The organism is bacterium (assembly GCA_026708015.1).
Lineage (GTDB): Bacteria > Actinomycetota > Acidimicrobiia > Acidimicrobiales > Bin134 > Poriferisocius.
In genome coordinates this window covers 57,672-115,342 of the sequence record JAPOVT010000046.1, presented here as the reverse complement: position 1 = coordinate 115,342, position 57,671 = coordinate 57,672, and the positions used below count along the sequence as shown (strand labels likewise).

Genomic DNA, 57,671 nt, shown 5'->3' with positions numbered 1-57,671 from the left:
TGTTCCAATCTGGCTCTGGTTAGGGTGCGGCCATGGTCAACCTCGGTCGCATCGGCCACCCCGACGAACTGGTCGGCGCCGCTCTCCTCTTGGCCTCTGACGCCGGCAGCTACATCACCGGCCAATGCATCATCGTCGACGGCGGCTTCGTGCCTGCGAGGTAGTCGTACGTCGGCAGAGTGACAGCTAAGCATCAAAAATTATGATGCTATGCTGTCAAAATAAGGACAACAGTGACGCTTGACTCTGATACCGAGCAAATCGTGCGCCAACGAATGAAAGACCGTCGGGTTTCGTTCAAGCAGGCGCTCAACGACCTCGTCAGGGAGGGTAGGGACAGCATCAGAGGGCCACAAGAGTTTCGAACTTCGACGGCGGCGATGGGCCAGCCCACGGTCAATCTCGACAAAGCACTTCACCTAGCCGGCGAGCTTGAGGACGACGAACTGGTGCGAAGAATGCAGACCAGATCGTGAAGCTGATTGACGCCAACGTCCTGCTCTATGCCGTAAACGAGGACGCGCCTCGCCATCACGAGGCACGTTCCTGGCTGGATGGGGCACTCTCCGGTGGGGCAACAGTGGCGTTTTCCTGGATTGTGCTGCTGGCCTTCGTGCGACTGTCAACCAAGGCGAATCTCTTCTCATCACCACTATCTGTGGCCAGAGCGCTAGATCAGGTAGAGGCCTGGCTGTCTCAACCGGCCGCGGTTGTGGTTGAACCCACTGCTCGCCATCTCGGTCTGGTCCGCGATCTCGTGGCTCCATTTGGTGCGGGAGGCAATCTCATCAACGATGCCCACCTCGCCGCACTAGCCATCGAGCACCACTCTCAAATCGTGTCCTACGACCACGACTTCTCCCGCTTTCCCGATGTGCGCTGGGAGACGCCGGCCTGAGCGGGGGGCAGCTAGCACCCCTTGAACTTCGTGGTTCGACGCTCGATGAACGATCGCACGCCATCGTCAGCGTGTAGCCATTGTATTTCTCGGGTCGGTCCAGACCGATCAGGAAGAGATGGTCGCGCACCTCAGTCGTGATCGACTACTGTCACATCAGTCCCGAGGGTGCCGCCTTTCCCAATGAGCTGTATGTCAGCGCCGGCAAGTTCCACGGAGCCGCCAACTACAACCTGCAATTCCCGGTCGAGCGGGCGTGGGGCTTAGGCGACTTTGAAGGTGGACACCACCATGACCCGCAACACCGGCCCCGAGGCCATGGGCCGCACGTCCGACATCGGCCACCCCGACGAGCTCGTCGGCACCGCCCTCCTCCTAGCCTCCGACTCCGGCAGCTACATCACCGGCCAATGCATCATCGTCGACGGCGGCTTCGTCCCCGCGAGGTGAGGGTTAGGCGACGTTGAAGAGGGTGGCGGCGTTGTCGCGCATGATTTGGCGCTGTTCGGAGGCGGGGCGGTTGGCGATGAGGTTGATGAATGAGTTGGGGTCGGCGATGCCTTCGGGGTGGGGGTGGTCGGAGCCGAACAGCACTTGGGAGGGGCCGATGCGGTCAGCCAGGGCTTCGACGTCGTCTTCGGGGTAGGGGGACACGAAGCAGCACTGCTTGAAGATCTCGCTCATGCGCCCAGCGGGGCGGCCGGCGGGCCAGGGGCCGAAGCGGGCCATGCCCTTCTTCTTGTCCATCAAGGTGAGCAGGTAGTGGACCCAGTCGGAGCCGTTCTCGATGCTCAAGAAGTTGAGGTCGGGGAAACGGGCGTGCATGTTGCCGTACAGCAGCGCCCCGAACGTCTCCATGATGGGGCGGTCGCCGTGGAGGAAGGCCCACTGGAAGGCCGACATCTCCCGCACGTTGGCCGCCGGGTCGTCGCCCATGCGCACGGCCAAATCCCCGTAGCGCAGATCGGAGATGTGGAACGCCATCGGGATCTGAGCCTCGTTGAGGCGGGCCCAGAACGGGTCATAGTAGGGGTCGGCGATCGAGCGGCCCTCGCCACCCCACGGACAGGGCCGCAAGTGCACGATGCGGGCCCCGGCCTCCAACACCCGGTCGAGCTCTTCGATGGCCTGCTCTCGCTCCAGCAGCGATAGCAGCGGCGGGGTGAACAGCCGATCTTGGTGGACGTAACCCCAATCGTCCTCCAGCCACCGGTTGAAGGCCCGCAGGTTAGCGTAGGTCTGCTCAATGTCGTCGACCATGTACTCCTCCACCGACACTCCGAAAGTGGGGAGCAGGATGGCCCACTCCACGCCCTGGGAATCGAGCAGGTCGAGGCGGGCGTCGGGCTGCTTGTAGGCGGGGAGCATGTTCTCGGCGGTGTAGGCGTCGCCCCAGCTCAGGTCGGGGTTGTCGCGCTTGGCCTTGAACATCTCGTACATGGAGCCCGGCGCGTTGGTCTTGTCGAACTTCACGTGCATGAAGTTGTAGGGCCGGTCGCCCACTTTGACTTCCCACTCCCCGTCGGCCTGCTGAGCTGCCGTGATGGCTATGTCGCGGTAGCGGGACTCGATGTGGCGGCTGAAGCAGTCGGGGGCCTCGTAGTAGTGATTGTCGGAGTCGAACGTGCGGTAGCCGAGAGCGGCCATGGAGTTCAGCTTACGGCCAGTACAAGCAGGTCGATGGTTAGTGCGACGGCGAAGTGGAGGGCGGCGCCCAAGTACACCGAGCCGGTGCGGAGGCTGAGAAAGCCGAGGACGGTGCCGGCCACGATGGAACCGAGGGCCTCGGCTAAGGGCTTCGTGAGGTGGATCATCACGTAGGGGATGAGGGCGATGAACACGGCCATGGCCCCAAAGCGACGGGCCAGGCCGTGGACCAGCACGCCGCGGAAAAAGAACTCCAGGGCCAAGAACTGTCCGGCGTAAACCGCCTGCCAGATGTAGAAGCGGGGCCAGAAGCTGATGCCGGGGGACGGCTCGTAGAACGGGTAGGTGTCCTGGAATTCGCCGTTGAAGCTGGCCGCCACCACGAACGGCAGAAGAAGAAGATAGAGGCCCAGGTAGAGGGGGGCGTGGCGGCGGAGCTCGGGGCCGGCCTTCAGGCCGAGATCGCGCAGGCGGGTGCGCAGCACGTAACGGGCCACCAGCACGGCGGGCACCACGTAGACCACCCAGCGGAACAGCCCCCAGTACATGCGGCGGTTGAACCCGGCGTGTTCGGATTGGCCCAAGGCCCGTTCGAAGCGGTTGGACAATCCGTCGAGCGCCACGCCGTCAAGGGTGGTGGTGAGCCAGTCGGTAGTGGACGACAGTCCGCCGTAGCGGATGGCGATGACGGTGCCGATGGCCAGCAGGATCAGCACCACTGCGTTGCGGTCGAGTTCCCCCGGCGCCGGAGCCGCGGCCCGAATCCGACCGCCGATCCCGCTCATCGGCCAGGACTCAATGGGCCGAGGGTCACGGGGTGAGGTACCACCCGCCGGAGATGTTGATCACCTGGCCGGCGATGTGGGCCGACTCGTCGCTGCACAAAAAGGCGATGGTGTTGGACACGTCCTCGGGCTCGCCGTGGCGGCGCAGCGGCGTCTCTTCCTTGAACGACTCGTAGTGCTCGGCCTGGGCGTCCACCCACTTGGAGCGGATCAGGCCGGGGGCCACCGCGTTGGCCCGGATGTTGTAGGGACCGCCCTCGATGGCGACTCCTCGGGTGACGTCGTTGAGGGCGGCCTTGGCCGCAGCGTACGGCCCTTCCCGGCCGTTGCCTCCCAAATAGGCGGCTACCGAAGACACGTTCACGATGCGTCCCCACTGGCGGTCCCGCATCGCCCCGATGGTCCGCCAGATCAGCCACCAACAGGCGGTCAGATCCACGCCGATGACCCAGTCCCAATCCTCGGGCTTGTAGTCGAAGATGCTCCCCTGCACGTTGACCGCTGCGCTGTTCACCAAGATGTCCACCGACCCCATCTCGGCGTACACCCGGTCCATGGTCTTGGCCATGTGCTCCCGGTCGCCGATATCGGCCACCGCCGCCATCACCGGCACGTCGTAGGCCTCCCGCAGGGCCTCAGCGGTCTCATGGGTGCGGCGCTCATGGTTGTCCAGCACCACGATCCCGGCCCCATACGAGGCCAGCGTCCGGCAGGTGGTCGACCCGATGGCCGCCCCCGCCGCCCCCGTGACCAGCGCCACCCGACCGGCAAACTCATTCTCCGCAGGCATAGGGCGATGGTAGCTATCCGGCGAGGGCGCGGTTGCGGGCGTGGCGTTTGGTGGTGGCGACGGCGGTCATGGCCTCGGCGAAGCGGGTGACAGTGGGAAAGTTGGCATCGAGGCAGATCTGCTGTATGCGGGCGGCGGTATCGGGTGGGGCGCAATCGATGTTGCGGAGCACCAGGCACATCCGGGAGCTAGGCCAGCCTCGGGCGGCGGTGGTCTCGATGATGGGGAAAAGGCGCTCAATGCCGTCGCCGGCGTAGCTGTAGAAGGCCTGGACGTTGGTGTGGATCACCACGTCGGGATAGGGCTGAACCTCCAGGATGGGGTCGAGGGCCTGAACCAGCACGTCGGGCTTCGAGACCGGGCCGAAGCCGATCTCGATGGGGTTGCGGACGCTGGCCCCCACGCCGTAGCCCAAATCACGGAGCGCCCGCTGGCCCTGGTCGCTGACAGTGGTGGTGACCAAACCGGCCCTATCGGCGGCGTCGGTGCCCAGTACCGAGGCACCCCCGCCCACTCCCAGCACCAGGGTGTCGAGATCGCCGCCGATGTCGGCATCGGCCCAGCGCTGGAGGTAGGCGATGGACGACAGCAGGTCCTCGATGGTGCCTACGACGCTGACGCCGGTTGATGCGCTGATGGCTTCCCATATCCGGTCGTCGGCCACCAGCGCTCCGGTGTGGGATATAGCCGCTCCCCGGCCCTGCATTGTGCGACCCCCCACCAGGATCACCACTGGTTTGTGGCCTTTGGCCTTGTGGAGGGCGTCGTAGAGGCGGCGGCCGTCGCGGGGATCCTCCAGGTACATGCCGATGATCCCGGTGTCGGGGTCGTCCACCAGCCACTCCAGCAGTTCGCCGGGGGTGACGTCGATGCAGTTGCCGACGGTACACAGCTTGGACAGGCGGATTCCTCGGATGGCCCCGCCCTTGACCATGTCGCCGGCCAGACCTCCGCTCTGGGAGATCATGGACACCCGGCCAACCTCGGTGGGGGCGTTGCGCAAGAACGTCTGTCGACCGGCCGGGGCGTAGGCCCCCAGGCAGTTGGGGCCGAGCACCCGCACTCCCGACTCTCGGGCGACCTCGCCCAGCTCGTCTTCCAAGGCGGCCCCTTCGGCGCTGGCCTCCCGAAAACCACCGCTGATCACGTGGATGAATTTGGCCTTGCCCGCCGCTCCCCTCACAAGATCGGCGCACGCCGCCGCCGGCACCGCGCCCACCACATAGTCAACGTCCACGTCAATCTCGGCCACCGAGGCCACTGCGGGCACGCCGTCGATCTCGGTCGCCTTGGGGTGGACCGCCCACAGCGTGCCCGGCCCCCAGCCCAGCTCCTGGTAGGCGGTCAGGAAGGTGTTTCCGAATCCGGGACGACTGGTGGAGGCCCCGGCCACCGCGATACCCCGGGGGGCGAACAGCGGCCCGAAGTCGGCGAGAGGCGGCTCGGTGCGATCATCGGCGGGGGCATTCCTCACCACTAGCCGGGCATCCACCGCGATCGCGCCGTTCGGGGTGGCAATCACTGGGTTGCACTCCAGCTCGGCCAGATGGCCGCCGAGGTGTACCGCCAGCCCCTCGGGGCCAGCCACGGCCAACAACAGCTCGATGAGCGAGTCAACGTCCACGGGAGGCTGGCCCCGGAAGCCGCCCAACAGCTCGGCCCCCTTGAATCCGGTCACCATGGCCTCGGCGTCAGCTCGGGAGATGGGGGCCAGCCGCAGCACCACCTCGTCGAGCACTTCGGTGAGGGTGCCCCCCAATCCGAGAGCGGCCACCGGGCCGAACGGGGGCCGGTCCACCACCCCAACCAGCAGCTCCACCCCGGCATTGGCCTGCTCTTCCACCAAGAACCCGTCGATGTGCCCACCGGCCTCGGCCACCGCCACCGCCATCTGGGCGGCCTCGTGGTTCAGCTCGTAGGCCGCCACACCCATCCGCACCGCGCCCACATTGCTCTTGTGAACCACGCTGCCGCCGAAGCCCTTCAGCACCAGTGGCCCGCCCAGCCCGTAAGCCGCCACCATGTCGGCCAGCTGCGAGGGGTTGGCTACTACATCGTCGTAGGCCGCCACCACGCCCTTGGGCACTACTACCCCGGCATCAGCCAGCAGGGCCTTGACTTCGGGCTCGGGGACGGTCACATCATCCCAGGCGGGTGAACACCCGTCGAGCGGTGTCGCCGAGCAGGTTGGCCCGGGCCCCATCCCCCAGGTCCAACTCGTGGAGTTGGTCCAGACAATGTCGGTGGCCAGCAGCAGGGAATCCGGTGCCCCACAGACACTTGCGCCGCCCGGCGCCATTGGTGAACGCCACCAGCTCGTCCGACCAGTGCCGAGGTGGGTACACCGAGGTGCCCAGGTACACGTTGGGGAACTTGAGGGCCATGGCGATGCACTCGGCCACCCACGGCCAGCCGGTGTGCGACAGCACAAACCGCACTTGGGGGAAGTAGAGAGCGGGCCGATCGATGCCGATGGGCACCCCGCACTCGCTGGGCATCAGCCCGCCAGACGTGCCGGCCTGCATCACGAAGGGCACGTCGTGGGTGGCGCTCAGGGCGTAGTAGGGGTAGTAGTCGGCGTGGTCGAAGCGGCGATCGAAGCTGTGGGTGTGGGTGTGCAGGCCCACGCACCATGGCTGGGCCAACATGGCGGCAGCCTCATCCACCCCGGCCATACCGGTGCGCGGGTCGATGGACCAGTGGCCGAAGAACCGGCCCGGGTAATCGGCGGCCAACTGGTCCAGATCCTCGGGCTGGGCGGCCACCAGCTCGAAGTCGGTGACCTCAGGATGGGCGGGCCGATGGGCCACGGTCAAAATCAGCGCGGCGATGCCCAGCTCGTCCATGCGAGCCACCATGGTCTCGGCGTCGCAGAAGGAGTCGTTGCCGTCGGTGCGGAACTTCACCGCGATGCCGGTGGCCCCCACCGCAGCGTTCCAGATTTCGGCCTGCTCGGGGAAGAACCGGTTGCACCAGTAGTCGATGGCGCCGCTGGCCGGGGCAGCGGCACTCATGGCCGCTCGTCCTTGAAACGCACCAGCTTGGCCGCACCGGTGGCCATGCCGGTGAGGTCGTCCAGCTCGCCGGGGCGCACCACCTCGGCGGTCATCCTCACGCTCATGACCTCCTTGATCCGGGCTTCAACCCGCTCGGCCACCGCGCCGAACTCATCAGGCGAGGCGTCGCTGGCCACCATCACGATCATCTCGTCGCGGTTGCCAGCCCGAACCGCCCGGCAGAAGAAGTCCTCGGTCACCCCCGGCACATCGCTGATCACATCGCTGATGGCCTCGGGCCACACGTTCACCCCCCGCAGCTTCACCATGTTGTCGCCCCGCCCGGCGAACGGCCCCATGCGCCGCAGCCACGAGCCGCACTCGCACTGGCCCGGCGGATACAAGAACGACAGGTCCATGATGTTGTAACGGAACTGGGGTGAACCGGTCTTGTAGATCTCGGTGATCACCAGCGCCCCCTGGGTGCCGTCAGGCACTTGCTCACCGGTCTCCACGTCCACAACCTGCACCACGAAGCAGTCCTCAAAGATGTGGAGTTGGCCGTTGCGCAGCGGGCATTCGATGGCCACGTTCTGCACCTCGTGGAACCCGTAGGGCTGGGCCGGGGTCACCCCCCACACCTCTTTGACCCGCTCGGCGTCGCCGATGTGGCCGCCGGGCAAGGCCCGGATGTTGAAGTCGGCCTTGGGGTCAAGGCCCATCTCCACCGCGGTCTCGGCCATCTTCAGCATGTAGTCGCCGGTGGTCAAAATGGCGGCCGCCCCGTACTCGTGGGCCAGCTCCACCTGCTTGCGGGTGGAGGTCACATTGCCGGTCCCGGTGGTCAGAACCACGCAGTTGAGCCAGCGGTAGAGCGCCTCGTCGAAGGCGTGGGCGCCGTTATGGGTGGAGTAGGCCCAGGCGTTGATAACCACGTCTCCGGGGCGGATCCCCTCGGCGTACAGGGCTCGGGCCATGGTGATGGCCCCCACCTCCCGGTCCCAGGCGGTGTAGAGGGTGGGCCGGGACCGCCCGGTGGTCCCGCCCGACACATACAGCCGCATGGGCTCGTTGCGGGCGTCTTCCAAACCAATGCTCTGGTAATCGCCCAGCGGGGGGTTCTCGTTGATGGAGGCCCGGATGTCGTCCACGGTGTAGGCCGGGGCCTTCCAAAGGTCGTCGACGGTGTGGAGCTGGTCGGGGTGGAAGCCGGCCGCCTCCCAGCGCTTGCGGAAGAACGGCACCTGCCAGGCCCGCTGAGCCCGGTCTTGGAGGCGCAGGAGTTGCTTGCGAGCAATGGTGTCGGGGTCTTCGAAGAAGGTGGTCTCGAAGTACTCCGGCGGCGGCGGGAACAGGCGCTCGATGGCGTCGTAGTCCAGCTCGTGCGGGCGGCGCATCCCTGTGCTCATTGAACAGCCACGGTACCCGCGCCGGGCCAAGCGGTTACAGACGGCGAACCCCGCCGCTGCACGAAACCCCAGTCGGGAACTAGCGTTTTGGCCGTGAAAGTCATCTCGGCCGATTGCCACATAAACGAGCCGCCCCACGTGTTCGAGCGGGTGCCCGAGGAGTACAAGGACCGCATCCCTCGCATGATGCCCACGCCCGACGGGGGCGACGGCTGGTCGTTCGACGGCGGGCCGCCCAAGCGCAGCTTCGGCATCGAGGCCATGGCCGGGGTGGCCAAGGAGGACTACAAGCTCTCGGGCATGAAGTTCGAGGAGATCATGCCGGGCAACTACGACGGCACCGCCCACTGCGCCGACATGGACATCGACGGCGTGTGGGGGTCGGTGGTGTACCCGGCCAACTCCATCTTCACCTACCTGGAGCCCGACCGGGGCCTGGCGGTGGCCTGCATGCGCAGCTACAACGACTGGGTGCTGGACGAGTTCCAGGGGGCGGCGCCCGACCGGCTGCGGGGCCTGCCCATGCTGCCCACCGAGGACGGCATGGAGACCACCCTGGCCGAGGTCGACCGGGTGCTGGCGAAGGGAGCCAAGGGGCTGTTCATCCCCGGCATACCCACCCGGCCCTACAACGACTCGTACTACGAGCCGCTGTGGAAGGCGTGCTCGGAGCTGGACGTGCCGGTCACCTTCCACCGCACCTTCGGGGGCAAGCCGCCCGATAGCGACTGGGACGAACTGGTGGAGCAGAACGTGTCGGTCCCCGGCATCGTCAACCGGTTCTTCAGCGCGGTGCGCCCGCTCACCTACATGATCTTCGCCGGCATCTTCGACCGCCACCCCAACCTCAAAGTGGTGGCCGCCGAGGTGAACTACGGCTGGGTGCCGTTCTGGTACCAGACCATGGACGACGAGTACAGCACCCAATCGGCCTGGTCCGACTCGCCCATGGAGCGCGATCCCAGCAGCTACCTGGGCACCAACGTGTTCGTCACCGGCCTCGACGACCACAACGGCCACATGCAGATGGCCGGCGGCAACCAGACCCTGGTGAATATGTCCATGTGGTCGTCTGACTACCCCCACTCGGTGACCCTGTGGCCCGACAGCCGCAAGATCATCGCCGAGCTGGTGCACGACATGACCGAGACCGACACCGAAAAAGTCCTCTACGCCAACGCCGCCCGCGTCTACAAGTACAACTGACCCGCAGGGTTGCCAGCGCTAACCAACCCTCTTGTAAAAGCAATCGCGCGCTCAGCGAACCTAGCCATATTGTGAAATGAGCCATTCAGAGAACACAGAAGGACAAATCGATGCCGCTCGGATATGTGATGAAAGTGTCGGCCAACGGACAGGTCTCCATCCCTGCTGAAGTCCGAGCCCGGTGGAAGGCTGGGCAATGGATCACAGAACGGATAGTGATCGCCGATATGGGCGACTACATCGCGATGCAGCCGATGTCAGACGACCCATTCAGGGATCTAATGGGCAGGTATCCCGGCAAGGGGCCTTCAACCGATGAAATGCGTCGTATGGACCCAGAAGAGGACGCCCGCTACGAAGAGGTTCGCGAAGCGGCCCGTGAACCCCGAACGTGATCGTCCTTGATGCCTATCTCGTAATCGGCTTGTTGCGCGACGAGCCGGTAGCCGATGAGACGAGACAACTGTTGGAATCGCTATTGCCAGCGTGGCTGACGCCGCTGGGGATGTCCGAGGTGGTCGACCGCCGGGTCCGACTCGATGAGGTCGATCCAGAGGCAGTCTTCGTGAACCTCGTGCAGTTCGGCTTGGCCAATCCGATGCCTCTGGATTCGCAAACAGCCGCCCGAGCCGGTGCTCTCCGCGCTCGCTATTGCCACCGGAAAACCCGATCGGTCAGCCTTGCCGACACTGTTGGCCATCCGACCTGCTGCGAATTGGTCGGCACCGTTGGCAGGACCATGCAGTCTTCGTTGTCCGTCGGTCAGGTGCCCCCACATGGGTCGCATCATTTTCTGTGAGCGCAAATGGGCCTGTATTTTGTGCGTTTCGTGTTTGGAGGTCTGTCGTGAGGCGCAGTCCTGTGAGTTCCAGCAATCTCGTGTCTGTTGGCTACGACGCTGACAGCGCGATTCTCGAGATTGAGTTCGGCGGGGGAAGGGTGTACCAGTACGCCGAAGTCCCTCAGGAGGCCTACAGGGCTCTCGTGAATACCGATTCGATCGGCTCGCATTTTCACCGCCACATTCGGAACAAGTACCCGACCACCGAGATTCTGTAGGGCGTTATGCGGATACGGCATCTCCGAGTCAAGAACTTCCGGTCGATCCTCGATGCTGAGTTGTCTGTTGGAGACCTTACGGCTTTAGTGGGCAGAAACGGGACCGGGAAGTCCGCATTTCTCGGCGCCTTGGAATTGTTCTACGAACGCGCTGCGCCGCTGACCGAGGCGGACTTTCATGGTGAGGACGCCGACCAAGACATCGAGATAGAGATCTCATATGGCGACCTCAATTCCGCGGAGCGAGACAAGTTCGCCCCATATCTTGAGGGTGACATGCTCACGGTGGTCGGCGTGTTCTCCCTCATTTCGGGGAAGAAGTCTGCGTCATTTTTCGGAGCCAGTCTCCAACATGCGGCCTTCGCGAGTATCCGGAGGATTGACGGTAAGCGCGACCGGATAGCAGAGTACGACCGGCTCCGACAAGAATCTGGCTACGCGACGCTTCCATCCGTGAGATCTGCTGACGCGGCCGAATCCGCGATGAAGGATTGGGAGTTCAAACATCCTGAAGAATGCGAGCGGATTCGCGATGACGGGCAATTCTTCGGCTGGCCCAACGTCGGAACCGGGCGCCTCCGCCCGCATACACAGTTCATACGAATACCCGCTGTCCGCGACGCCGGAGAGGACGCGGCCGACCAACGCGGCTCCCCCATCACCGAGATCATGAACCTTGTTGTCCGCAGTGCCTTGACAGCCCACCCGAAACTGAACGACCTAAAAGAACGCACCAAGATCGAATTCACCGAAATCATGGATGGAGACGCCTGGCCGAAACTTGAAGCCCTCCAAGGTGAGCTGACTGATGCCCTTCGGTCTTTCGTACCGGAATCGGCCGTCGATCTGCGATGGGAACAGATGCAGGAACTCAGCATTCCCGATCCACAGGCGAATGTTCGGCTCAAAGAGGACGGATATCTGTCCACAGTCACTCGAACCGGGCACGGGCTTCAACGCGCGTTCATCGTGACCCTGTTGCAACATCTCGCCTCAGTTCGACAATCGAATGGCGCTACCGCCACTGCTACGGACGCTGAGACGGACACAGATCCTGAATCAGAGCAACCAGAAGCGCCAGTGCAGCCCCATGTCCTTTTGGCCATCGAAGAGCCGGAGCTCTATCAGCATCCCAGCCGTCAGCGCCACATCGCCTCGGTCTTGATGCGGCTCACGCAGCCTGTGAATTCTGAGACACCGGCAGACACGCAGGTCATCTACACCACCCATTCACCACTATTCGTCGGCCTGGACCGATTCGACGACGTCCGAATCCTGCGAAAGAGACAATCCATCGCAGAGGGACCTAGGGCGACCGTTGTGCAGGCCACCACATTAGACGCGGTCGCAAAGCACTTTCAGGAGGCAACCAACAGCCAAGCCGACTTCTCCGCCGAGTCTCTTCGAGCCCGTCTGCAAGCGATCATGACCCCGATGGTCAATGAAGGCTTCTTCGCTGACGCCGCTGTGCTGGTTGAAGGCGACACTGACCGAGCAGCCATCACAGGAGCCGCCCGCATCATGGACATCGACCTGGACGCTGAGGGGATCGCGGTCATCCCCTGCAACGGCAAGGCGAGCCTCGACCGCCCGCTCGTCATCTTCCACAAACTCGGCATCCCCACATATGTGGTCTGGGATGGCGACCAAGGCGACGCCAACTCGAAACCCGAAACGAACCGGCTCCTACTCCGCCTCCTCATGATGGACGAAGCCGACTGGCCGCACCATGTAAACGAGACATCAGCATGCTTTGTGGTAAGGATTGAAGAGACGCTCAAAGAAGAGATCGGCCCGGAGGCTTACGAGCGATATGAGGCCGAGGCGCGCGAGTTCTACGGCCTGTCGAACTCCCAAAAGCGCAAAAACGCGCTCGCGCTGCAGAGAATCGTCGAATCGTCATTCAGGGATGGACCTGGGAGCCCGACCCTCAGGGCCATAGTGGAAAACATCGCACAGCTCAAGACCAACGCCGAGCCCCGATAGGCCTCGCAGCGTTGCGCGCAGGCCATTGGGACTCCGCTCCAACCTGTGCTCTTACATCGCATCGACAGACCCCCAAAGTTGAATTGGCCAGCCGACGAGCGGACAGGGCGGTGTTCAGGTGTACAAGAATAGGGTCCGGCCGGTCTGATTTTCGGCTTGGGGTTTATATCGGATGGTGCCCAAGCCCCATTGTCAGCGATGTGGGGCGGTAGTTGTCTGCTGGTCCCCGCTTACTATTGTCCTCAGCCGTCAATTGTTCGTGCCGCCTGATCGCTCACACTGCTTTCTTTCTGCCTCGCGTCCGTCTCACGGCCTCAGCGCCCACAACCATGAGAGCAAACCAGGCGGCGGCATCCAGCCGATGAACACGGCGGCGGCCACAGCAGCGACAAGGGCGGCGAACCAAGTCACCACTTGGATCATGCGCCTCGCCACAGGAGCTAGCGGACTCACCCCAGCTCCCGCTTCTGCGGGTCGCTCATAGCCGCTCCCGCCCGAACGGCATCGGGAACGTCACGCCGCCCACTCCGGCTTGCAGCAGGAGATGACCGCTGCCCCCTCTGCGTCAGTGCTGTGGTTTGAGGATGGCGTCGGCGAGGTCTTCGGGTGTGCCGTCGAAGCGGAACGCCTCGTCGGGGTCGTAGAGGTCTTCGATGTCGGGGGGCGGCGTTTCAGGTGCTGGTTCGGGGGTGGGGGCCATAGGGGGCAGGGTAGCGGTTGGGAGGACCGTGGCGGGGCAGGCTGCGGTGGTTGAGACGCGCTGCCGCACCGCTGAGGGTCGGTCGGCGGCTACAGTCGATGTCCTCGACATTCCTGCCGGGCTGTTGCACCATGGGGCACTGAGAATTCGAGCCATCCGCAGGTTCGCTGCTAGCGGCGGTTGTAGCTCAGATCCAAGCCCAGCTCGAACTGGTCTTTGAATGCCAGCGCCAGGCGATTCGCTCGTCGCGGCCCCATTCTCGCGTAATACCGTTCGCCGTCGTGGCCGATGAAGCTGAGCACGCATTGGCGGCGATGGATGCCTGGATGCTTCACCATCTCAAAGCGAACCGTCGGCTCGTTGGGAACTACCCCTATCGACGTATGCACACATGCCTGATGCCCTGGGAACAGGCGGCCCATGATTCTGCCGAACCGCCCTTTCCGACATGACTTGGAACCGCCAGGCAGAAATCCGTCTGGATTCTTCACCCCGTGCAGGATGTCGAGCATCCAGTCGCCGAACTTGTCAGCGGTGTCCACTGTGGGAATCACCGGATATGACTTGGTGATGGTACGTTCTCCGACGGTCGTGACAGGCGCCGACAACAGGTTTGTCATCACCCCGGATATTGGCGGATTGGAGCCTTTGGCGTGCAGCAGACGAATGGTGCTTGTCGGCCCGATGCGCCCGCGTAACTCCGGGTCGATTTGACCATCGTTGATGACTATCGGAGTCGCATGAAGCCACATCTTGGGCATGCGACGGTCGCCTATGTCGCCTCCCGCGACTCGAATTCGCACCCCTAGCCTGCGTCGCCTCTGCTGCTGCCTGTTGAGCAACTGCCAGCGCCGGTCAATCCACACGCCGCCGATAGCCGCTATCAGCGCGAGGGCGATGTTGGCCCCTATACCTCCCGGCATGCCTGCTCCTTCCCGCGGAAACTCCTTGCCTTCATTCTCGCGCTAAAGCCGGGCATATCGCGGCGGCTATACAGGGGCATTCGCAGATTCTTTTCCCCTGGTCAGCCGCACCGCTATTTCGGTGTGCGGGAAGCTCCAGCGCGAAAAGCGCTTAGCTCCAGCGGAGCATATTAGGTCCGATTGGGAAGCTAAACGGGGATGAGCGGCCGAGTTGGCTCGGATTGGCGAAGTCCCTTGAAGCGGGCTGCGTGCCTCAATCCCCGACCCGGCCCATCGCCCAGCTCCCCTGACCCTTCCCGCGGCAATGCCCGCCGCGTTAGGTTGACTTTGCGGCCCATCCCGAGTTCGGGGTGAACCTCACGACAGCGTGCGGCGGTTCCGGTCTGTGTTGGGGTTCTCACGAGGGGCTGGTCGCTGGCAAGTAGTGTGAGGGATGAGATGTCTGACAACGCCCCGTTGACCAAGGCCAGGCGCCAAAAGCGCGACGAGTTCTACACCCAGCTCGTGGACATCGAGAACGAGCTGCGCCACTACAAAGCCTACTTCGAGGGCAAGACCGTCTACTGCAACTGCGACGACCCCTATGAGAGTGAGTTCTTCAAGTACTTCGCCGCGAACTTCAACGCGCTCAGGCTGAAACGGCTCATAACGACCAGCTACGCCGGGTCGCCCGTCTGCGGTGAGCAGATGTCGCTCGACCACATCGAAGGGCTAGCGGCGATGCCACACACACACACACACACACTGATCGCTCCGCTTACCAGACTGACATTCGGAGTGTCTCTGATCTTGACGGTGACGGCGCGGTCGGACTCAGCGATGTCGAGCACCTGCTCCGCCACGATGCCAATATTGTCGAGCAGCTAGTCGAAGGCGGGGACTTCCGTAGCAGCGAATGTGTCGACCTCCTCGCTCAGGCGGACATCGTTGTCACGAACCCGCCGTTCTCGTTGTTCCGCGAGTATCTGGCCCAGCTCGTTGAGCATGGCAAACAGTTCTTGATCCTCGGACAACAAAACGCCATCACCTACAAAGAGGTGTTCCCGCTGCTCAAAGACGGAACGGTTTGGCTGGGTGTGAACAACGGCTCCGACAAGTGGTTTCGGGTTCCCGACCACTACACAAATACAGCGGCTGGGCACTCCAAGAAGGAGAACGGAGTCCAGTACCACAAGCTCCGCAGCATCAACTGGTTCACGAACATGGATCATTCCAAGCGCCACGAAGAGTTGCCGCTCGGCGCCAGGTACAACCCGCGGGATTATCCGCACTACGACAACTACGACGCCATCAACGTTGACAAGGTGGCGGATATCCCCGTGGACTGGTACGGAGCAATGGGGGTGCCGATCACATTCCTCGACAGTCACAACCCTGACCAGTTTGAAGTCTTGGGCATCACAGACCGCGACAACAACTCAGGGTTGAAGACCAAGGAATACTCAGCAACTGACGTCCCGAACCCTGGCGATCTCAACCGGCGTGGCGCAATCACTGTCGATGGCGGCCTCAAATCAACATATGCGCGCCTGTTGATCAGGAGAAGGCGCTAATGGATATCGCTCAGATCGATGTGACGGTGGGGGATTTGGTCACTGGCTTCTCCGACGACGGCGACGGCGGGGTGCGAGCGTTCGGCGGTGACCTGGATGTGCGTCCGGCGTTCCAGCGGGAGTTCGTGTACGACGACAAACAGCGGACCGCGGTGATCGAGTCGGTGGTGCAGGGCTACCCGATGAACGCGATATATTGGGCAGACCGCGGCGAGGGCAGCGCGCCTCGGTACGAGATCATTGATGGGCAGCAGCGCACTATCTCGCTGTGCCAGTACGCGACCGGTGATTTCTCGTTCCCTGACCTGCTCTCGCATCACGCGCTGTTCATAGGGAACCTGACCGCCGACCAGCGGCAAGCGATAATGGAGTACCCGCTGACCGTCTATGTGTGCTCCGGGACCGACAACGAGAAGCTGCGCTGGTTCGAGACGATCAACATTGCCGGAGAGGTACTGACCCGGCAGGAGCTCCGTAACGCCGTCTACTCGGGGACATGGGTCACCGACGCGAAGCGCTGGTTCAGTCGCCGCAACTGCCAGGCGGAGCGCCGATACGGGAGGTACGTGAGCGGTAGCCCAATCCGACAGGAACTCCTAGAGCAGGCAATCAAGTGGGCTGCTGGCGGAGGGAGCGATGAAGCCGTGACCGGCTATATGGCGCAGCACCAGCACGACCCGGACTCCGCTGATCTGTGGGAACATTTCCAAGTGGTGATGGACTGGGTGCAGCGGACGTTCCCCGACTACCAGAACCCTATGAGGAAGGTCGACTGGGGCACGGTCTATGACGACCACAAGAATGACACGCTCCACCCGGAAGAGCTTGCGGCTGAAGTGTCCCGCCTGCTCGCCGATGAAGACGTGCAGAGCGGTCCAGGGATCTATCGCTACGTGCTCGACCGCGACGAACGCCATCTGAATCTGCGCCGGTTCACTGAGCGGCAGAAGCAGCGAGCCCACGCCCGCCAGAACGGAGTCTGCCCCCCGATGCGGCACCAAGTTTGACATCTCCGAAATGGAGGGCGACCACGTCGACCCCTGGTCGGAGGGTGGCACTACCAGCGACGATAACTGCCAGATGCTCTGCCGACCCTGCAACCGCCGCAAGGGGGCAGCGTGACGACTTCATCAGCTCCGCCACTCCCGCATGTGAACCCGTTGCCTAGAACGGATCCGTTCTGCTCGGATCGTCCACTACCAGTTCGTCCTAGCGAAGCCGTCTGTCGACCATCCCATCAACTACCTGGCTCATATGCCCACAGGCGCCCAGATGGCGGCCGTTCTCTAGCTTGCTGTTTTTCTGAGCCGTTTGCGGGAGTGGGGGCCTCGGGCAAGTAGCTGCTCATAGGTGAGCCTCTTGTGGTCCATGCCTTTGACAATTCGGCCCATCTGGTCGATGGTGTCCAGCGGCCGCTCGTTGTGCCGATGCGAGAACTCCGCCACATAGCGGTCCAGATGCTCGGGGGAGATGTGGTGGAACGTCCCGTGATAGCCGCGCTTCAACATCGCCCAAAACGACTCCATGCCGTTCGTGCGGGCTTTGCCGCGGACATACTCCGACACCGAGTGCTTGACCGCCTCGTGGCCATACCCGCTCCTTTTGAGCGGCAGGTAGCCCTTCGCCTCGTCGGTGAACACCGTCGCGCCCCGCTTCACGCTGTCGGACACCATCCCCACCAGCGTCGGCGCTGACGTGTCCGCCACCACCCGAGCAGCCACCTTGTTCGTCTCCCTGTCCTTCACCCCCGCGACGATGGCCTTCCCCGAAGGGCCTCCAGCGGCTTTCATCCGCTTGTCCTGGTGCTTGTTCTTCTCCAGCCCGCCCACATAGGTCTCGTCCGCCTCCACAGGCCCGCAGAACATGAAGTCCTCGCCGACCATCGCCTCGCGGAGCCTGTGCAACAAGAACCAGGCCACTTTCTGGCCGATCCCCAAATCGCGGTGCAGCTTCATAGACGACACCCCTTTCAGGCTGGTCGTCACGATGTAGACGGCGAACACCCACGTCTGATACCCCAGATTCGAGCACTCCATCACCGTGCCCGACCGCACCGAGAACCGGCCCCGGCAGTCGCGGCAGCGGAACGGCATCGTGCGGTGCTTCGCCCTCGCCTGCACATTCACCGACCCGCACTTAGGGCACGCAATCTTGTTCGGCCAGCGCCGCCCGACCAGCCACGCCTCCGCCGCCTCATCAGACGGGAACAACCTCAACAACTCCACCAGCGAGATGCCGCTCCGATCCGACCGCCCAGGCACCCTCTTCCCTACCTTCTCCATGCCACATAGTACCGACGGCCAGTGACAGTTACCCTGGTCAGACCGTGTTTTGGGCACCATCCGATATAAGCCCCTTCGGCTTACTTGAAGTTAATTGCCGAGTTCCTCAAGTCCTTGAATTATCATTCTCTTGATCAAGACAGATAATTCTACTCCTTCTTCCACACTAGTTTGTACTAGGTGGTTGAATTCCGTGACTTCTTTTTTGCCTTGCCAAATTATATCTAACCTTCTGACCGGAACAGTTGCTACATGTTCATATAATCTGTCCGGAATGGCCCAGTAGCACGAACTGCAGATTTCGGCTACGCGCTCTTCCCAGTTTGGACAGGCTTCGCATTCCCATGACTTAGCGCGGTTCATGGCCGCACTGACCGGCATGAAGTCAGTTACATGAAAAGGCTGTATGGGATCCCCTGAAATTCTATATGGAATTCTGTGATCGATTTGTATTTCTCTGGGGGACATAGCGGTCCGGGTGAAGATATCTATTTCTCCATAGTAGTCCAGCACTTCATTACGAAAGTTTTTCGATATCGCAATTCTGCCTATGGAGGATTGATCCAATTGGCTCAAGTCATCGGGAAATCTGTAATGACCGACCTGCTTTCCGTCTATTGTCTTCCTTACGGTTTCAAGAGGAATACCACGATCTCTTACATCTGCTGCTGCTCGCGGTGGATGCTCATACCCTAGTTTTGACAGATCAAGTGTAGTAATGAATCCATTTTCCAGGATATGTTCAACCACGACTCTACTTCTACCGGTAGTTCTCGCGATCAGTTCGTCAACGATTTCGGTAGTCAGATCTTTGCGTGTCGGACCCTTAACTTGCTTTGGCATAGTTTTCTGAAGCAAAATCAAGAGCCATCTGATCCGCACTCTCATTTTCCTTAGCAGGGACGGCAACTTCTAGGGCCGGAGAAAGATATAGAGATTCTATAGTTTTCTCATCTCTACCTTGCAAGGTTGAAGTCGCTGAACGACCAGCCAGTATCTCGACTCTTTCAAGTCCTAGTTTATCAGCAAGTGGCCGACCGTATGTCTTGTCACCTGTTCGACCATCGTATGAAAGTAGAAAGGGAACTCCCCGATCATTCAAGTGGTCAAGAAATTCCTCAAATTCATTACGACCAATTGTAGAAAGATACCTTGAGTCTCTCTGTTTCGATACCCCTTCATAGGGTGGGTCCATATACCATACTTGTCCAATTTCATATTTGTCGATCAAATCCCGATAATCGATGGATGACGTATAGGTGCATGAATTCATAGCTGTGGAGATGATCCTTAGTCGCTTAGCCAACTCGGTTGGCCGGGTACCTAACCGGCGATTATCGGGACTTTGGTTGAATTCCCCAACGGAGTTGTATCGTACTGCACCCTTTATTGCCCTGGACAACAGATATAGCAGATCAGCGGGTTCGGGATGTCCATTGAACCTCGCCCTCACCTTATTGTAGTACTCCTTTGGATTGTTCTTTTGCAATTCCCAGATTTCTGTGTACTGTTCAATTAGGCTTTCAGTATCATGGAGTATCGCATTCCACAAGTCAATTAGCGGTTCGTTTACATCGTTCAACCATATGGAATTGACTTTGCTCTCCATTACTGCTCGAATTGATACTGCGGCAGATCCCGCAAAGGGTTCCATAAGCAGCGAATAACTCCGCAAATCCAACTTCGATAGGATTGCAGAGGCAATAGCTCGCTTAGATCCCTGATATTGGAAGGGTTGTGGCGCGTCTTTCAAGCGCATATTCGTACATTCTCCGTACTAATGCTTGGAGGGCGGCAGTGAATCAATCTCACCATACCAGTGTGCAATGACACTTCCCGGTCATTGGTGGCGGCGGTCTTCGAAGTCTTCGGGGAGGTCGATGGGGGGGTCGGGGAGCTTGGTGATGTTGCGGGAGGCCAACAGAGCCTCAAAGCCTTCGGGGTCGGCGGCCCAGGAGGCGGCGTCGCCCATCATCACCTCGAATAGCTCAACCCCTTCGGGGCCGGCGATGAGCGGGCCCAGAGCGGCGCCGTGGGGCAGCTCTATGTGGGTGCCGGTCGGGCAGTGGACGGCGCCGCACATGAGGTCGCCGCTCAGCACGTACATCACCTGCGGGGAGTGGTGGCCGTGGCGGTGCACGATCATGCCCGGGTCCCAGCGGGCCCACATCGACAGGTACTGCTTGTCTCCGCTGCCGAAGGTGAACCACTTCTCCCACACCGACTTCTGCCCGTCGGGGTGCATCTGGGTGCGGACCTGCTGGGTCTTCAGATCCTCATCATCGAGATGGCGGAAGATGGGCTCCACGCCGGGAACCTCATGGGGCGACGCCACGGCTCAGCTCACCCCGGCGGGGACTTTAAGGGAACAGGCCACGACCTACCCCACCTCCGCCAGCGATTTGGGCACGTAGCTCGAGGGGTCGTAGGTGTAGGTGGTGGCCTCGATGAACTCGTCGGGCAGATAGCCATCGGGGAACCGGTACAGGTCGAGTGAGTTGTCCCACAGGATCTTGCGCTTGGAATCGTCCGACACCTTGGGCAGATCCAAGAACGACTGCACCGCCTCCGGGTACTTGGAGTCGGGGTGGGGGTAGTCGCTCTCCCACACGATCTTGTCGTCGCCCAGTTCCTCGATCACGTGGTACACGAGGTACTCGTCGGGCTCTACCGAGATGAAGCAATTGTCCTGGAAGTACTCCTGGGGTGACTTGGTGAGCCCCGGCTTCTCGTAGTCGCCCGACAGCTCGATGTGCTCCTCCATGCGCCACAGCCACCACGGCAGCCAGGCGCAGTTGGCCTCCATGTAGGCCACCCGCAGCCGGGGGAACCGCTCGAAGACCCCGTTGCAGATCATCGACAGCATGGCCATCTGGGCCTCGTGGGGATGGCAGACGGTGTGCCACTCGGTGAAGGTCTCAAAGCGGTCAGCGCCGGCCGACGACCCGTTGTGGCCCATGAAGTCGTGGGTGGCGAAGGCGCAGTCCAGGTCTTGGAGCATCTCGTACATGGGGTCGTAGTAGGGGTCGCCCAGCGTCCGGTGGTTGAACAGGTTGGGCCGGGCGAAGAAGCACCGGGTGCCCAGGTGGTCGTAGGCGTACTGGATCTCCTCCACCGCCCGGTACACATCGTTCATCACCACTGGCCCCGCGGCGATGACCCGCCCGCCAGACATCTCCCGCATCTCCTGGCCCCAGCGGTTGTAGGCCCGGCACATGGCGGCCTGAAGCTCGGCGTCCATGCCGTCGGACCACAGGTCGTAGCCGGGGCCGTAGATCACCATGAAGTCCATGCCGTCCAGCGGCATGGCCTCGGCCACCGCGTCACCGGGAAAGCCGTTGTCCACCACCGCCTGGCCGTACTTGGCCCGCATGTGGTCGTAGGTCCAGTTCACCGCCTCCATGAAGTCGCCGTAGATGGTGACCCGGCTCTGGGTGTAGCGGCCGTCCACGGTGGCGGGGCGGAACGCCTCCCGGCCGGGGACTTCCTTCCAGCCCACCCGGTGCTGGAACTTCTGGTCCAAAAACCGCTCCCACAGATTCTTGGGCTCCACCACGTGCCCGTCGGCGTCAAAGACCTTGTACCCATGCCGCATGTCCGGCTGTCCTCCCCTTGCTGGCGCTTACCTTGCTGGTCTGCGAAGCCTAGTGGTCCGCCTGTGAATTGGCAGGCGTACCACTAGGTCAACCGGACGGAGGGTGGTAACAGACGGCCTCCTGGGCTGACCTCACATAGTGCAGTTCGGTGTCGGGGGGACAGGGGGCGCCGAGGGGCGCCCAGCGCACCAGCTTTCCGTCGTGGGGGTGGTCGCAGGGCACGGTGATGAGAGTTGTGGTGCCGATTAGGAAGCAGTCGCCGACCTCGGGGCGCGCTTGCGACACCGGTGCCGATGCCGCGATGGGAGCGTCGGGGTCGGAGTCGTCAATGGCGGAAGTGGCCAAGAAGATCACGGCCACCGCGGCCAAGACCACGGCCGCCAGGCTGATCCAACGCCAGCGGATGCCGACCACTTCTAGGAAAGGGGTTTGCGGATTTGGCGGCGTCCCGGCGGTTCGGTGGCTAGACGCGGGACGGGGGCTGCCGGGCTGCCGAGGGACGCCCGCTGGCCTAGGGCTGCCAGGAGGTCGAGGCGCGCTGCGGGCCAGCTTCCGGTCGTAGGCGGCACGGGATCGGATGTCACCGAGCACTTCCCATGCCTCGTTGACAGCCCGCATCCGCTCGGCGTCGCCCGTCGGGCGGTCGGGGTGCCAACGACGGGCTTGGCGGAGATAGGCCCGCCGAATGGCATCGGGTTTGGCGCCGGGAGATACACCCAGAACGTCGTAGTGCGACCGCTCCGGCATCACCCCGACGCTATCCCGCTAGCCGCCGAGGGAGTTCACCAAGGCGTTGAGGGGCCAGAGGTCGGGAATCTCGACTGGCTTGGGGGCCGGGGGCAAGAGGGCGAATGCCTCTTCGCCGGGGTAAACCAGGTTGTACTCCGAGCGGGCCAGGCGTTCGATCTCCTCGGGCTGGGAAAGCAGATAGATCCGGTCGCGCAATGCGTCGTTCTCCTCATACAGGGCATTCAGCTCAGCTTGGACCTCGGCGATGGCCGAGCTCTGCTCCCTGAATGTCCGGGTGGGGAACAACGCGTAGAACAGCACGACGAGGATGACCAGCGCGACAACCAGCGGGACCACTGAGCGGCGCAGGGCGATCACGATGCAGCCTCCGTTGCCGCAGCCGGCGCGTCTGCGCCGCGGTAGGCAGCGGCTTCGCCCAGCTCTTCCTCGATCCGCAGTAGTTGGTTGTACTTGGCCACTCGGTCGCTGCGGGCCGGGGCTCCGGTCTTGATCTGCCCGCAGTTGGTAGCCACGGCCAGATCGGCGATGGTGGCGTCCTCGGTCTCGCCCGAGCGATGCGACATCACCGACGTGTAGCCGGATGCGGTGGCCAGCTCCACGGCTTCCAGGGTTCGGGTGAGGGTGCCCACCTGGTTGACCTTCACCAGGATGGAGTTGGCCACGCCCAATTCGATCCCTCGGGCCAGCCGCTCGGTATTGGTGACGAACAGGTCGTCGCCCACCAGCTGCACCCGCCCACCGAGGGACTTGGTGAGCAGCGCCCAGCCGTCCCAATCGTCTTCGGCCATCCCGTCCTCGATCGACACGATGGGGTAGGCGTCGCACAGCTCGGTCAGATAGGCGGCCATCCCGGAGGAGTTCAGCGTCCGGTCTTCTCCGGCCAGGCGGTACTCGCCATCGGCGAAGAACTCGGTGGAGGCCACATCCAAGGCCAGGGCCATGTCGGCGCCGGGGGTCAGTCCGGCAGCTTCGATGGCATCCACCAGCACCGCCACCGCCGTTTCGTTGGAGTCCAAGTCGGGGGCGAATCCCCCCTCGTCGCCGATGCCCGCCGACAGCCCTCGCTCCACCAGCAGCCGGCGCAGGTGGTGGTAGGTCTCTGTCCCCCATTGCAGGGCCTCGCGGAATGAGGCCGCCCCCACCGGCACGACCATGAACTCTTGGAGGTCGATGTTATTGGCGGCGTGGGCCCCACCGTTGAGCACGTTCATCATGGGAACGGGCAGCACATGGGCGTTGGCCCCGCCGATGTAGCGGAACAACGACAGACCGCTGTCAGCGGCCGCGGCGTGAGCCGTCGCCAGCGACACGCCCAGCACCGCATTGGCCCCCAGCCGGCTGAGGCCGTCGGTTCCGTCCAAATCGATCATCGCCTGGTCGAGTCCGCGCTGATCGGAGGAATCCAAACCGGTCGCGGCCCGGGCGATCTCGTCGTTGACCGAGGCCACCGCGCCGGCCACGCCCCGGCCCAGATACCGGTTGCCGCCGTCGCGTCTCTCTACTGCCTCGTAGCGTCCGGTGGATGCCCCCGATGGCACGATGGCCCGTCCGGATGCGCCGGACTCCACCATCACCTCAACCTCGACTGTAGGGTTACCTCTGGAGTCGAGAACCTCTCGGGCGACTATGCGTGTGATCGCGCTCAATTGCCGGGTCTTTCGGGGTTTTCCTGGCCCACCGCCTGTTGCTGATGTGGCTGGAGTTACAAAAGTAGACGATAAAGCCCGGTTTGACTAGGGATTGTCGCAAATTACAAGGAAGAAATTTCAAGGGCGCGAATTTGGTCTCCGACGGCGTTGGCGAACGTTCGGAGCTCTGATTCAGCATCCAAACCTGTAGCCTGAGCAGCCAAAACGGCATCGTAGAGTCGCCCAGCCACCGTGGCAGTATCCACTTGGGGCTCCACCCCCACCGAGCGGGCCTTGTGGATCACCTTGTCGGCGAACAGCAAGGCGGGCAGTCCGGGAGGGATGCCGTCCATCACCGAGTCCCGACCCTTTTGGTCTCTCTTGATGGCCTCCCAGTTGACCAGCACCTCATCCGCGCTGTCGGGGTCGGACCGGTTTGAATCAGACGGGCCGAACACATGGGGGTGGCGAGACTTGAGCTTGTCGTGGATTCCCTGAGCCACATCGGCCAAGGTGAATTGGCCGGCTTCGGCGGCCAGAACCGAGTGGAAGACAATCTGGTAGAGCAGGTCGCCCAACTCTTCCTCGAGCTCCTCGTAACCAGTCAGGGTGTCGGGGTCCACCCCATCGAGGGCCTCTAGAACCTCGTAGGTCTCCTCCAGCAGATGACCCCGCAACGACTGGTGGGTCTGCTCCTTGTCCCACGGGCAGCGGCGGCGCAGTTCAACGGCCAGGTCGGCAAACCGGGCAACCTCCCGAGCGATGGGGGCGCCCAGCTCGGGCACATAGAGCGAGGTGAGATGGTCGGGCTCGACCGCGTGGTCCAAGTCGGCCCAGGACACCTCGAAGACCTGCTCGTCGGGCAGTCCCAGTCGCTGCAACACCATCACGGGGTGTTCAGCCCCGCCCCCAGGCGAGCGATCGAGGGACGCCAGGGCGGCCAGCTTGATGTCGCTGAGCACATGGACTGCGTGGCACTGAGCCACCAGCAGCGGACCCCGCTCGCCGGCGGAGTCCACCGCGAACTGGCGCCCGTCCACCAGCCGAACACCGGCAGCCAGCGGATCCACACCGAGCCGGTCCCACACCAGATCGGCGAACGACAGGCCGGCCAGCACTTCCAACTCCACTCCGGGCGCCGAACGCAGCAGCTCCACGGTGCGCTCGGCCACCAGCGGGGAGCCGGGCACGGCATAGAGCACGTCGCCCTCGGCATCCCCGGCCCCAGCCTCGGCCGCCAACCGCTCCACAATGGCCCGGTACACATCCTCGAAGGACGAGGCCTGCTCGTAGACCTCGTCGAACGATTCTGCGGGCTCCACCGCCGCTGCGGCGGGATGGCGACGGGTGCGTACGAAGCGGCGGCTGGTTTGGCCGATGGCCTCAAGCACCTCCCCGGTGATCAACCCGGGGCCAGCCGGTCCGAGCCCGGCGACGGTCACCTTGGCCATACAGGCTCCCCCATCACGCCATTCTCTCTAGCACGCCGCCCGCCCGATCACGATGCCGCCGCCTCGGCGGGCTCGTCATCGGGAACCAGGTCGCGCAGGGTGGCGATGATGGTCTCCACCGCCACAGCCGCCGAAACCATCGGGAGGACGAGCAGCCCCGCAGTCTCGTGATACGTGGCTTGAGGATAGAGGCGTTCCAAGCGGACACGGCGGCTGGGCCGAAGGCTCACCGGGCTGAGCCGGGCCACCCACTTCGGCCCGCCGAAGCCAGGGCCTTTCGCCACCGCCACATCGCGAACCCCGCTTCGCAGGCATTCGCATCGCAGCCGGGCCACAGCCAGCAGCATCTGGGCCACGTCGGGGATCGGCCCATAGCGATCTACCCACTCCGCGGCCACGTCGTCAACCTGGTCGGGACTCTGGCAGCCGGCCACCCTTCGGTAGGCCTCCAACCTCAGCTCCTCCTTGGGCATGTAGTCGGCCGGAATGCTGGCGGCCTGCGGCACGTCGATGCTGATCTCTATTGGCTCGGGCGGGGTCTCGCCCTTCAACTCGGCCACCGTCTCGGTCACCAGCTGGCAGTACAGGTCGTATCCCACCGCGGCGATGTGGCCCGACTGGCCGGTTCCCAGCATGTTGCCCGCGCCCCGGATCTCCAAGTCCCGCATGGCGATCTTGAAGCCTGATCCCAGCTCGGTCGCCTCACCGATCGTCTTGAGCCGCTCGTAAGCCTCCTCGGTGACCACCCGGCCTTCGGGGGTGAACAGATAGGCGTAGGCCCGGGCTCCGGCCCGGCCCACTCGGCCCCGAAGCTGATGGAGCTGGCCCAGCCCCAACAGGTCGGCCCGGTCCACCACCAGGGTGTTCACGGTGGGCATGTCGATGCCCGACTCGATGATGGTGGTACACACCAGCACGTCGTAGGCCCGCTCCCAGAAGTCGATGACCACCTGTTCCAGCGTGCCCTCGTCCATCTGACCGTGGGCCACCGCGATGCGGGCCTCGGGCACCATCTCCCGAAGATCGGCAGCCACGTGGTCGATGTCGGCTACCCGGTTGTGGACGAAGAATGCTTGGCCGTCGCGCAACAGTTCCCGGCGGATGGCCTCGGCCACTGGGCGCTCGTCGAAGGCGCCCACGTAGGTCAAGATGGGCTGGCGGTCGGCGGGCGGCGTGTGCAGCAGCGTGAGGTCGCGGATGCCGGTAAGGCTCATCTCCAGAGTCCGGGGTATGGGGGTGGCGGTGAGGGTGATCACATCCACATCGGTCTTGATCGACTTGATGGCCTCTTTGTGGGTGACCCCGAAACGCTGCTCCTCGTCCACCACCAACAGCCCCAAGTCCCGGAAGGCGACATCGTCGGACAGCAGACGGTGGGTTCCGATCACCACATCCACCGAGCCGTCGGCCAGGCCGCGCACCACCTTGCGGGCCTGACCAGGGGACAGGAACCGGCTCAGCACCTCAACCCGGATGGGATAGCCGGCAAACCGGTCGCCAAAAGTCTGGTAGTGCTGCTGGGCCAAGAGCGTGGTGGGCACCAGCACTGCGGCCTGCGCACCATCCTGGACGGCCTTGAACACTGCCCGAATGGCCACCTCGGTCTTGCCGAAGCCCACATCTCCGCAAATGAGGCGGTCCATGGGCAACGGCTGCTCCATGTCGGCCTTTACCTCCACGATGGCCTTGTGCTGATCGGGGGTGAGCTGGTAGCCGAAGGCCGACTCCATCTCCGCCTGCCACGGAGTATCGACAGAAAATGCCCGGCCGGGGGTGGTGACCCGGCGCTGGTACAGCACCACCAGCTCCTTGGCGATTTCGCTGACCGCCGAGCGCACCCCGCTCTTGGTCCGCTGCCAGTCGGCACCCCCCATCTTGCTCAGCGTGGGCGACTCGCCCCCGGAGTAGCGGCGCACGGCGTCCACCTGGTCGGTGGGCACATAGAGCTTGTCGCCGCCTCGGTACTCCACCAGCAGGTAGTCGCGGCTCACCCCGCCGATGGATCGATTCACCATGCCGCAGTAGCGGCCCACGCCGTGGTGGCGGTGGACCACATAGTCGCCGGCGGCCAGGTCGTCCAGCTCCTGGGCTGACGACTGGCGGGGGCGACTGCGCCGGTGGGCCCGGCGACGGCCGGTGAGGTCGGCTTCGCCCAGCACAGCAACTCTGGCGTCGGGCAGCACAAACCCCCGCTGGATGGGGGCCACCACAATGCAGCCTGCGGGGTCGGACGCTCTCCCGAAGCCGGCGTCGCCGCTGATGTCAACCGAAAGGTCCACCCCGTGCTCTCGCAGCAGTTCTGCCGACCGGGTGGCCGATCCGGCGCCGTCGGCAGCCACCCGTACCCGATACCCGTCGGCCAGCAGCCGGGACACCTGTGTTACGGGGGCCGATGGGTCGCCGATGGCCGAAGCCCACCCTCCCACTGCCACCACCGGAGTGGACGGCGAGGCCGGCACCGCGGTCATGGTCCACACCGGTGATTGGCAGGCGCTCAGAAGCCGGTCGTAGTCCACGTGCAGGCGGGGAAACTCCTCCCCGGCCGCTCCCCAGGTCTGGGCCAGCGCATTGGCCAGGTCGGCCTCCTCTGCGGCGATGTCGGCGGCGCGGTCCCGCAGCCGTCCCGGCTCCAGCAGCACCACCAGGGCGTCGGCGCCAAGGCGGTCGGTGATGATCTCGTCGGTGTCGATGAGCCAGGGCAGCCACGACTCCATCCCGTCGAAGAACTGGCCCTCGGCCAATCGCTCCCATTGCTCCCGGCCCCAGGGTCGGGTGGCCACCAGCTTCTCCGCCGCGGCCCGCACCTCCGCCACCGGCCTCACCTCTCGCGCCGGAAATATGACCGCCTCGCCCACAGGGTTGGTGGCCCGCTGGTCGGCCACCGAGAATTCGGTCAGCCGGTCCACTTCGTCGCCCCACAGGTCGATGCGTACCGGACTGTCGGCGGTGGACGGGAACACGTCGACAATCGAGCCCCGCACCGCAAACACACCCCGATGCTCCACCTGCACATCTCGCCGATATCCCCGAGCGGCCAAGTCGGCAACCAGACGCCCTTGGTCAACTCGGTCACCCGAAACCACCGTCACCGGCTCGGCACCGTCAGAATCGAAAGCCAGACGCTGGAGCAACGCCCGAATGGGGGCCACCAGTACCGGCGGACACCTATCGGTCTCGTGGAGCTGCCAGATGGCTTCGCACCGCCGCCCCATTGTCTCCACACCGGGACTGATCCGCTCGAACGGCAGCGTCTCCCACGCCGGGAACAGGGCGGCACCCTCGTCGAGCATCGCCGACAGGTCGCTGGCCAAACGCTCGGCGTCAGCGGTGGTGGGCACCGCCACCACCACCGGGCGGCGGCCGTTCAGCTCGGCTATGGCGGCCAGCACGGCAGCCTGGCCCGACTCGGCCACCGCCAAAGTGGCGTCGCGTTGTCCGAGCACCTCGACCACTGATGGGTCCGAGGCCAACAGTCGCCCGAGGCCGGCCAGGCCCGGCCCAGCCGCGGCAACCGCCGAGGCGGCCATCAGTTGAACCCCTTCGTCATCGGCGAAACCTGCTCACGGTCAGTTGAACCTGTTCATGACGATGTCGACCGAGTGGTCAAGCAAGGCCAACGCGGCCTCGGCCGCCCGTTCTACCGCATCGTCCAACAGGTCTCGGTCGGCCCGGCCCGGCCGCTTCAGCACATAGTCGGCCCCGGCCCGGGGGTCGGGGGGCTTGCCCACCCCGATTCGGATCCGGGTGAAATCCGCGGTACGCAGGTGGGACTTGATGGAGGAAAGGCCATAGTGCCCGGCCAGCCCCCCGCCGTCCTTTACTTTGATGCGTCCTGGGGGAAGGTCTAGCTCGTCGTGGATCACCACCAACCGGTCCAAGTGCTCGGCGATGCTCCAGCGGCGCACCAGCGCCCGCACCGCCTCGCCCGACTTGTTCATGAAGGTCTGGGGAAAGGCCAGCACCACCCGTCGGCCATCCACTCTGATCTCAGCCACCAGGGCCGCCTCCCGGCTCTTGCCCAACGGCTGCCCTAAACGCTCGGCTAGCTGCTCCACTGCCTCGGCGCCCACGTTGTGGCGGGAACCGACGAATTTCTCACCGGGATTGCCCAATCCCACCACCACCAAATCGGCCGGGGTGTCGGTGTGCTTCTTGCGGGATCGCCAGCGGGGAGGCATGGCGACAGGCGCCGGGGTTACTCGGCGGGGTCTTCGGAGGCGGCGTCGTCGGCCTGCTCGGCCTCTTCGTCGGCATCCTCGGCAACAATCGGCTGGCCGTCTTCGTCCAGCTCGACCTCGGCCCCCTCATCGACCTCAGGCTCTTCGATCTCGATGACCCGTATCGAGGTGCTGGCCACCAGCTCTTCGGGGTCGCCGGCCAGCTCCACACCCTCGGGCAGTTCGAGGTCGCCGGCCCTCACCGTGTCGCCCATCACCATCTCGCTGATGTCGATCGACAACTCGTTGGGAATGGACTCGGGCTTGGCCAGCACTGCAACGGTGAACGCGGCTTGGTCCACCACCCCGTCTTCGTTGGCCACTGCGGTGGCCTCGCCCTCCAGCACCACCCGAACCTCCACCTCGACGGCGACGTCGGCGTCCACCCGGATGAAGTCCACATGGATGACCTCGTTGCGCACCGGGTGATGCTGCAAATCCTTGACCAGGCTGAGTTGGCGGTCGCCGTCTACTTCCAAGGTGAGCAGGGCGTTGAGGCCGGCATCGGTGTTCAGGGCTGACCGCAGGTCGCGGGCATCAACCGCGACGGCAACCGAATCGCCGCCCAGTCCGTACACCACGCCGGGAACCTGCCCCGTGCGGCGCAGGCGGCGGGACGGGCGGGTTCCCAGCTCCCGCTGGGTTTCGGTCTTCAAGATCAGCTCAGCCATAGCGCAGCTAGAAATGTTACCGGGCCGCCAATAGAAACGGCCAAGAGCTAAGAGAGGTTCTTGCCGCCGAAGATCTCTGAGACCGAGGTGTCCTCGAACACGGCATCGATGGCGTCGGCGATGATGCTGGCCACCGACAGCACCTCGATCTTGTCGATCTGCTTGTCGGGCGACAGGGGCAGAGTGTTGGTGACCACCACCTTGGAGATCACCGAGTTCTTGAGCCGGTCTATAGCCGGACCGGAGAACACGCCATGGGTGGTGGCGGCGTAGATCATGCCCGCACCCCGGGCGGCCAGGGCGTCGGCTGCGGCCACGATTGTGCCCCCCGTGTCGATCATGTCGTCGATGAGCACGCAGGTGCGGCCCTCCACGTCGCCCACCACCTCTACAACTTCCACCGCGTGCTTGACGTCTTTGGCCCTGCGCTTGTGAACAATGGCCAGGTCGGCGTCCAGTTCGTGGGTGTAGCGCTCGGCAACCTTCACCCGACCGGCGTCGGGCGACACGATCACCAGGTCGCCGTCGATGTCCTTGAGATAGTCGACCAGCACCGGCATGGCAGTCAGATGGTCCCAGGGACCGTCAAAAAAGCCTTGGATCTGACCGGAGTGGAGATCAACGCTCAACATGCGGTTGGCCCCTGCGGTACGGAAGGTATTGGCCATCAGCTTGGCGGTGATGGGCTCGCGGCCCGCGGCTTTGCGGTCTTGGCGTCCATAGCCGTAGAAGGGGCACACCGCGGTGATCCGCTTGGCCGAGGCTCGCCGGGCCGCGTCCACCATGATCAGATGCTCCATCACGGCATCGTTGATGGAGGCGTCGCCGTGGGCGGTGTGGCTCTGGACAATGAACACGTCGGTGCCCCGCACCGACTCCTCGAACCGGCAGTGGATCTCGCCGTTGGCGAAGTCGGCGATGTTGGGCTCCACCAACTCCTCGCCAAGCACCTCGGCGATCTCGGCGGCCAAGTCGTGATTGGCCCGCCCCGAGAGGATGGCCAGCTTCTTCTTGGTGACCAGTTCCATCGTTTCAGTCTCCTCGCGTCGAAGCGGGTGGAATGTGCTCGCCGGGCTCCAGCGTGATGTAGGCCCCCACATGGGCATCGGCGCCGATCTCGGCATCGGTGGCCGACACCGCCTCCAGCGCCGCTCGGGGACCGACCACGCAGTCCACCAAGTGGGTGTGGGGGCCGATAATGGCACCCTCACCCACCACGGTCTGGCCTCTGAGCACCACACCGGGGTGGATGACCACATCGGGGGCCAGCTTCACGCTGACGTCGATATAAGCGCTGTGGGGGGCCATGATGCGCACGCCAGCCACCATCCAGTTGCGGTTGATGCGCTGGCGCATCTCCGCCTCGGCGAAGGCCAGCTGCTCCCGGTCGTCCACCCCCTGAGCCTCGGACTCGTCGATGGCAAACGACCCCAAGTCGTGACCGGCGGAGGTGAGCACTTCTGCTGCGTCGAACAGGTTGTACTCGCGGCCTGAATCGCTGGCGGCTAGCCGGCGAAGGGCAGGGGAAAGCAGGCTGCGGCGGAAGCAATAGATCTCGGCGCTCTCCTCGCCGGCGGTGGCCACGGTGGCCGCCGATCCGGAGAGCCGGTGCTGGGCGGTCATCCCCCGCAGCGTGGAACCCTGGATGAGCGGCATGTCGGCCGAGACCACCAGCACGTCCTCGTCGTCCACGTCACTGTCCAGTGCCGACAGGCCCAGTGCGGCGGCATCGGCGGTGCCCCGCTGCACGGGCTGCTCCACGAAGTCGATCCGCAGGTCGTACGCCTCCTCGGTGATGTGCTTGGCCACCTCCTCGGCGCCATAGCCCACCACCACGGCGATCTGACGGGGGTTGGCCGCGGCCAGGGCATCGACAACGTGCAAGAGCATGGCGCGACCGCACAGGTCGTGGAGGGGCTTGGGCCGCCCAGACCGCATGCGAACGCCCCGGCCCGCAGCCAATACAACCGCAGACAGGGGCAGGGGATCAGCCGTCATGTGTTCAGCAGGCCAAGCCGCTCTCGACAATCACATCTGTATTTCTAGCGCGGCTGGCGAGGCAGGACTCGAACCTGCAACCTCCTGGTCCAAAGCCAGGCGTTCTGCCACTTGAACTACTCGCCAAGGAGCCCCTTGCTATGCAGTCATCAGGCACCATTTTCAGGCTACTCCATGACCACCGGATGAACTCTCGGGTTATTGGTAGGGCCGCTGGTCGGGCTAGCGTGGAGCCACCATGGGATCGTTGATCAAAAAGCGCCGCAAGCGGATGCGCAAGAAGAAGCACAAGAAGATGCTGAAGCGCACTCGCTTCCAGCGGCGGGCCCGCGGGAAGTAGCTCCCCACTCTCCTTCAAGCTCGCTTTGTCTTGGCAGGCATGGTGCGAACAACGATTCGACCACCGCCGGGGTAGGCCCCTTCCACAAACCAGGTCGATCCGCTGCCGGCTAACCGTGCCGTCTGGCCAGTGGCCTCCTCCAACTCTCGGCGGTATTGGTCCAAGCGGGGTTCCACTTCTAGAGCGGCCGGCTCCAAGTCGTTCCCTTTCGACCCCTCGGGTCCTCCCATCTCATCCCAGCGCTGATACACCGCCGGGGTGGAGCAGCCGAACGGGGGAATGAGCAGGGTAAGCGTTCGGAGAACGTAGTCAAGCGGCTGCACGAGTTCACCGATCCCCTGCACACGAGCCCGCCCGCCGACCAGGCAGAAGGGGACATCAGCCCCCAGCTGAGCCGCTCCTTGGACATCGGTGTAGCCCGCCCAGTGCAAAATGGCGGCGGCATCGGCCGACCCTCCCCCCAACCCGGCCCCGGGCGGGATTCGCTTGTCCACTGTGATCCGGGCAGTGCGCCCCACCAGGGCTAGCGCCCGGGTTATCAGGTTGTCAGCCGGGTCGATCTCGTCCGCTCCGCTGATGGCAACTCCGTGGCCCTCCTCGATCTCCAGCGTGTCGGCCAGATCGAGGGTCACCATCTCGGCATCGATCAAGTGGTACCCGTCAGCCCTAACCCCAGTGATGCGCAGCGAAAGCGTGAGCTTGGCCGGAGCAGTCAAGGTAGTCACCTGATCTGGGTCACTCGTCCCGCTGAACCCCACGCCAAGTCGGCAGTCAACACTTGGGAATCGGCCCGCTCCCCAAGTGCCAGACACAACCGGTCGGCCAGCGACAGGCCCTCACCCCGCTTCCAGCGGCGGGCCGCCCATTCGGCATCATCGCTGGTCACGGCCTCCACCCTGATTCCGTAGCTCTCCAACAGCGCCCGGACTATCCCCCAGTCGCGTCCGGCAGCCAGAACTTTCTGAGCCGCCTCCGACCAATTGGCCGCCCCGCAGCAGGAGTCGCCGGTCAAAGCCGCCTCCACCGTTTCGGCACCGTCCTCGTTCAATAGGAACGCCAATATCGCCGAAGCGTCCAGCACCACGCTCACGCGGCGTCCTCGTGCTCGGCAGCCCGCCGGCGCTCGGCCAACAGCTCGTCCACCAAATCGACCCCCTCCAGCTCCTCGCGCACCCGGGCGAGGAGCTGCTCACGGGTCAGCAGCACCAAACCCCCTGGAGTGGCCAGCAAGACCAGCGCCGTCCCCTCGACAAGGCCCGCTTCCTCGCGCGCCGCAGCCGGCACCACGATCCGGCCCCGATCTCCCACAATAAGAGTGTGTGTCCCACTCATGTCACTATTGTACCACTAATGCATATGATGTGGGATATTCTAGACAGATAGACCCACAGGAGTTGCCACCACTGGGATTTGACGGCAGCGTGTCAGGGAAGGGAACCGGCCGCGAGGCGGGCCCAGTCGGCGAGGGTCAACCGTTCGGGGCGGGCGGTGGGGGAAATGGCGGCTTGGGCAAAATGCTCGGGGGTCAAGTGGGCGGCCAGTGAACGGCGCAGCATTTTGCGGCGCTGGGCGAAGGCGGTGCGGATGAGGAAAAACAGTCGGTCGGGGTCGGCGTCCACGGCTGGGGCTGGTAGTCGCTCCATCCGGACCACCGCAGACGACACCCGGGGTCGAGGGTAGAAAACCGTGAGAGGGACCGCCCGAACGATACTGGCCTCGCACCAGTAGGCCACCTTGAGGGTGGGAATCCCGTAGGCCTTGGTTCCCACCGCGGCCACCAGCCGATCAGCCACCTCCCGCTGCACCATGAAGGTGAAGGTCTCGATGCGGGGCTCGTTGTCCAGCAGGTCCAACAGCAGGGGAACAGCCACGTTGTAGGGCAGGTTGGCCACCAGTGCCCACCGCCTGTCGCTGGCGCCTAGCTTGGTGCGCCACTCTGGCGTGGTGGCATCGGCGTGAACGATCTCGATGTTGGGAGCGTCGACCACCTCGGCCAGTGGGGCCAGCAGGTGGCGGTCGGCCTCCACGGCCAGCACATGCTCAACCTCGGCGGCCAGGGCTCGAGTGAGCGACCCCAATCCGGGGCCGATCTCCACCACCGAATCCTCGGGACACAGCTCGGCGGCCCGGACCATGGCGTCGATGGTGTTGGGGTCGACCACGAAGTTCTGGCCCATGGCTCGGCTGGGAGCCAGGCCATGACGGTCCAGCAGGTCTAGAACCTGGGTGCGGGTGAGCGTCATAGGCCATAGAAGGCGGCCGCGTTGTCCCAGGTGTGCTCGGCCACCACCTCGGGCGCAACACCGTGGACTCGGGCCAACGCCTCCCCCACCAGGGGCAGATTGGCCGGGGCGTTGGGCTTTCCTCGCCGCGGAACCGGGGCCAGGTACGGCGAATCGGTCTCCACCAACAATCGGTCGAGGGGGCACAGCGAGGCGGCGGCCCGCACCTCGTCGGCGGAAGGGAAGGTCACGATGCCGCTGAACGACAGGTAAGCCCCACGATCGAGTGCGGCCCGGGCCTCGTCGGCGCCTCCGGTGAAGCAGTGGAACACCGTGTGGTCGGGCACCCCGCCTTCATCCAGGATGGCGAAGGTGTCGTCCCAGGCCTCTCGGGTGTGGATTACCAGTGGCATCTGGTGCCGGTGGGCCATCTCGATCTGGGCGGCGAATACCGCCTGCTGGTCGGCGGGCGGCGAGTGGTTGTAGTGGTAGTCGAGTCCGCACTCCCCCACCGCCACCACCCGGTCGGATCCCAGCATCTCCTCAATTCCGCCGATGCCGTGGCGAGCCTCGTGGGGGTGAACCCCAACGGTGGCCCACACCTGGTCGCTGGCCGCCGCTTTGGCTATTGCGCCAGTTGACGAGGCTAAATCGGTGCCCACGTCGATCAGGAGCTCCACTCCGGCCGCCGAAGCCTGGGCGACGACTTCATCCAGCGTGTCAAGCTCCAAGTGGCAGTGGTTGTCGATCCAGCGCACCTTCAGCCTTTGAGGCGGGGAAACAACGGATCGCCTTGGGCCACCGGTAGACCTCCGGGATACTGCCCCCACACCGCGGCCTCGGGCAGCCGCTGGTCGAGGGGAGATCCGTCCAAGCCAAGGCGGGTCCAGGCTGCCTCACAAGAGGTGGGAATGGCCGGGCTGGCCAGCACGCACACGATGCGCAGGGCCTCCAGGGCGTTGCCCAGCACCGTGTTCACCAAGGGGCCCGGCTCCATCTTCCACGGCTCGGTGGCCTGCAAGTACTCATTGGTGTCGCGTATGAGCCGCCAGGTGGCCTCCAGCGCTACCGACGGCTGGAATCGGTCCCAGGCCGCGGCAGCATCGGCGTACACCTCAGCGGCGATGTCGGCCAGCGGGTGGTCGGGGTCGGGGGCCGGGCCGATTCCGCCGCACTTGCTGTGAACCAGCGTGGACGACCGCTGCAACAGGTTGCCGAAGTTGTTGGCCAGATCGGTGTTGTAGCGGTGCTGGAGGGCCTCATGGCTGACCTCGCTGTCGGGGCCGAAAGGTGTGTCCCGAAGCAGGGAGTAGCGGAAGCCGTCCACGCCGAAGTCGTTGATGAGGTCGGTGGGAGAGATCTGGTTGAACGCCGACTTCGACATCTTCTCCCCGCCCACCAGCAGCCAGCCGTGGACGTGGTAGCGGGGCAGATCCTCAACACCGGCGGCCAGCAGCATAGCCGGCCAATACACGCAGTGGAAGCGGATGATGTCCTTGCCCAGCAGGTGATGCACTGACGGCCACCACTGGGCAAACCGCTCATCGTCGTTCCCATAGCCCGCCGCGGTGGCGTAATTGGTCAGCGCGTCGTACCACACGTAGAAAACATGGCCCTCGGCCCAGGGCACCGGGATGCCCCAGTCGATGGATGTGCGGGTGATGGAGATGTCCCGCAAGCCGCCCCGGATGATCCCCAACGCTTCGTTGCGGTAGCCCTCGGGGGTGATGTTCTGGGGGTTGGACTCGAACCACTTCAACAGCGGCTCTTCGAACTCGGAGAGCTTGAAGAAGTAGTTCTCCTCGGTCATCCGCTCTACTCGGCCCGACTCGATGTCCTCCTCCGTCACGTCTTCTTCTGACACGTAGGCCTCGTCGGATACCGAATACCAGCCGTCGTAGACCGCCGAGTAGATATAGCCGTTGTCGTAGGCCCGCTGCATGAGTGTCTGCACGGCCTGGTGATGGCGGGGCTCGGTGGTACGGATGAACTCGTCGTTGGCCACCCCAAGTTCGGCCCACGCTTCCCGGAAGCGCTGGCTGGTGTCGTCGGCCTGTTCCAATGGCGACAGACCGTTGGCCTCCGCCGCCCGCTGCACTTTGAGGCCGTGCTCGTCGGTGCCGGTCAAGTAGAAGACGTCCTCGCCCAAGAGCCGGTGCCAGCGGGTGACGGCATCACCGTTGAGCACGGTGTAGGCGTGGCCGATGTGGGGCGCGTCGTTGACGTAGAAGATCGGGGTTGTCAAGAAATAGCGCGACACCTCCTCAGACTACCGGCCCCAACGTCTGCCAAACGACGCGAACCTCACTCCACCCGATCGGCAGCACCGCCATAGAATATTCCTCCTATCCAGCAGTTTCATTGGCACCACCGATCCACACCTCATACCTGCGAGGTTGCACACAGGGCCCTTCTCCGACTTTATCGTAAACTGGGCACACCTCCGCTATCGTTTCATCCTCTCTAGGATACATAACCATCATTCGCACTGAATCCCCAGACCACACACTGGGTATTGGGATCTGGTTGACTTCGACAAATCTATTGCCAAAGGGAGAGTCACCATACACAGATGTATAGAGTTGTAGTGGCATTACATCTATAACCTGTTGGTTCGAATTCACAATAGCCGCATATGCCACCACATTTGGGATTGTTTGCAAAATTAAATTGGTTTTTGACCCAAAATGAGAAGTCGACTGTTCTATGCGAGCATATAAATCACGAAATTCCAAAATTCCGATGTCAGATGAGCCATACCAAGTCTGAATATTTTGAAAGTACGCGCGAAACTGATCTTCGCACATATGCAAATAGTAATGTGAGCGAAGAACCGCGTATCTGTATGTACCTGACTCGTACGTCCGCACGGGAGCTTCAGAATTGCATCGCGCTGACACCTGACCTGGTTCATCCTTATACACAGATCCGACATTGTGTTCCATAATGTAAAATGATCGGCTCAAATCAACATTTTCCGAAAATACAGCCGAAACCTCCAGATCTAAATCGTCTACCGTGGAAGCATCGTCACACTTCAATATCTGAAACGGTGCTAGCTCGCCAGGCTGAATAGAGAGTGGCCACTTCCAAGGTTCAGCATTTGGACAGATGCCACCTGAAGTAGTATCAACCGAAACATGTCTAGCAAACATATGCTCAGACAAATTACGAACGAACCCTCTAACTGTCCCGTCCAACAAGGTGACAGTGTCAGGGAGTACGACCACTTCTTCAACATTCTGAGAGATGTATACAGGATCTTGTGTAGTACCCAAAAGAACATCAACGATGGCCCAGTACCCTAGGTCTGTCTTCCGATCTCTCAAGATAAGTGCACCAGTAGAGTCACAAGGCTGTCGGGAGGGTCCATAATTAGAATCATTGGATTCAGCAATACCTATGGCGTTAATTACCGGTGGCAATGTCGAAGTTTCAGCCTGAAATGTGCCATCGATCCCAATCCACAATTGAAAGTCGATAGAATCGTATTTTCTGTCAATCCAAGGAGGCATACCTTCAAAGTTTATGTCGTTCAAAAAGCCTTCCAACCCTGGATTTCCCAAGTTATTGGGAAATATCATATTGGGATTTAGGGGGACTTTATTGACAATGTAGAAAGGGTCGGACAGATAGGAAAAATCGCTGACGCTATCAAGGGTGACGATGTCGTACTCTTCCCAAGAAACCTCACCGTGTCCTGGTAGGGCCTGCATTCCCAAGGATTCCTCCTCTATATGTTGCAAGAAATACGGTTGTAACTCCCGAAGATCAAGCAAATCAGCAGTGATTTGTATATCTTCAGGACCATCGGCGGTCCAGGGTCCAATAGGTTCCTCATCTAATCCCACAACCGCTTGAAAGATTCGAACATTGAAATCTTTTAGAACCTTACTGGATTCGAGTACCCTTACGAATTCTCGTCCCCTAACCGCCTGAGGTGCATAGATGAATGTCGACTCATCAACTGGCAAGACTCTCGAAGCCACAACATCTAGATCATCGCTCTTTACTAAGCCAGGTGGAAAAAAATAATCGAATTGTTCTACTGACTTAAGACGATATTTACTCGGATTGATGCGCATCATACTCTGCCAATCTTCCAAGTCATATAGGCGTTCATCGTGAATTACCAGCTGGGAGAGATTCGCACTATCACCAATTCGCAGAAAAGCTCGACTCAGATCTGGTTTAGTGGAGAGTTGTGCATCGACAGAAAAGGTGCCAATGTCTGTCCAAGAAGAAACCTCGATCTGGAATCTTGGCTCCCAATCAAACGCCACTTCGAAAGGAGCTCGTTCCCCTGGAAACAATGTAAAGGGCCATCGAACGCTTACACTCTTACTCAAGTCCCTACTTGTAATAGAAATTGTTACATTCCTAGCAAAATGAGTTGGAGACTGATTATATATAAATCCGCGGGCAACACAGCCATGAATTGTGACTCCCGATAAGGCAAGGTTATAACATGGTTTCAGGACTTGAGGTGGAAGTTCCCAGGAAAAGTGGCCATCATACCCCACCGGAAAGCCTGGTCTTTCGAAGAGCGCTGGATAGTTAGGAAAGGGGACTTGACCAGATTCTTCTTCTTTATCTTTACACTCCTCACCGAATGTATGTGACACCTCAAAGTCTTGGTGCGACACGATTGAAGATAAATTCCCAGCATTTGCTTCAGTGTTTTGAGAGTCGCTGGCTACTAGTTCTGATTCAATGTCCTGCATAGGAACCAAACCGTCGAGCTTGCTGTACCACAAGTGCGGGATTGGCATAACATCATCGACCCCCATATATCCATTCTGTCGTTCTCCACTGCTTAGTGCGAGAGATTTCTCCTGAGCTTCAGAAAACATGCCAGCTTGCTGGTCTGCTCCTTCAACAGCAGGAGCAGCCATCGGCTCGCCAACATTATTCTCATGAATCTCTCGAATAGTCCCTGAATTGTCTTCCCCAATGGATTCAGAAATTAGAGATTCTTGAACAGGCATGAAAGCTAAATCGCTTTCAACTGCATCAGGGACTCCATCAGTACTGCAGCCAATTATAATCAATGCCATCCAGCACAAGCTCCAGGGCAAACACGTATATTGGTTACGGATTCGCATGGCTGTCTCAGTAATCTCTATTTGAACTCAAGTGCAGTATTCATATGTTCTCCCACCAACAAAACGTGTGTGCGACTTGAGCAATTGATAATCTCGAACAAGTCTGCACTTGGAGTTCATGTTTGTCCGCTTCAGTGCCACCTTCGCGGTAAGGCACTGAAGCGTTAAACCACCCTTCGATACTCCTATCTTCACCTTCAGGTCCCACAACTTTCTTCAGCCCAAAGGGTGCATAGGTCTCCCCATGGCAAGTTCCCTTGTTATCGCCTTTATTTTCTACTGGGTTGTATCCGGGACTGCATCTAACAAACTCTCCAGACTTCACCGCTCGATAGATCGCAAAGCTTGAGGTCACTACTTCTGAGGGCCAAGGTGTTGTGACCGAGGAAAAGGGCCATTTAGAAGGCCACACTGCAAACTTTGTTCTGGTTACTGGATCAGTCAGGGAAATGAACGCACTAGGGTAGGGCGTGAAGGGATTATCGCCTGCTCCACCGTTAGGAGCATCATCGATCACCTTGCCCTGAGGATTTCCAGTGTCATATAGGAAGCATGGCATGGGAACCTTGTCTGAGGTCCAGCGACATAGTCGTTCGTGAATGCCTCCATCGACTTGATCAAGTGTGGTATTATCAATTTCTTTTACAATCCGGATGTTGAGCTTGTCACCCGCATATATATTGTTACTGTCAATTGTGTAGCGATCATAGCAGACATCAAGTATCTCCATCTGTTTCGTTATCTTATTTCCCTGTTCATCTTCCATAACTACATTCCAGGAGAACCTGACCTGCGACGATGTCGCCTCGCACTTCAGCCCCGTGGGCGCGGGCAGGACCGCCGCCAGGGTCGTGCACCTGGCTGTGCCGGTCTGGCCCCAGCCCGCAGAGTTCCACCCCTGCACCCTCACCGTATAGGCGGTGGACGCAGCCCGGTTCGAGAACGCATGGGACCGGCCCGAGGCCGTCGCCCATCCGCTGCCCCTCGACACCCGATACCGCACCGCCCCGCGCACCGAGCCCCAGCTCGCCGAGATGGAGCTCGCCGTGGTCGTACACGACACGACCGGCGCCGCAAGCGGCGCCATCGTCGTACACACGGTGCTGGGCTGCACTTGGTTCCAGGCGCTGGTGGGCGACGCCCGCCACCAGAAAAAGAACGTGTAGGACACGTTCGCCTCCAACCCGGTGAACACGGTCGACAGCGTCGAAGCGGCCAACAACCGCCCGTCCGCATACTGGCTCACGGTGGTGGCCCGGCCCGCATACCACTGATGCACCCGCGAATCGGCCCGCCACATCAGCTGCACTCCGCTAGCCGACACCGCACCGCACGACGGCGGGCCCACCGCGGTCGTGCAATACACCCCCGAGTAATACTGGGCCACACCACCCACATTCGAATGCACCCCGATGTAATACCTCGTCGACGACGACAACCCCCCGAACACCGCCGTGGTCCCAGACGTCGTCCTCACCGTCTGGCGGCTGCCCGCCACCGCCAACTACAACTTCGCCGTATAGTCATCAGCCCCAGAAACCCGATTCCACGAGAACACGATCACCGACGCCGTCACCGAACACGACAACCCCGTCGGCCCAGGCAAAACCTGCGCGCTGCCGCACACATAACCGCCTGCGCACATCGCCAAACCCCCAAAACCCTCCGGCGCCGGCCCCACCACCGCTTCTACCGCAACCGGCGCCTCCAAAAAACCGCCCTCAAACACAACAGCAACCGGCCCCGGCTCTCCTTCTCGGCCCGACCCGCCGACCCCAGCACCCGACTCTTCCAACCGGCCCAAACCCTCGTCCAGCGGGCCGTTCAGAGGAGGCGAACCCGGCACAGCCTCCACCCCACAAACCCATCGCCTCCGCTGCCGGCAGCGCCATCAACCTGGCCAGCCTCCAAACCGCCCCCGCCCGCAGGCGGCACACCCGGAACCGGCACACCCTCCCCCGACTGCGCCACAACAGGAACCGCCAAGCCCCCCGCCAACAAACACCACACCGCCAACACAACTAGGACGGGCCCGGCTCGAAATCCGCCAAGACCCCTGCCCATACCGCCAGATGCTACCCCAGGCCGCGCCAGCCCAGAGATCGCCCCCAGCGGGCCCGGCGATCCGAAACGAACTGCGGAATTTACTCCCCGAACCACTCGGCCGAGCGGCGGGCCAACTCGTCGGAGGGCACGTCTTCCACATGGGTGGACACGTTCCAGCGGTGGCCGAATGGGTCGACGAACATCCCGCTGCGGTCACCGTAGAAATGGGTCTCCACCGGTCGTTCGGCAGTGGCCCCGGCTGCGACGGCCTTGGCATAGGTGGCGTCGACGTCCTCCACATACACGCTGATGGTGACCGCAGTGCCACCGATGGTCTTGGGTCCGATCACCCCCATCTCGGGGTATTCGTCGGACACCATGATGAGGCTGTCGCCGATGGCCACCTCAGCATGGCCGATCATTCCTCCGGGGGCAGAAATCCGCATCCGCTCGGTGGCGTCGAACACCTCGACCATGAAGTCGATGGCCGCGGCTGCGCCATCCACACACAGGTAGGGGGTGACGCGGGGGTAGTCGTCGGGAATGGGTTTGACGTCGCTCATGGGGACTCCTCTGCCAACTGGGCCAGTACTTGGGACCTCTGGAAGGGTCAGTCTTTCAGACTGATCTGGTACACGGCTCGTCGGGACACTCCGAGGTCGGCGGCCACCGCGGCGGCCGCATCCCGTCGAGACAATCCTTCGGCCAACCTCTCCTCGAGAGCCTCCTGAATCTGAGGTGCTGAGGGCGGAGGCGGGTCGGGGCAGCCAGCCACCACCAGCACATATTCGCCGCGGGGCTCTGACTCGCCAACCCGGGCAACTGCATCGGCCATAGCGCCGCGCCAAACCTCCTCGTGCAGCTTGGTCTGCTCCCGCACGATGGCGACGTCCCGATCACCGCCCAGCGCTGAGGCCAAGTCGCCCAAAGTGCGGGCCAGCCGGTGGGGCGCTTCAAACAGCACCATGGTGCGAGGCTCGACTGACAGCGCGTGGAGGCGATCGGTGCGATGGCGCCCCTTCTTGGGCAGAAATCCCTCAAAGCAAAAGCGCCCCGTGGGCAGGCCGCTCACCACCAGGGCAGACAAGGCGGCCGACGGTCCGGGCACGGCCTCCACCTCGGCTCCGACCTTGAGCACCGCCTGCACCACCTTGGCACCCGGATCGGAGACCGCCGGGGTGCCGGCATCGGTGACCAGGGCCACCATGTTCCCGGCGACGATCAGTTTGGCGATCTCGGCCGCACTGGCCTTTTCGGTGTGCTCGTTGACCACCAGCAGGCGGGGCGCGTTCACCCCGGCATGGGCAAGCAGTTTTCCGGTGCGGCGAGTGTCCTCACAGGCCACCACGTCAGCGTCGGCTAATGCCTCCACCGCTCTCGGAGACAGGTCGCCCAGATTGCCGATCGGGGTGGCAACCAAAACCAACCTTCCAGCCATGCTTCCTCCCTGGCTCGCTCAACCCCACTCACTAGCAGTTTGCCGCACTTGCAGGTGATCGCCGGGCTTTAGGCCCCAGCGGGCAAACGAACCGGCCTCAGCTTCCAGCACTGCCCGGGCTCGCCACACCGGCAGGCCGATCCGAAAGCGGCCCATGGTGGCCGCCTTCAACACAACGAGATCGCGGTCCAGGTAAGCCACGTCAATGGGAAAGCGCATACCCAAGGTATGCACCGAGAACGCCGGACGGAGCAGCAGTGCTTTGTCGAACTCGTCTCGGCCCAACAGCCCAAGGGCCCGCTCCCGCCATCCCGTGGCGATCTCCACGGTGGCCAGCACCCGGTCGTTGCAGACGAGCCACGCCATGGGTTGATTTTCCAACTCCTGCGGCATTTGTTCAAGAGAAAGTTGCGCCGATTGCCTCGGTTAGACGTTGAAGCGGATCTCCATCACGTCGCCGTCGGCCACCGGGTAGTCGCGGCCCTCGGTGCGCATCACGCCCAGTTCCTTGGATTTGGTCCAGCCGCCCGCTTCCAGCAGCTCCTGCCAGCCAATCACGTCGGCCCGGATGAACCCTCTCTGGAAGTCGGTGTGGATCCGGCCCGCAGCTTCGGGGGCAGTGGCCCCCATGCGGAAGGTCCAAGCCCGGGTCTCCTTGTCGCCAGTGGTGAAGAAGGTCCGCAAGCCCAATAGGTCGTAGGCCGCATGGGTGAACCGGCCCAAGGCCCCCTCGCCCAAGCCCAGTCCCTGGAGCATCTCGGCCCGTTCCTCAGCGGAGAGCTGGGAGGCTTCGGCTTCGAGCTGCACGCACACCGCCATTACCCCAGCCCGGCCGTCAAGCTCGACGGCCACCGGTTCGATCACAGATTCGGCGTCGTCAAGCTGGTCCTCCCCGATGTTGACCACCGCCAGCACCGGGCGATTGGTGAGCAGGAAGCTCTCCCGCAGGTCGGCCCGCTGGCTGGAAGCCAAATCGCTGCGGTAGATGGGGATACCCTCGCCCAGCACGTCGGCGGCGGCTTCCAAAGCAGCCACTTCCCCGGCCAGCGAGCGGTCTTGGACCGCAGACTTGCGCCGCTTGACCAGCCGGTTCTCAACCGACTCCAAGTCGGCCAGCGTCAACTCGATCTCCAGCACCCGCAGGTGCTCCAAGGGGTCGGTGGGCCCGGGCACGTCGGGGTGGGCAAAGGCTCGGAGCACGTACACCACCGCGTCCACCTCACGGATGCCGGCCAGAAAGCGGTTACCCAGCCCCTCGCCCCGGCTGGCCCCCTCCACCAGACCCCCGATATCGGTGAACTGCACGCTGGCCGGCGTCACGGTGCGGGAGCCGCTTAGCTGGGCTATGGCATCAAGGCGGGGATCCACAACCTTGGCCACGCCTACGTTGGAGTCGGTGGTGGCGAAAGCGTAGGGGGCGGCCAGCACGTCTGACCCGATCAAGGCGTTGTATAGGGAAGACTTGCCGGAGTTGGGCAGACCGACGAACCCGAAGCGTTCCACGGGTCGTTCACGCTACCTGGAGTCGGTAGTCTTTCTAGAGACGCGGAGGTTTGAATGTCGAAGCGCACCCAAAAACGCAAGGCCCGAGCAAGGCGCAAGAAGGCCAACCATGGGCGGAAGCCCAATGCCGGGCGCAACAGCTGAACCGAGATCTCCCCTGTCAACGCCGCCGGACGAAGCAACTGGACCCAACCCTTTCCCTTCGCCCCTCTCTGCGGGCACGCTGATCTACGACGGCGACTGCGGGTTCTGCACCGCGACCGCCCGCTGGGTCGAGCGTCGGCTGAGCAGCGATTACCTGGTGGTCCCCTCCCAGCAAACCGACCTGGCCGCCCTCGGACTCTCCGACGACGACGTGACTCGCTCTGCCTGGTGGATCGACCCCGACGGCACCCGCTTCGACGAGCACCGTTGCATCGCCAAATCCTTACGGGCCATGCGCGCCCCTTGGCCCGCGCTGGGCCGCCTGCTCACCTTGGGCCCAATCAGCCCGCTCGCTGGCTGGACTTATCGCCTGGTGGCCAACAACCGCTATCGCATCCGCTGGCCGGGCACAACGAAGTGCGATCGGTAGCCGCGGCGGCCTAGACCGCGGCGACGCCAATTCAGACCGCAGCGGCCTCCTCGATCTGGAAGTCCTCGTATTCTTCGCCGGTGTCCACCCAGTCTTCGAACTCGATGACGTGGATCTCCTCAAAGCGGCGGCGCAGCCAGCCGTCGCCGGCATCTAACAGTCCCAGCTTCTTGCAGTTGGGCACGATCTTGGAGAACAGGATGTTCTGGAACGGCTTCTGTTCGGCGGGCAACGACAGGAAGTTCTCCACCATGGGCCGCACCGGCACGCCCAAGCGCTCCCACACCTCTTGGGACAAGAACCGGTCGCGCATCCGCACCGCAGCCTCGAACGCAAACTCCTGGCGCTCTCGCAGCTCGGCCACAGTCAGCTCGCTGTAGAACTCCTGGAGGCTGAGCACGCCGAAGGCCACATGGCGGGCCTCATCGGCCATCACATAGCGGAGGAGCTGCTTGAGCAGCGGCTCGGGGGTGAGCTGATGCATGAAGCCGAAGGCGGCCAGGGCCAGGCCCTCCACCATGATCTGCATGCCCAGATAGGTCATGTCCCAGCGGCTGTCGTTGATGATGTCGTCGAGCAGCATCTTGAGGTGGACGTTGATCGGATATGAGTCGCCCAGCTTGGTGTCGATGTACTGGCCGAACACCTCCACATGTCGGGCCTCGTCCACCACCTGGGTGGCGGCGTAGTACTTGGCGTCGATCCACGGAACGGTCTCGACGATCTTGGCCGTACACAACAGGGCCCCCTGCTCGCCGTGGAGGAACTGGCTCATGCGCCATTTGAAGGTCTCCAGAGAGAACTCCCGCCACTCCGCATCGCCCCAGTTGTCAGTGGGCAGACGGCGGCTCTTGTCGCGCTCGAACTCGGGAGTGAAATTGGACTCGGAGAAGACGGAAAACGCCTCATAGGGGTCCACCTCAATCGACCAGTCCAGGTCGGTTTGAGCATTCCATTGCGATGTCTTGGCCTTCTCGTACAGGCGCTCCAGTTGGGGCCGAGCCCCCTTGGCGTAGTCCCAGGTGAACAGAGCGTCGCTGTTGTCCTGAACGGCGTGGATTATCGAGGTGACGTCGCTGTTGGTTCGAGAGATGTCGATGATGGTGTCGATGTCGTTGACGTTGGCGCGACCGATGATTTCCTCGTCGGTGCGAACAGGTGGAGCCATCTCTTCCTCCTCAGCCGCCCTTGGCTGTTGCGGCTTCTTGAATGTTACTGCCGACAGACCGGAATGAGACTTCGGTCACTCCAGGCGGTTCAAGCCCTCGATGACCACTCCGGCGGCCGCACCGCCGTCCACCGGCAAGTCGGCCCCGGTGATATGGGAAGACTCGTCGGAGGCCAGAAACAGCGCGGCGGCGGCGATGCACTCCAAGGGAACCTCGCCGGGGATGCCCCGATTGTCAGAGTAGGCCGCCGTCTCATCCATAAACGCCATCATCTGGTCAAACCACTGGGCGTACATGGCCGGGTTGCCGCCCGCGGGACACACGTTGTTGACCCGGATGCCGGATCGGCCCAACTCCAGGGCGGCGCAGCGCATCAGCCCGCCGAGGCCGAACTTGCTGGCTCCGTAGGCGGAAATCCCGTTCATGCCGATGAGCCCATCAATGGAGCTGATGTTGACGATCGAACCGCCCCCGGCCGCTCGCATCGGACCGATCACCGCCCGCATACCCAAGAATGGCCCCACCAGGTTCACGTCCAACACTTGGCGGTAGATGTCGGCTGAGGTGCGCTCGATGGGTCCCATGTGCAAGATGGCCGCGTTGTTGACCAGCACGTCCACCTGCTCCATGCCGCTCACCACCTCGTCCCAGTGGGCCTCGTTAGTCACGTCGAGTTTGACGATTCCGTCGCCCTCGGCAATGTCGGTGGCCACCACCACTGCCCCTTCGTCCCGGAACATCTGGGCGATCACCGAACCCGTGCCCCGGGCCGCGCCGGTAACGATGGCTGTCTTTCCTGCAAGCCTTGTCATGGCGACAGCGTAGACACTTTGAGGCTCTGCCAACTCACTGGTCCGACACTGTGATTGTCGTCTCCCTGAACTAGCCTCGTGAGTCCAACCACTGGCATCAGACGGAGGGGTTCAGATGCGCAAGAAACTCATTGCTTTGTTCGCCCTGCTGTTTTGCCTGGCCCTGGTAGCGGCCAGCTGCGGCAACGACGACGATTCGGAATCGGCTCCAGCGCCCGCGCCTACCGAGGCTCCGGCACCAACCGAAGCGCCGGAGCCTGAGCCCACTGAGGCCCCAGCCCCCGAACCAACCGAAGCGCCGGAGCCTGAGGCGCCAATGGCGCCTTCTGGGGCTTTGATCTCGTTGGAGGAGGAATGCGAAGCGTGGGGCGGCATTCAAGCCCCCGACGGCTTCCAGGTGAACATGGTCACCGACATCGGCAAGGTGGACGACGGCACGTTCAACCAGTTCGCCTACGAGGGCATGGTCGGAGCGGCCGAGTGCTTCGGCATCGAGGACACCAGCGTCATCGAAACCGCATCAGAGGCCGACTACGACGCCAACTTGAGCACCTCGGCCAGCGAGAACCCCGACGTGCTCATCACCGTGGGCTTCCTGCTCGGCACCGACACCATGGCGGCGGCCGAGGAGAACCCCAACATCAACTACATCGGCATCGACCAGTGGCACCCCGAGTACCCGTCCAACTACGTGGGCGTTCTGTTCAACGAGCACGAGGGCGGCTTTATCGCCGGTGCCCTGGCCGCCTCGCTCAGCCAGTCGGGCGTGGTCGGCGTGGTTGCCGGCCGCGAGGACGTACCCCCGGTGGTGAAGTTCGTCAACGGCTACGAGGCCGGTGCCAAGTACATCAACCCCGACATCCAGGTGCTGTCGGTGTACAACGAGAGCTTCACCGATCCGGCCAAGGGCGCGTCTGACGCCCAGCAGTTCATCGGCGACGGCGCTGATGTGATCTTCGGCGCCGGCGGTCCCACCGGCTCCGGCGGCATAAAGGCCGCCGCTGAAGCCGGGGCCTGGGGCATCGGCGTGGACCAGGACGAGTACTACACCACCTTCAACGGCGGTACGGCTCCTGGTTCGGAGCATCTGGCCAGCTCAGCCATCAAGCGGGTTGACCTGTCGGTGTTCCGCAACATCGCCACCACCATCCAAGGCACCTTCGCCGGTGGGCCATTCGTGCTGACCGCCGAGAACTTGGGCATCACTTACGCCCCATTCCACGACGCCGCGGTGAGCGCCGAAGCGGCCGCCAACGTGGAGCGGGTGCGGGCCGGACTGGCCGCCGGCAGCATCAACACCGGTGTGTGCGGCATCGACGGCCTGTTCATAGGCGAAGGCTCCCTCTGCGACTGACCCACCACATTCAATGAAGGGCGGCGGCTGAGCGATCTCAGCCGCCGTCTTTCGCGAGGGGCTTAGACAAGAGTGCCAAGCATGTCCACTAGCCTCGGATTTGTTTGTCCAGAGGATGTCATAGGGTGCTCCTAATATGGGGGCATGACGCAGTGCGCGCCAGGACGTAGCCTCTAGTGATGTCAAGCTCGCTAGAACTTGATGGCTTGAAGACAGCGGCTGCCGAGTTCTCCGAGTCACTTCGCGGCACACCGATTCCCGAATTGTTCGGCACGACAGACGGCAAGGCGCTGGGCACCTGGGTCGAGGAGAGCTTCAACGAGTTCCTCGCAGAGCGGTACGCGTATGAGCCTGGAAACGCGGCTCGCGGAATCGACTTTCCTGAACTGGAAGTTGATCTCAAGGCGACATTTCTCAGACAACCGCAGTCATCGTGCCCGTTTCGCGACGCATCGCAAAAGATCTTCGGGCTGGGCTACGACCTGCTCGTGTTTGTTTACGAAAAAACCGACACCCACGAGACCCAGTCTGCTGCCATCGATGTTCGCCACGCACTGTTCATCGACCGGTCTAGGACCGGCGACTACCAGACGACGACAGGAATCCTTGAGATCCTCGACCGCGGCGGAAATGTCGACGACCTCGTTGCCTTCATGGAAGACCGAAATCTGCCGCTAGACGAAATCGGTCGCACGGCCTTGGCCGAACGAGTTCTCAGCGAACCCCCGACACAGGGTTACATCACAATCAGCAATGCCCTTCAGTGGCGGCTTCAGTATGGCCACGCAATCGCAAACGCAGGAGGGGTCGACGGTGTCCAAGACCTCATCTCGTAAGGAACTCGGCGACTTCCAGACGCCTAGGGAGCTCGCAGTGGAGTGCACTCAAGTTTTGGCGACGATCCAGCGTGGAACGCGCCGGGTACTGGAACCGACATGTGGCCAGGGGAGCTTCATGCTCGCTGCTGCTTCGATTTTTGAGCCATCCATCGAAATGGTGGGAGTAGAGATACAACCTGCCCATGCCGATGTCGCGCGCCACCATCTCAACTGCTCGGCCACCAAAGACGTTACGTGGCGAGTCGAGGTGGGTGACATGTTCCGCCACGACTTGGGCAAGCTCCAATGGGAGATGGATGGGCCACTGCTGGTCCTCGGGAATCCGCCATGGGTCACGTTGTCTGACCTCGGCGCAATGGACTCAGTCCAGATTCCCGATCGCACGAACTTGCGTTCCGTGCGGGGGATCGATGCGCTTACGGGTGAATCGAACTTTGACGTCGCCGAGTACATCTGGATGCGGCTACTTACGGAATTGCGTCGAGAAGAACCGACGATCGCGCTCCTTTGCAAAACCTCCGTCGCACGCCGGGTTCTCACGCTGGCAGCCCACCTGGATCTACATGTGGCTGAATCGTTCCTGTGGCGCATCGACGCAAAGAAGTCGTTCGGGGTAGCAGTTGATGCCTGCCTCTTCGCTGTTCGGCTCGATGGGGCTAGCCACAACTACCAATGCCATGTCTTCGATTCACTAGATGCAAGCTGCCCGACGAGCACCATGGGACTGGTTGAGGGCGCACTTGTCGCTGATGTGAATGCTCACGCTGCATCCCGCCAATTTGACGGTTCGTCGCCAGTCGAGTGGCGACAAGGCGTCAAGCACGACTTGGCAGCTGCCATGGAGCTTCGCTCTGACGAAGGCGGCAAACTCCACAACGCGCTCGGCGAGGCCGTTGAGGTCGAAGACGACTGGGTTTACCCGCTCCTCAAGGGCTCAGACATAAACAAGGGTAGGCCTCCAGAACGCTATGTGATCGTGACTCAGCGGTCGCTCGCAGATGAGACGAGGAGCCTCCGATACACAGCACCCAAGCTCTGGGGCTATTTGCAGACCCACGCGGAACAATTCGCTGCCCGTAAGTCATCGATCTACCAAAACCGAGCGGCTTTCTCAATGTTCGGCATCGGGCCTTACACATTCGCACCATGGAAGGTCGCGGTCTCTGGCCTCCATAAGACCCCTCGGTTCCAGCTCGTAGGTCCAAGCGAGGGTACTCCCGTCCTATTCGACGACACGTCGTACTTCCTGCCGTGCGAGACCGCGCCTGAGGCAGCCATCCTTCTCAGTGTGATGACGAGTGAAGCCACAACCCTCCTCCTCAAGTCGTTGCTGTTCGCTGACACAAAGCGGCCCGTGACAAAGAAGCTTCTGCAGCGCGTAGATCTCGCTGCCATTCTTCGCCACAACCGTGCAGGTATCGAGAAAGACGCGCGTGCCGCTCTTGATAAAGTCGGTCAGCACCTAAATGCTGCGGCGATTGCTCATGCAGTCGACCAACTCTTGCAGCAGTGGGGCGAGGCTCACGATGCACCGTCGCTCTTCAATGTCATCGACCTTGCCACACACGAGCCTGCCAGCGTCCACTGACCACAGTCGTAATCACGGCATTCACGAGAAACGGCCTGTGGACGGCCACTTCTCCAATCGGCCTCTCGAGCACATTTCGGACCCTTGAGAAAGGACTCGAAGCTTGAGCATCTCGTGGATGGGGTAGCAGCTGGCGTCATTTGGCGTAGCCTGGGCTGCGCATGGCTCAGGCAAGCGGGGGCGCGGCACGTCCGGTGCTGGAGGTCGAGGGCATCACCAAGGCCTTTCCAGGGGTGATTGCCAACGACGACGTGAGCCTCACCCTCAATCAGGGTGAAATCCATTGCCTGCTGGGAGAGAACGGCGCGGGCAAGAGCACCCTGATGAACATGGTGTTTGGGCTCTACCGGCCCGACCGCGGCACCATTCGGGTGCGAGGCGAACAGGTACACTTTCAAGACTCCGGCGAGGCCATCGCCCGGGGCATCGGCATGGTCCACCAGCACTTCCAGCTGATCCCGGTGTTCACGGTGGCCGAGAACATCATCTTGGGCAACGAGGTCACCAAAGGAGCGTTCCTTGACCTCGACACCGCTCGCCGCCAGATCGACGCCCTGGCCAAGCGCTACGGGCTTGCCGTGGACCCCGACGCCACCGTGGGCGAGCTCTCGGTGGGTGAACAGCAGCGGGTGGAGCTGGTCAAAGCCCTGTTCCGCGACGCCGACATCTTGATCCTCGACGAGCCCACCGCGGTGCTCACCCCCGGCGAGGTGGACGACTTCTTCGAGGTGGTGGAGAGCCTCACCGGCCAGGGCAAGTCCATCATCTTCATCACCCACAAGCTGCGCGAGGTGCTGGCGGTGGCCGACCGCATCACCGTGCTGCGGTCTGGGCGGGTGGTGGGAACCACCACGGCCGAGGGCGCCACCCAGCAGTCTCTGGCCAACCTGATGGTGGGCCGCGACGTGGTGTTCAGGGTGGAGAAGGCCGAAGCCGATCCCGGAGCACCGGTCATTCGAGTGCAGGGCCTGCGTTCGCAAGACGACCGGGGAGTGGAGACGGTCACCGGATTGGACGTGGAGGTGAGAGCCGGAGAGATCTTCGGCATCGCCGGCGTGGAGGGCAACGGCCAGCGAGAGCTAGTGGAGACCGTCTGCGGAATGCGTCCGGCAACCGGGGGACGAGTGGAGATGCTCGGCCGGGACACCACCGACTGGACTCCCCGCAAAATCAACGAGCTGGGCGTGGCCCATGTGCCGGAGAACCGCAGCAAGCACGGGGTGGTGGCCCAATACACCATCGCCGACAATTTGGTGCTGAACCGCTATCACCACGGCAGGTTCTCCAATCTCGGCGTGCGCAATACCGCAGCCATCAACGCTGAGGCCGAAGAGCTGGTGGAGCAGTTCGACGTCCGCACTCCCGGGGTTGACGCCACCATCGACACCCTGTCGGGCGGCAACCAGCAAAAGGTGATCGTGGCCCGAGAGCTGACCGGTGACCTCAAGGCCTTGATCGTGGCCCAGCCCACCCGGGGCCTCGACGTGGGCTCGATCGAGTTCATCCACCGCAAGATCATCGAGCTGCGCGACCAGGGGGTGGCGGTGCTGTTGGTGTCGGCCGAGTTGGACGAGATCGTGTCGCTGTCCGACCGGATCGGCGTGCTCTACCGGGGCCGACTGGCCGGAACGGTCAACGCCGCCGACGCCACCCGCGAAGAGCTCGGCCTGCTCATGGCCACCGGCAGCGCGGGAGGCCAGTCGTGAACGGCGCCAAGAATGCCAACGCCGGGATTGGGCGGGCCGCCAGCCAGGTCCACCGCCTGCTCACCGAGGCATGGCGGCTCCAGCCGCTGTACGTATCGCTCTACGCCATCTTGTTGTCGTTCGTGGTCGGCGGCGTGCTGATCTCCATCATAGGGGTGAACCCTTTCACCGCCTACTGGGCGCTGTTGCGGGGCATGGTGGGTGGGGGCGACCAGATCGCGGGGTCGATAGCCCGGTCGGCGCCGTTCATCGGATCGGCGTTGGCCTTGGCTTTCGCCTTTCGAGCCGGGCTGTTCAACATCGGTGCCGAGGGCCAGCTGCTAGCCGGCGGCATCACCGCGGCCTATGTGGGGGCGCTGTCGTGGATGTCCGACCTGCCCGGCATCGTGGCCATCCCGCTGATCCTCATCGCCGGCACGCTGGGGGGTGCCTTCTGGGGCGGGATTCCCGGCGTGCTGCGCACCAAGACCGGGGCCCACGAGGTGATCAGCACCATCATGCTCAACTCCTTGGTTCTATTCGGGGTCCGCTGGATGGTGAACTCCCGCGATCCAATAGTGCTGCGCGACACCGAGAGCACCGTTCCCCGCACCGACCCCATCTCCGACACCGCGGTCTTGCCCGAGCTGGTGGACAGCCAGCCCGTTCTCCACACTGGCCTATTCGCCCTACTGGGCGTGTGCCTGGTGGTGGCGTTCGTGCTCAATCGCACCACGTTCGGGTTCGAGGTGGGCACGGTGGGGCTGAATCCTCACGCCTCCCACTACGCCGGGATCAACGTGAACCGGGTGATCGTGGCCTCGATGGCCGCGTCGGGAGCGTTCGCCGGGCTGGCCGCGGCCTCGGAAATCTCGGGCACCAACGGCTTCTTCCAGCCGGGTACTTTCTTCCTGATGGGCTTCGACGGCATCGCCATCGCCCTGTTGGCCCGCACCAACCCGGTGGCCATCATCGCCGCCGCGCTTCTCTGGGGGTCGATGCTGTCGGGGGCACCGCTGATGCAGCAGGAAGCCGACGTTTCCATCGACGTTGTGCGGATCATCCAGGCCATGGTGCTGCTGTTCGTGGCCGCTGACGCCATCGTCCGCTACCTGTTCCGGGTACGAGAAATGGACCAAAGCCCGTTCAAGGCCACATCCGTCGAGGGGTCAGTGTGAACATGAATGACCACACCACGAGCACAGCTTGGATATCAGTGCAACCCCGGAGAATCGTGTGACCACCGTGGAGCACGCCGCGGGCGCGACCGGAGCCTCGGAGCGGGCTGGTCTGAATCGCCAGTCGGTGACCGGGCTGGTCTTCGGGCTGCTGGGAGTGGCCTTGATCGCCGGGGTCGCCCCGGCCATCAGCGGCACCAGCCGGACGTTCGACTTTGAGCCGCCCCCCGACCCGGCCGGTATCGGATTCCATCCCCCCACGTGGGTGATCGCCATCGGGGTGCTGTTCCTGGTCGCTGCGGTGCTGGGATTTGCACCGCCCGAGACCCGACGATGGGCTAGCCCGGCTCGGCTCTTGAGCGCCATAGCCCTGATCCCATTGGTGCTGGTGCTCAGCCTGGCGCTATCCGACAACCCCAGCACCAACATCATCAACCTGTTCAACCAGTCGCTGGTGCTGGCCACCCCACTGGCATTGGGGGCCACCACCGGCCTGTGGTGCGAGCGGTCGGGCATCATAAACATCGGCATCGAGGGCACCATGCTGGCCGGTGCCGGCATCGGCTACATGACCTACGCCACCATCGGAGATGCCCAGTCCACCGGATTGCTGTGGTTCTCCATACTCATATCGGTATTGGCCGGCGGACTGGTGGCCTCCCTTCTTGCCGTGCTGTCCATCCGCTTCGGCGTGAACCAGATCGTGGCCGGGGTGGTGATCAACCTGTTCGCCTTGGGGCTGACCGGATTCCTGCGCTCGGAGGTGATCGTCAAGACCGGCATCACCACCGGGGTGGGAACCTCCGAGTTCGGGTTGCCCTTGCTGTCGGAAATTCCGGTGATCGGCGACCAGCTTTTCCGGGGTAAGCCCATCTACTGGATGATGTACCTGGTGGTGATCGGCACCTGGCTGGTCATGTTCCGTACGCCGTGGGGTTTGCGGGTGCGATCGTGCGGAGAGAACCCCCACGCCGCCGAGACCCTGGGTGTGAACGTGATTCGGATCCGCTACCAGTCGGTGATCTTGGGCGGGCTGATTGCCGGTTTGGCCGGGGCCTGGTTCTCCATGGAGTCGCAAACCCGCTTCGAGGACAACATGACCAACGCGGCGGGGTTCATCGCTCTGGCCGCCCTGATCTTCGGGAAGTGGACCCCGTGGGGCGCATTTGGTGGGGCGCTGCTGTTCGGCTTCTCCCGGGCGCTGGGCACCCGCCTCCAGCTCCTCGGGGTAGAAGTGAGCGGGTTCGAGATTCCCAGCGAGTTCCTCCAGGCCCTGCCGTTTGTGGTCACGCTGGTGGTGGTGGCCGGTGCGGTGGGCCGGTCGATCCCACCTGCGGCTGCGGGCCAGCCGTTCCAGCGAAGCAAGTAGCGGAAGCAGAAAAGAGCACTGATGGGCACTGAGCAGGCGATCTCTTGGGATGAGTTGTGGGCTGCCGCCCATGAGGCCTCCACGGGGGCCTATGCCCCGTACTCGAAGCTGTCGGTGGGCGCGGCCGGGCTGACCGACGACGGTCGGGTGGTAACCGGGTGCAACGTGGAGAACGCCTCCTACGGGCTCACCCTGTGCGCCGAATGCGGCTTGGTCGGCGACCTGCACCGCACTGGCGGCGGGCGGCTGGTGGCGGTGGCGGTGACCGATGGCGACGGAAACCCGCTCACCCCCTGTGGACGCTGCCGCCAACTGCTCTATGAGGCGGGTGGCGCCGCCTGCCAGGTAAACGAGATCCAGACGGTGGGCGAGTTGCTGCCCGGCGCCTTCGGCCCCGACGACCTGCCGTGAACACGGTCGATCTCATTGTCGCCAAGCGGGACGGTGGCGAGCTGAGCGACGAGCAAATCGACTGGTTCATCGAAGGGGTCACCTCGGGCTCCATCCCAGCGGAGCAAGCCGCCGCCCTGCTCATGGCCATTGTGTGGCGGAGGATGACCGGCCGAGAACTGGCCACTTGGACCGCGGCCATGATCAACAGCGGCCAGCGGCTGGACTTGTCGAGCCTGGCGCGGCCCACGGTCGACAAGCACTCCACCGGCGGAGTGGGCGACAAGGCGTCGCTGGTGCTCTGCCCCCTGGTGGCGGCCTGCGGCGCGGCGGTGCCCCAGCTCTCGGGGCGGGGCCTGGGCCATACCGGTGGCACCCTCGACAAGATGGAGGCCATCAGCGGCTGGCAGGCCGCCCTCAGCCACGATCAATTCCTGGGCCAACTCCAAGACGTGGGCGCGGTGATCGCTGCGGCCACTGCCGACCTGGCTCCCGCCGATCGGGTGTTGTACGCCCTGCGGGACGTGACCGGGACGGTGGCGTCGATCCCGCTGATCGCCAGCTCGATCATGTCCAAGAAGATCGCCGAGGGAACCGCCGGGCTGGTGCTGGATGTGAAGTTCGGCTCGGGGGCGTTCCTGCCCGACCCCGCTATGGGCGAGGAACTGGCCCGCACCATGGTCGGATTGGGCCATGCCCACGGGGTGGACACCGTGGCGCTGCTCACCGACATGGACCAGCCATTGGGCCTAGCCGCGGGCAACGCCCTGGAGGTGGCCGAGGCGGTCGAGACATTGGCCGGGGGCGGACCCGCCGACTTGTTGGAGGTGACCCTGGCTTTGGCCCAGGAGATGGTGGCCATCGCCGGCCTGGACTCCGACCCGGCCGATGTGCTGGCCTCGGGCCGGGCCATGGACGTGTGGCGGGCCATGGTGGCGGCCCAGGGCGGCGATCCCGCCGCTCCCCTGCCCGCCGCCCCGGTGGTGGACCACTGGACTGCCCCGGCCGACGGGGTGGTCAACCGCATTGACGCCCTGGCCGTGGGAGTGGCGGCCTGGCGGCTGGGCGCGGGCCGAGCCCGCAAGGAGGACGACGTGTCGGCGGTGGCTGGGGTGCTCCTACGCCGGGTCCACGGTGACAGCGTGGCGGCCGGCGAGGTGATCGCCGAACTCCACACCGACGACCCTTCCCTGCTGCCCGCGGCCCACGAGGCCTTGAGCACCGCCCTGACCATCGCCGACACCGCTCCCGAGCCTCGCCGCCTGATTGCCGCTCGGATTCCGTACGATTAGGGCAGTGATTCATCCGACAATCGAAGAAGTAAGAGCCGCTCCCAAAGTCCTGTTGCACGACCACCTGGACGGCGGACTGCGCCCGCAGACCGTGGTGGAGCTGGCCGCCGAGACCGGCTACAACAACCTGCCCACCACCAACGCCGACGAGCTGGCCCGCTGGATGGTGCGAGGGGCCAGCCGGCTGGACCTCACCCTGTACCTGGAGACCTTCGCCCACAC

The 57,671-nt window shown here is 63.1% G+C and carries 58 protein-coding genes, 1 tRNA gene and 4 pseudogenes (1 of these 63 only partly in view); 23 read left to right on the top strand and 40 right to left on the bottom strand.

Annotated elements, in window-relative coordinates:
• Positions 1-38 precede the first annotated feature (38 nt).
• From OXG30_10515 to OXG30_10500, 4 genes and pseudogenes are all read left to right on the top strand, one after another.
• Positions 39-164 (top strand): annotated as a pseudogene (locus OXG30_10515) (SDR family oxidoreductase).
• A gap of 57 nt (positions 165-221) precedes the next feature.
• Complete coding sequence (locus OXG30_10510; protein ID MCY4135326.1) at positions 222-476, top strand: antitoxin; 255 nt, start codon at positions 222-224, stop codon at positions 474-476.
• A complete protein-coding gene (locus OXG30_10505) occupies positions 473-898 on the top strand; it encodes a type II toxin-antitoxin system VapC family toxin (protein MCY4135325.1) in 426 nt (141 codons plus the stop codon). Before OXG30_10510 ends, OXG30_10505 begins: the two co-directional genes overlap by 4 nt.
• 279 nt (positions 899-1,177) lie before the next feature.
• Positions 1,178-1,348, top strand: a pseudogene (locus OXG30_10500) (SDR family oxidoreductase).
• Positions 1,349-1,351: 3 nt separating this feature from the next.
• Here the strand turns inward: OXG30_10500 and OXG30_10495 are convergent.
• The 6 genes from OXG30_10495 to OXG30_10470 are packed head-to-tail and all read right to left on the bottom strand — an operon-like array spanning position 1,352 to position 8,525.
• The gene (locus OXG30_10495) at positions 1,352-2,545 is read right to left on the bottom strand and encodes an amidohydrolase family protein (protein ID MCY4135324.1); all 1,194 of its coding nucleotides are present in this window, start codon (positions 2,543-2,545) and stop codon (positions 1,352-1,354) included.
• Positions 2,546-2,550: 5 nt separating this feature from the next.
• The gene (locus OXG30_10490; protein ID MCY4135323.1) at positions 2,551-3,330 is read right to left on the bottom strand and encodes a CPBP family intramembrane metalloprotease; all 780 of its coding nucleotides are present in this window, start codon (positions 3,328-3,330) and stop codon (positions 2,551-2,553) included.
• 25 nt (positions 3,331-3,355) lie between these two features.
• On the bottom strand, positions 3,356-4,120 hold the full coding sequence (locus OXG30_10485; protein MCY4135322.1) for an SDR family NAD(P)-dependent oxidoreductase: 765 nt from the start codon (positions 4,118-4,120) through the stop codon (positions 3,356-3,358).
• 13 nt (positions 4,121-4,133) lie between these two features.
• On the bottom strand, positions 4,134-6,260 hold the full coding sequence (locus tag OXG30_10480) for an acetate--CoA ligase family protein (GenBank protein MCY4135321.1): 2,127 nt from the start codon (positions 6,258-6,260) through the stop codon (positions 4,134-4,136).
• A 1-nt stretch (position 6,261) separates the two neighbouring features.
• Positions 6,262-7,134: an amidohydrolase family protein gene (locus OXG30_10475; protein MCY4135320.1), complete on the bottom strand. Its 873-nt coding sequence runs from the start codon at positions 7,132-7,134 to the stop codon at positions 6,262-6,264.
• Positions 7,131-8,525: a hypothetical protein gene (locus tag OXG30_10470; GenBank protein ID MCY4135319.1), complete on the bottom strand. Its 1,395-nt coding sequence runs from the start codon at positions 8,523-8,525 to the stop codon at positions 7,131-7,133. The genes OXG30_10475 and OXG30_10470 overlap by 4 nt, the downstream gene beginning before the upstream one ends.
• Before the next feature lie 93 nt (positions 8,526-8,618).
• Here OXG30_10470 and OXG30_10465 point away from each other — a divergent pair, with 93 nt between their 5' ends.
• From OXG30_10465 to OXG30_10445, 5 genes are all read left to right on the top strand, one after another.
• Positions 8,619-9,731: an amidohydrolase family protein gene (locus OXG30_10465; protein MCY4135318.1), complete on the top strand. Its 1,113-nt coding sequence runs from the start codon at positions 8,619-8,621 to the stop codon at positions 9,729-9,731.
• A gap of 110 nt (positions 9,732-9,841) precedes the next feature.
• A complete protein-coding gene (locus OXG30_10460) occupies positions 9,842-10,126 on the top strand; it encodes an AbrB/MazE/SpoVT family DNA-binding domain-containing protein (GenBank protein ID MCY4135317.1) in 285 nt (94 codons plus the stop codon).
• Entirely contained in the window at positions 10,123-10,530 is a 408-nt protein-coding gene (locus tag OXG30_10455; protein ID MCY4135316.1) for a hypothetical protein, read from the top strand. Before OXG30_10460 ends, OXG30_10455 begins: the two co-directional genes overlap by 4 nt.
• Before the next feature lie 62 nt (positions 10,531-10,592).
• Positions 10,593-10,790, top strand: coding sequence for a KTSC domain-containing protein (locus OXG30_10450; GenBank protein ID MCY4135315.1), 198 nt, complete (start codon positions 10,593-10,595; stop codon positions 10,788-10,790).
• Between the two features lie 6 nt (positions 10,791-10,796).
• Complete coding sequence (locus tag OXG30_10445; GenBank protein ID MCY4135314.1) at positions 10,797-12,776, top strand: AAA family ATPase; 1,980 nt, start codon at positions 10,797-10,799, stop codon at positions 12,774-12,776.
• Positions 12,777-13,082: 306 nt separating this feature from the next.
• On the opposite strand, the gene OXG30_10440 is transcribed toward OXG30_10445, so the two are convergent.
• From OXG30_10440 to OXG30_10430, 3 genes are all read right to left on the bottom strand, one after another.
• Positions 13,083-13,211 (bottom strand): hypothetical protein, encoded by a 129-nt coding sequence (locus OXG30_10440; protein MCY4135313.1) that lies wholly within the window; start codon positions 13,209-13,211, stop codon positions 13,083-13,085.
• A 130-nt stretch (positions 13,212-13,341) separates the two neighbouring features.
• Positions 13,342-13,476 carry a hypothetical protein gene (locus OXG30_10435; GenBank protein MCY4135312.1) on the bottom strand — a complete coding sequence of 45 codons (135 nt, stop codon included), beginning with the start codon at positions 13,474-13,476 and terminating at the stop codon, positions 13,342-13,344.
• 170 nt (positions 13,477-13,646) lie between these two features.
• Positions 13,647-14,399: a hypothetical protein gene (locus OXG30_10430; protein MCY4135311.1), complete on the bottom strand. Its 753-nt coding sequence runs from the start codon at positions 14,397-14,399 to the stop codon at positions 13,647-13,649.
• A 438-nt stretch (positions 14,400-14,837) separates the two neighbouring features.
• Here OXG30_10430 and OXG30_10425 point away from each other — a divergent pair.
• A pseudogene (locus tag OXG30_10425) lies at positions 14,838-15,952 on the top strand (adenine-specific methyltransferase EcoRI family protein).
• A pseudogene (locus OXG30_10420) lies at positions 15,952-17,074 on the top strand (DUF262 domain-containing protein). Before OXG30_10425 ends, OXG30_10420 begins: the two co-directional pseudogenes overlap by 1 nt.
• Positions 17,075-17,238: 164 nt before the next feature.
• Here OXG30_10420 and OXG30_10415 read toward each other — a convergent pair.
• From OXG30_10415 to OXG30_10345, 15 genes are all read right to left on the bottom strand, one after another.
• On the bottom strand, positions 17,239-18,234 hold the full coding sequence (locus OXG30_10415) for an IS1595 family transposase (protein ID MCY4135310.1): 996 nt from the start codon (positions 18,232-18,234) through the stop codon (positions 17,239-17,241).
• A gap of 90 nt (positions 18,235-18,324) precedes the next feature.
• Entirely contained in the window at positions 18,325-18,984 is a 660-nt protein-coding gene (locus OXG30_10410; GenBank protein ID MCY4135309.1) for an HNH endonuclease, read from the bottom strand.
• Positions 18,985-19,060: 76 nt separating this feature from the next.
• Complete coding sequence (locus OXG30_10405) at positions 19,061-19,993, bottom strand: DNA adenine methylase (protein ID MCY4135308.1); 933 nt, start codon at positions 19,991-19,993, stop codon at positions 19,061-19,063.
• A gap of 81 nt (positions 19,994-20,074) precedes the next feature.
• Positions 20,075-20,569 (bottom strand): hypothetical protein, encoded by a 495-nt coding sequence (locus OXG30_10400; protein ID MCY4135307.1) that lies wholly within the window; start codon positions 20,567-20,569, stop codon positions 20,075-20,077.
• 45 nt (positions 20,570-20,614) lie between these two features.
• Positions 20,615-21,829, bottom strand: coding sequence for an amidohydrolase family protein (locus OXG30_10395; GenBank protein ID MCY4135306.1), 1,215 nt, complete (start codon positions 21,827-21,829; stop codon positions 20,615-20,617).
• 88 nt (positions 21,830-21,917) lie between these two features.
• On the bottom strand, positions 21,918-22,577 hold the full coding sequence (locus OXG30_10390; GenBank protein ID MCY4135305.1) for a DnaJ domain-containing protein: 660 nt from the start codon (positions 22,575-22,577) through the stop codon (positions 21,918-21,920).
• 18 nt (positions 22,578-22,595) lie between these two features.
• Positions 22,596-22,937 carry a septum formation initiator family protein gene (locus OXG30_10385; GenBank protein MCY4135304.1) on the bottom strand — a complete coding sequence of 114 codons (342 nt, stop codon included), beginning with the start codon at positions 22,935-22,937 and terminating at the stop codon, positions 22,596-22,598.
• Positions 22,934-24,226: a phosphopyruvate hydratase gene (gene eno / locus OXG30_10380; GenBank protein MCY4135303.1), complete on the bottom strand. Its 1,293-nt coding sequence runs from the start codon at positions 24,224-24,226 to the stop codon at positions 22,934-22,936. Before eno ends, OXG30_10385 begins: the two co-directional genes overlap by 4 nt.
• Before the next feature lie 104 nt (positions 24,227-24,330).
• On the bottom strand, positions 24,331-25,659 hold the full coding sequence (locus OXG30_10375) for an SAM-dependent methyltransferase (GenBank protein MCY4135302.1): 1,329 nt from the start codon (positions 25,657-25,659) through the stop codon (positions 24,331-24,333).
• 47 nt (positions 25,660-25,706) lie between these two features.
• Complete coding sequence (gene mfd / locus OXG30_10370) at positions 25,707-29,186, bottom strand: transcription-repair coupling factor (GenBank protein ID MCY4135301.1); 3,480 nt, start codon at positions 29,184-29,186, stop codon at positions 25,707-25,709.
• Positions 29,187-29,225: 39 nt separating this feature from the next.
• On the bottom strand, positions 29,226-29,837 hold the full coding sequence (gene pth / locus OXG30_10365; protein ID MCY4135300.1) for an aminoacyl-tRNA hydrolase: 612 nt from the start codon (positions 29,835-29,837) through the stop codon (positions 29,226-29,228).
• Positions 29,838-29,854: 17 nt separating this feature from the next.
• Entirely contained in the window at positions 29,855-30,547 is a 693-nt protein-coding gene (locus tag OXG30_10360) for a 50S ribosomal protein L25 (GenBank protein MCY4135299.1), read from the bottom strand.
• Positions 30,548-30,594: 47 nt separating this feature from the next.
• Positions 30,595-31,575: a ribose-phosphate diphosphokinase gene (locus OXG30_10355; GenBank protein ID MCY4135298.1), complete on the bottom strand. Its 981-nt coding sequence runs from the start codon at positions 31,573-31,575 to the stop codon at positions 30,595-30,597.
• Between the two features lie 4 nt (positions 31,576-31,579).
• Positions 31,580-32,545, bottom strand: coding sequence for an NTP transferase domain-containing protein (locus OXG30_10350; protein MCY4135297.1), 966 nt, complete (start codon positions 32,543-32,545; stop codon positions 31,580-31,582).
• Between the two features lie 53 nt (positions 32,546-32,598).
• Positions 32,599-32,671, bottom strand: a tRNA-Gln gene (locus OXG30_10345).
• A 112-nt stretch (positions 32,672-32,783) separates the two neighbouring features.
• Between OXG30_10345 and OXG30_10340 the strand changes: the two genes are divergently transcribed.
• Positions 32,784-32,885 (top strand): AURKAIP1/COX24 domain-containing protein, encoded by a 102-nt coding sequence (locus OXG30_10340; GenBank protein MCY4135296.1) that lies wholly within the window; start codon positions 32,784-32,786, stop codon positions 32,883-32,885.
• A gap of 14 nt (positions 32,886-32,899) precedes the next feature.
• Here the strand turns inward: OXG30_10340 and OXG30_10335 are convergent, their stop codons facing one another.
• The 8 genes from OXG30_10335 to OXG30_10300 form a co-directional block, all read right to left on the bottom strand.
• The gene (locus tag OXG30_10335) at positions 32,900-33,610 is read right to left on the bottom strand and encodes a 4-(cytidine 5'-diphospho)-2-C-methyl-D-erythritol kinase (protein ID MCY4135295.1); all 711 of its coding nucleotides are present in this window, start codon (positions 33,608-33,610) and stop codon (positions 32,900-32,902) included.
• Entirely contained in the window at positions 33,607-33,975 is a 369-nt protein-coding gene (locus OXG30_10330; protein ID MCY4135294.1) for a PIN domain-containing protein, read from the bottom strand. Before OXG30_10330 ends, OXG30_10335 begins: the two co-directional genes overlap by 4 nt.
• Positions 33,972-34,217: an AbrB/MazE/SpoVT family DNA-binding domain-containing protein gene (locus OXG30_10325; protein MCY4135293.1), complete on the bottom strand. Its 246-nt coding sequence runs from the start codon at positions 34,215-34,217 to the stop codon at positions 33,972-33,974. The genes OXG30_10330 and OXG30_10325 overlap by 4 nt, the downstream gene beginning before the upstream one ends.
• A gap of 92 nt (positions 34,218-34,309) precedes the next feature.
• Positions 34,310-35,128 (bottom strand): 16S rRNA (adenine(1518)-N(6)/adenine(1519)-N(6))-dimethyltransferase RsmA, encoded by an 819-nt coding sequence (rsmA, locus tag OXG30_10320; GenBank protein MCY4135292.1) that lies wholly within the window; start codon positions 35,126-35,128, stop codon positions 34,310-34,312.
• Positions 35,125-35,865, bottom strand: a complete 741-nt coding sequence (locus OXG30_10315) for a TatD family hydrolase (protein ID MCY4135291.1) — start codon at positions 35,863-35,865, stop codon at positions 35,125-35,127. The genes rsmA and OXG30_10315 overlap by 4 nt, the downstream gene beginning before the upstream one ends.
• 2 nt (positions 35,866-35,867) lie before the next feature.
• Positions 35,868-37,367 carry a methionine--tRNA ligase gene (metG, locus tag OXG30_10310; protein ID MCY4135290.1) on the bottom strand — a complete coding sequence of 500 codons (1,500 nt, stop codon included), beginning with the start codon at positions 37,365-37,367 and terminating at the stop codon, positions 35,868-35,870.
• An 85-nt stretch (positions 37,368-37,452) separates the two neighbouring features.
• A complete protein-coding gene (locus tag OXG30_10305) occupies positions 37,453-40,164 on the bottom strand; it encodes a hypothetical protein (protein MCY4135289.1) in 2,712 nt (903 codons plus the stop codon).
• A gap of 88 nt (positions 40,165-40,252) precedes the next feature.
• Complete coding sequence (locus tag OXG30_10300) at positions 40,253-40,978, bottom strand: hypothetical protein (GenBank protein ID MCY4135288.1); 726 nt, start codon at positions 40,976-40,978, stop codon at positions 40,253-40,255.
• A 154-nt stretch (positions 40,979-41,132) separates the two neighbouring features.
• Between OXG30_10300 and OXG30_10295 the strand changes: the two genes are divergently transcribed.
• A complete protein-coding gene (locus tag OXG30_10295) occupies positions 41,133-41,378 on the top strand; it encodes a hypothetical protein (GenBank protein MCY4135287.1) in 246 nt (81 codons plus the stop codon).
• Between the two features lie 338 nt (positions 41,379-41,716).
• Here the strand turns inward: OXG30_10295 and OXG30_10290 are convergent, their stop codons facing one another.
• The 6 genes from OXG30_10290 to ychF form a co-directional block, all read right to left on the bottom strand.
• On the bottom strand, positions 41,717-42,067 hold the full coding sequence (locus OXG30_10290; GenBank protein MCY4135286.1) for a hypothetical protein: 351 nt from the start codon (positions 42,065-42,067) through the stop codon (positions 41,717-41,719).
• Positions 42,037-42,276 (bottom strand): hypothetical protein, encoded by a 240-nt coding sequence (locus tag OXG30_10285; GenBank protein ID MCY4135285.1) that lies wholly within the window; start codon positions 42,274-42,276, stop codon positions 42,037-42,039. The genes OXG30_10290 and OXG30_10285 overlap by 31 nt, the downstream gene beginning before the upstream one ends.
• Positions 42,277-42,356: 80 nt before the next feature.
• The gene (locus tag OXG30_10280) at positions 42,357-42,821 is read right to left on the bottom strand and encodes a VOC family protein (GenBank protein ID MCY4135284.1); all 465 of its coding nucleotides are present in this window, start codon (positions 42,819-42,821) and stop codon (positions 42,357-42,359) included.
• Between the two features lie 47 nt (positions 42,822-42,868).
• Positions 42,869-43,696 carry a 16S rRNA (cytidine(1402)-2'-O)-methyltransferase gene (rsmI, locus tag OXG30_10275; GenBank protein ID MCY4135283.1) on the bottom strand — a complete coding sequence of 276 codons (828 nt, stop codon included), beginning with the start codon at positions 43,694-43,696 and terminating at the stop codon, positions 42,869-42,871.
• An 18-nt stretch (positions 43,697-43,714) separates the two neighbouring features.
• Complete coding sequence (locus OXG30_10270; protein MCY4135282.1) at positions 43,715-44,062, bottom strand: DUF192 domain-containing protein; 348 nt, start codon at positions 44,060-44,062, stop codon at positions 43,715-43,717.
• A gap of 60 nt (positions 44,063-44,122) precedes the next feature.
• The gene (gene ychF, locus OXG30_10265) at positions 44,123-45,199 is read right to left on the bottom strand and encodes a redox-regulated ATPase YchF (protein ID MCY4135281.1); all 1,077 of its coding nucleotides are present in this window, start codon (positions 45,197-45,199) and stop codon (positions 44,123-44,125) included.
• A 109-nt stretch (positions 45,200-45,308) separates the two neighbouring features.
• Here ychF and OXG30_10260 point away from each other — a divergent pair, with 109 nt between their 5' ends.
• Positions 45,309-45,773 (top strand): DUF393 domain-containing protein, encoded by a 465-nt coding sequence (locus OXG30_10260; protein ID MCY4135280.1) that lies wholly within the window; start codon positions 45,309-45,311, stop codon positions 45,771-45,773.
• A 31-nt stretch (positions 45,774-45,804) separates the two neighbouring features.
• Here the strand turns inward: OXG30_10260 and OXG30_10255 are convergent, their stop codons facing one another.
• Positions 45,805-46,941, bottom strand: a complete 1,137-nt coding sequence (locus OXG30_10255; GenBank protein ID MCY4135279.1) for a ferritin-like domain-containing protein — start codon at positions 46,939-46,941, stop codon at positions 45,805-45,807.
• Between the two features lie 75 nt (positions 46,942-47,016).
• Positions 47,017-47,754 carry an SDR family oxidoreductase gene (locus tag OXG30_10250; GenBank protein ID MCY4135278.1) on the bottom strand — a complete coding sequence of 246 codons (738 nt, stop codon included), beginning with the start codon at positions 47,752-47,754 and terminating at the stop codon, positions 47,017-47,019.
• A 115-nt stretch (positions 47,755-47,869) separates the two neighbouring features.
• Here OXG30_10250 and OXG30_10245 point away from each other — a divergent pair, with 115 nt between their 5' ends.
• The 9 genes from OXG30_10245 to OXG30_10205 form a co-directional block, all read left to right on the top strand.
• Positions 47,870-49,108, top strand: coding sequence for a BMP family ABC transporter substrate-binding protein (locus OXG30_10245; GenBank protein MCY4135277.1), 1,239 nt, complete (start codon positions 47,870-47,872; stop codon positions 49,106-49,108).
• 179 nt (positions 49,109-49,287) lie between these two features.
• Positions 49,288-49,944, top strand: a complete 657-nt coding sequence (locus OXG30_10240; GenBank protein MCY4135276.1) for a restriction endonuclease — start codon at positions 49,288-49,290, stop codon at positions 49,942-49,944.
• On the top strand, positions 49,922-51,535 hold the full coding sequence (locus OXG30_10235) for an N-6 DNA methylase (protein ID MCY4135275.1): 1,614 nt from the start codon (positions 49,922-49,924) through the stop codon (positions 51,533-51,535). The genes OXG30_10240 and OXG30_10235 overlap by 23 nt, the downstream gene beginning before the upstream one ends.
• 161 nt (positions 51,536-51,696) lie before the next feature.
• On the top strand, positions 51,697-53,241 hold the full coding sequence (locus OXG30_10230; protein ID MCY4135274.1) for an ABC transporter ATP-binding protein: 1,545 nt from the start codon (positions 51,697-51,699) through the stop codon (positions 53,239-53,241).
• A complete protein-coding gene (locus OXG30_10225) occupies positions 53,238-54,398 on the top strand; it encodes an ABC transporter permease (GenBank protein MCY4135273.1) in 1,161 nt (386 codons plus the stop codon). Before OXG30_10230 ends, OXG30_10225 begins: the two co-directional genes overlap by 4 nt.
• 58 nt (positions 54,399-54,456) lie before the next feature.
• Complete coding sequence (locus OXG30_10220; GenBank protein MCY4135272.1) at positions 54,457-55,767, top strand: ABC transporter permease; 1,311 nt, start codon at positions 54,457-54,459, stop codon at positions 55,765-55,767.
• A 21-nt stretch (positions 55,768-55,788) separates the two neighbouring features.
• Positions 55,789-56,178, top strand: a complete 390-nt coding sequence (locus OXG30_10215; GenBank protein MCY4135271.1) for a cytidine deaminase — start codon at positions 55,789-55,791, stop codon at positions 56,176-56,178.
• The gene (locus tag OXG30_10210; GenBank protein MCY4135270.1) at positions 56,175-57,449 is read left to right on the top strand and encodes a thymidine phosphorylase; all 1,275 of its coding nucleotides are present in this window, start codon (positions 56,175-56,177) and stop codon (positions 57,447-57,449) included. Before OXG30_10215 ends, OXG30_10210 begins: the two co-directional genes overlap by 4 nt.
• A 4-nt stretch (positions 57,450-57,453) precedes the next feature.
• Positions 57,454-57,671, top strand: partial view of an adenosine deaminase gene (locus tag OXG30_10205; GenBank protein ID MCY4135269.1) — the 5' end (the start) only. It continues 853 nt past the right edge of the window; 218 of the gene's 1,071 nt are visible here — the first part of the coding sequence; its start codon is at positions 57,454-57,456; its stop codon lies off the right edge, out of view.

Bases quoted from the DNA above. Each gene is read 5' to 3' on its own strand.
- OXG30_10495 (MCY4135324.1), bottom strand. From the start codon at position 2,545: ATGGCCGCTCTCGGCTACCGCACGTTCGACTCCGACAATCACTACTAC.
- OXG30_10490 (MCY4135323.1), bottom strand. From the start codon at position 3,330: ATGAGCGGGATCGGCGGTCGGATTCGGGCCGCGGCTCCGGCGCCGGGG.
- OXG30_10485 (MCY4135322.1), bottom strand. From the start codon at position 4,120: ATGCCTGCGGAGAATGAGTTTGCCGGTCGGGTGGCGCTGGTCACGGGG.
- OXG30_10475 (MCY4135320.1), bottom strand. From the start codon at position 7,134: ATGAGTGCCGCTGCCCCGGCCAGCGGCGCCATCGACTACTGGTGCAAC.
- OXG30_10470 (MCY4135319.1), bottom strand. From the start codon at position 8,525: ATGAGCACAGGGATGCGCCGCCCGCACGAGCTGGACTACGACGCCATC.
- OXG30_10460 (MCY4135317.1), top strand. From the start codon at position 9,842: ATGCCGCTCGGATATGTGATGAAAGTGTCGGCCAACGGACAGGTCTCC.
- OXG30_10445 (MCY4135314.1), top strand. From the start codon at position 10,797: ATGCGGATACGGCATCTCCGAGTCAAGAACTTCCGGTCGATCCTCGAT.
- OXG30_10435 (MCY4135312.1), bottom strand. From the start codon at position 13,476: ATGGCCCCCACCCCCGAACCAGCACCTGAAACGCCGCCCCCCGACATC.
- OXG30_10430 (MCY4135311.1), bottom strand. From the start codon at position 14,399: ATGCCGGGAGGTATAGGGGCCAACATCGCCCTCGCGCTGATAGCGGCT.
- OXG30_10415 (MCY4135310.1), bottom strand. From the start codon at position 18,234: ATGGAGAAGGTAGGGAAGAGGGTGCCTGGGCGGTCGGATCGGAGCGGC.
- OXG30_10405 (MCY4135308.1), bottom strand. From the start codon at position 19,993: ATGCGCTTGAAAGACGCGCCACAACCCTTCCAATATCAGGGATCTAAG.
- OXG30_10395 (MCY4135306.1), bottom strand. From the start codon at position 21,829: ATGCGGCATGGGTACAAGGTCTTTGACGCCGACGGGCACGTGGTGGAG.
- OXG30_10390 (MCY4135305.1), bottom strand. From the start codon at position 22,577: ATGCCGGAGCGGTCGCACTACGACGTTCTGGGTGTATCTCCCGGCGCC.
- OXG30_10375 (MCY4135302.1), bottom strand. From the start codon at position 25,659: ATGGCCAAGGTGACCGTCGCCGGGCTCGGACCGGCTGGCCCCGGGTTG.
- mfd (MCY4135301.1), bottom strand. From the start codon at position 29,186: ATGGCCGCCTCGGCGGTTGCCGCGGCTGGGCCGGGCCTGGCCGGCCTC.
- pth (MCY4135300.1), bottom strand. From the start codon at position 29,837: ATGCCTCCCCGCTGGCGATCCCGCAAGAAGCACACCGACACCCCGGCC.
- OXG30_10360 (MCY4135299.1), bottom strand. From the start codon at position 30,547: ATGGCTGAGCTGATCTTGAAGACCGAAACCCAGCGGGAGCTGGGAACC.
- OXG30_10355 (MCY4135298.1), bottom strand. From the start codon at position 31,575: ATGGAACTGGTCACCAAGAAGAAGCTGGCCATCCTCTCGGGGCGGGCC.
- OXG30_10350 (MCY4135297.1), bottom strand. From the start codon at position 32,545: ATGACGGCTGATCCCCTGCCCCTGTCTGCGGTTGTATTGGCTGCGGGC.
- OXG30_10340 (MCY4135296.1), top strand. From the start codon at position 32,784: ATGGGATCGTTGATCAAAAAGCGCCGCAAGCGGATGCGCAAGAAGAAG.
- OXG30_10325 (MCY4135293.1), bottom strand. From the start codon at position 34,217: ATGAGTGGGACACACACTCTTATTGTGGGAGATCGGGGCCGGATCGTG.
- rsmA (MCY4135292.1), bottom strand. From the start codon at position 35,128: ATGACGCTCACCCGCACCCAGGTTCTAGACCTGCTGGACCGTCATGGC.
- OXG30_10305 (MCY4135289.1), bottom strand. From the start codon at position 40,164: ATGGCATTGATTATAATTGGCTGCAGTACTGATGGAGTCCCTGATGCA.
- OXG30_10300 (MCY4135288.1), bottom strand. From the start codon at position 40,978: ATGGAAGATGAACAGGGAAATAAGATAACGAAACAGATGGAGATACTT.
- OXG30_10285 (MCY4135285.1), bottom strand. From the start codon at position 42,276: ATGGGCAGGGGTCTTGGCGGATTTCGAGCCGGGCCCGTCCTAGTTGTG.
- OXG30_10280 (MCY4135284.1), bottom strand. From the start codon at position 42,821: ATGAGCGACGTCAAACCCATTCCCGACGACTACCCCCGCGTCACCCCC.
- rsmI (MCY4135283.1), bottom strand. From the start codon at position 43,696: ATGGCTGGAAGGTTGGTTTTGGTTGCCACCCCGATCGGCAATCTGGGC.
- OXG30_10270 (MCY4135282.1), bottom strand. From the start codon at position 44,062: ATGGCGTGGCTCGTCTGCAACGACCGGGTGCTGGCCACCGTGGAGATC.
- OXG30_10260 (MCY4135280.1), top strand. From the start codon at position 45,309: ATGGGCGGAAGCCCAATGCCGGGCGCAACAGCTGAACCGAGATCTCCC.
- OXG30_10255 (MCY4135279.1), bottom strand. From the start codon at position 46,941: ATGGCTCCACCTGTTCGCACCGACGAGGAAATCATCGGTCGCGCCAAC.
- OXG30_10250 (MCY4135278.1), bottom strand. From the start codon at position 47,754: ATGACAAGGCTTGCAGGAAAGACAGCCATCGTTACCGGCGCGGCCCGG.
- OXG30_10245 (MCY4135277.1), top strand. From the start codon at position 47,870: ATGCGCAAGAAACTCATTGCTTTGTTCGCCCTGCTGTTTTGCCTGGCC.
- OXG30_10240 (MCY4135276.1), top strand. From the start codon at position 49,288: ATGTCAAGCTCGCTAGAACTTGATGGCTTGAAGACAGCGGCTGCCGAG.
- OXG30_10230 (MCY4135274.1), top strand. From the start codon at position 51,697: ATGGCTCAGGCAAGCGGGGGCGCGGCACGTCCGGTGCTGGAGGTCGAG.
- OXG30_10215 (MCY4135271.1), top strand. From the start codon at position 55,789: ATGGGCACTGAGCAGGCGATCTCTTGGGATGAGTTGTGGGCTGCCGCC.